Source organism: Rhodococcus oxybenzonivorans, assembly GCF_003130705.1.
GTDB classification, from domain to species: Bacteria; Actinomycetota; Actinomycetes; order Mycobacteriales; family Mycobacteriaceae; genus Rhodococcus_F; species Rhodococcus_F oxybenzonivorans.
This window is the reverse complement of record NZ_CP021354.1, coordinates 567301-624971: the sequence shown is the minus strand read 5'-3', so window position 1 is coordinate 624971 and position 57671 is coordinate 567301. Positions and strand designations below refer to the sequence as shown.

The window sequence follows — 57671 nt, the reverse complement described above, 5'->3', positions numbered from 1 at the left end:
GATCCGTACTGCGCCGACCTGCGCAAGGCGGCCCTGCGGACCGGCACGGTCGACGGTGGGGCGCTGGTGGTGGTCGAGGGCCCACGCTTCTCGACCCGGGCGGAAAGCCAGTGGTTCGCACGGCAGGGCTGGTCACTGGTGAACATGACCGGACACCCTGAGGCCGTTCTGGCCCGGGAGCTCGAGATGTGTTACGCCACCATCGCTCTGGTCACCGACCTCGACGCCGGGATCGATGCAGGGGACGGTGTGCGCGCCGTGGATGTGTTCGCGGAGTTCGAACGCAACCTCGGTTCCCTGACATCACTGGTTCACAAGGCGATCGCCGCTGCGCCGGAAGGTCCGTGCGACACCTGTCGCGTGCACGAGGGCGCGACCTTGCCGATCGAACTGCCATGACTTCTCGACGAGTACTGCTCACGGGCGCAGCAGGATTCATCGGTAGCCACGTCTCCACGGCTCTGCAGGATGCGGGACACGAGGTCGTGGCGGTGGACGCACTGCTGCCGTCCGCGCACGGCGCCGACGCAGACATTCCGGACGGTGTTCGGCACATCGATGTCCGCGACCACGAAGCCATCACCCGACTGCTGAACGGCATCGACGTGGTGTGCCACCAGGCCGCTGTCGTGGGGGCAGGAGTGGATGCGAGCGACGCCCCCACATACGCCAGTCACAACGACTTCGGAACGGCAGTACTCCTGGCCGCAATGTACGAAACCAGGTGTACCCGAATGGTGCTCGCGTCGTCGATGGTGGTGTACGGCGTCGGGCGCTATCGCAACCGGCGCGGCGAGGATGTCGAACCGGCACCACGCCGTAGGACCGATCTCGACGCGGGAGTGTTCGACCACGTCGATCCCGACACCGGGGAGCCGCTCGAGTGGGCCCTCGTGGACGAGGATGCGCCACTGCGTCCGCGTAGCTTCTATGCCGCAGGCAAGGTGGCCCAGGAGAATTACGCACTCGCCTGGTCGCTGGCCACGGGCGGATCCGTCACCGCGCTGCGCTACCACAACGTGTACGGCGACGGAATGCCTCGCGACACGCCGTATTCCGGTGTCGCGGCGATGTTCCGGTCGTCTCTCGACGCCGGCGAGCCACCTCGGGTGTTCGAGGACGGACGGCAGACACGGGACTTCGTCCACGTCCGGGATGTCGCGGCGGCGAACATCGCGGCACTCGACGCGGAGTTACCGGAATTTGCGGCGTTCAACGTGTGTTCGGGTCAGCCGATCACGGTCGGTGAGGTGGCCACGACACTGGCTCGTTCCTGCGGCGGGCCCGAGCCTGTCGTCACCGGGAAGTATCGCCCCGGGGACGTCCGGCACATCGTGGCCGATCCGCGAGGAGCCGAGCGGGTGCTGGGGTTCCGAGCCCGGATCCGGCCTCACGACGGACTCACCGCCTTCGCCCACGCACCGCTGCGCAACGCCCGGTCGGCGGGTTCTCCCCATGTTTGAGGGCGACACCATCTCTCCCGCGGACGTCACCGTGGTGATTCCCTGCATGAACGAGGCGGGATCGTTGCCGGGCGTACTCGCCGCGATCCCACCGGGTTACCGAGTACTTGTGGTGGACAACAATTCCACCGACGGAACCGCTGACGTCGCCCGGGCGCACGGTGCGTCCGTCGTCGCAGAAACCAGGCCCGGGTACGGCAGCGCCGTCCACGCGGGCGTGGAGGCCGCACGGACGCCGGTGGTGTGTGTGCTCGACGGCGACGGTTCGATGGACCCCCGCGAACTCCCCACACTCGTCGCGGCCGTGGAATCCGGTGCGGATCTCGCCGTCGGCCGCCGCCGCCCGGTCGAACGCGGCACCTGGCCACTGCACAGCCGGATCGGCAACGCAGTCGTCGCTGCCCGCCTCCGACGCCGCTACGATATCCCCATCCACGACCTGGGTGCGATGAGAGCCGTACGGCGGCAAGCCCTTCTCGACCTCGGTGTCGGCGACCGCCGTTCGGGTTACCCACTGCAGCTCCTCATTCTCGCCGGCCGCGCGCACTGGCGGATCACCGAATGTGACATCACCTACCGACCGCGCACCGCGGGGTCGTCGAAGGTGTCGGGGTCGGTCCAGGGCACGCTGCGCGCCGTCCACGACTTCTGGAGAGTGATGCGGTGAGCATCGGCGTGGCCGTTCTCGTGGTCGCGAAGGCTCCGGTACCGGGGTTCGCGAAGACGCGCCTCGCCCGGGAGATCGGCAACGCCGCGGCCGCAGACCTGGCGGCGGCGTCACTGCTGGACACTCTCGACGCGGTCACCTCGACCGAAGTCGCCCATCGTGTCGTGGCCCTGACCGGTGATCTCGCGCGGGCGACGCGGAGCAGAGAGATCACGGCAGCGCTGAAGGGCGTCACCGTCCTCGAACAGCGCGGCGGCAGTTTCGCAGAACGCCTGGTCAATGCCCACGCCGACACCTTCACGATGACCAAATCACCGGTTCTGCAGATCGGGATGGACACGCCGCAGGTCACCGCGCATCTGCTCGGCGATGCGGCCGCCCTACTTGCCGACGAGGCACCGACGTGCGTGCTCGGGCCCGCCGAGGACGGCGGCTGGTGGGCTCTGGGCGTACCCGACCCCGGGGTCGCGGAAGTGATCCTCCCGGTGCCGACGTCGAGTTCCGAAACCGGACGGCAGACCTACGAGGCGCTGATCGCCGCGGGCGCGTCGGTGCGCCTGCTACCGACCTTGCGCGACGTCGATCACGCCGCCGATCTCGGACCCGTCGCCGCGCAATGTGCACTGGGAAGCCGCTTCCGCACCTGTGAGTACTTATTAACATTCCGCGGTTAATAAGTACGCACGGGTGGGGACGGGAGGAGCGACCGGAGGAACGGTGCGATCCGGTTCTCGATGGCCGCGTTGTAGGCGGCAGGTTGCTGGATGGGATTGGCGTGCCCGATCCCGTCGAGCTTCGCGACGAGCAGCGTGCCGTCCACGCCGCCGGACTGCTCGACGAGTATGCGTTGGGTGTAGTCGACGTCGACCACGGGATCGAATCGACCGTCCCGCGGGCGAACGAAAACGACTGCCGGCAGGGGTTTCCCATCCCGCTCCACGGCAAGCGACTTCAGATTGTCGATGGCACCCGAGGCGACGATCACCTTGAACTGGGACTCGATCAAGCCGTTGCTGGCGGCATCGTCCGAGAACACCTTGTCGTGCAGGACCTCCTCGACGACGCTGCCGAGCGCGGACAGGTCGACACGCGGGTACCAGGAGTTGCTGTCGAGGAAGTGGTCCTTGCGGGCGGCTGTTTCGACCAACACGCGAAGGCTCCTGCTCTCCCGCGCGCCCGGCAACCAGCCGATCCACCGCAGCATGTCCTCCCCGGCGTCGCGCGCATCTCCCCGCACGGCGTGCAGATCGACGGGCGTGCAGTCGAGAACGACCCCTGCCAGCACGGTGTCGGTGTCCTCGTAGATGTGCTGAGCCACCTCCAGCGCGACCACCCCACCCATGCTGTGCCCCGACAGGATGATGTTGTCGGTTCCCGTGGCGGCGGCATGGTCGACGATCAGGTCGCTGATCACCTTGGTGTCGATACCGCTGTTGTCATATTCCACTGCCCACACCTGCCCGAGGTCGGTGTAGGCCCCGAGCGACCGTGCCGTATCCGTGGCGTCGACGTTGCCCAGCCCGACCATATCGACCACGGCTGTGCGCTGATCGGCCAGATTCTTCGCCTCGTAGACGTCGTGGACGGCGGGCACGGTCTGGGCCAGCCGCTCCCTCTCAGGATGCACGTCCTGGACCCAATATTGCCCACCGACTATGAGCACGGGCACCATCGACAGTCCGAGCCACATCAGCATTCGGCGAGTGCGGCCGAAGCGTTGCCACGAGTGCCCCGGGCGGGATCGGCGCAACTGCATTTTCCGTCGGGCATCACTCCAGTCGCCGACGGTGGACGGGGGGCGAGGGACGTACTGTTGCATCTCTTCCGACGGTACGCGTGCCGGTTTTCCACGGTGGTCACGCAGCGAGGGAGACGTCGGTGCGTTCCCCTGCCCCGCGCAGTCCGACCCGCCCCTCCCACATCCTGCACAGGACGATGGCGAGTCCGACGCAGGCCCAGCCGGCGAGCACGTCCACCACATAGTGTTCGCCGCCGTAGACGAGCGCGAACGCCATCGCCAGTGGGTACAGCACGAGTGGAATACGTAGCCACCATCTGGAGGCGAGCGGCCACAACGCGATCGCGACCAGGAAAGCGAACCCGGCGTGCAGCGAGGGCATTGCCGCCACCGGATTGCCTTGTGCCTCCAGCCACCGCGTGCTCACGTCCAGCGGGACGATGCCGAATCCGAAGCCGGCAACCCGGCCCACGGGAACATCGATCGCGCCCACCTCGGCCGCGAACCACGGCGGCGCGGCCGGCAGCAGGATGTAGGTGGTCAATCCGAGGTACGAGAGCACCAGCACCCGCCTCATGTATTTCGCCCAGATCGGCCGGGAGTATGCGTAGAAGACCGCCGCCACCAGCCACGGCACCAGGAAATGACTGGTGTAGACGATGCCGGTGAGCAGAGTCCACCACGGTGGCACACCGTGCGGCCCGAGCAGATGGTCCTGCAACCAGACCGTTGGAATCGTGCCGCCGAACAGCCAGCTCTCCGCGGTGACCAGTTCCGTGACGCGGATGGGCATTCCGAGTTCGTCGGCGACCCCCCGGCTGAGGTCGTACACCACCAGCGCGGCAATGAGCGGGAGCCAATCGGTCAGTACCTTCAGGTGTTCACGCCAGCTGCGGTCGATGGTGAAGGCAATCAGCCCGGCGATGATCCAGGCGGCCTGATAGAGACGATCGGTGGGCAGGCCGACGAACCAGACGACCAGCACCAGCGCCGACAGGTACGAGAACCACACCACCTGCCGCAGTCGGATCCTGCGCCGCGACGTTTCCACGGCCTCGGTCGGTGCGGCCCGGAAGAACTGCTCCTTTACCCAGTCGTTCACGTGCACCCCACCTTCGAGCCCGGTTAATCGATGCTACGCACCTGTCATCGTCACCGGGCTCGGTCAGGAGCGATCCGCCTCGGGCGTGTCGAACGATCCGTGCCGCCCCGCGCCGGCGGCGAACCGCGACGCACCCTCGACTGTTCCGTTCGCCAACGAGGTTGCCCCGTGGCGTAGTTCCGCCAGGAGCGCGATCTCCTCGGAAAGGCCGTGCTGTTCGAGGACCGACAGCCGGTCTTGCCGCATGCACACCTGCGGGAAGACAGCGATGTCGGCGGCGAGTTGCTCCGCTGCCGAAAGCGCGTCACCGGCCGGGACCTTCCGGTTGATCAGCCCGATCAGAAGGGCTTCGTCGGCGTCGACGGAACGGCCGGTGAGAATCAGATCCATCGCGCGACTCTCACCGATGAGCCGCGGGAGGCGAACCGTTCCCCCGTCGATCAGGGGGACACCCCAACGACGGCAGTAGACCCCGAAGATCGCGTTCTCGTCGGCGACCCGCAGGTCGGCCCACAGTGCCAATTCGAGTCCACCGGCCACGGCATGACCCTCGACCGCGGCGACGACGGGCTTGGACAGCCTCATGCGGGACACCCCCATCGGGGCGTCACCGTCCGGGGCGACCCGGTTACCCCGGCCTGCGCTGATCGCCTTCAGGTCTGCCCCTGCGCAGAACGTCCCGCCCTCACCGTGCAGAACTGCGACGGAGGCGTCTTCGTCGCGGTCGAACTCGCGGAAGGCGTCGGCGAGTGCCTCGGCGGTGGGCCTGTCCACCGCGTTGCGCACTTCCGGCCGATTGAGACTGATCGTCGTGACCGGGCCGTTCCGTCGGACGAGTACCACGTCGGAAGCCATCGGGTGCGCCTTTCCTCGCTGGTCCGGCCGACGTTAGCACCCTTGACGGAAGAACGGAACGGGTGTTCACTTCTTCGATATGGCCTATCGGCGCACTCCTGCCGTCCAGGAAAGACTGGACGCCCTCCGTACCACCCTGATCGACTCGGCACTCGGGTTGATCGCCCGGCACGGCTACGCAGGGTGCTCCATCTCGGCCGTCGCAGCCGAGGCAGGAGTGGGCACCGGCACCGTCTACCGACACTTCGCGAACAAGGGCGAATTGTTCGCCGAGGTCTTCCGGATCGTGTGCAGCCGCGAGGTGAGCGCTGCCGTCCAGGCCGGCAACTCCGCGCAATCCACCGAAGGGCGCTATGTCGCAGCCGTGTCGGCCTCCGTACACACCTTCGCCGAACGCGCCCTGCGCGCACCGACACTCGCCTACGCACTACTCGTCGAACCCGTCGACCCCCAGGTGGACACGGAGCGGCTGCTGTTCCGTGAATCGTTCCGCGATGCACTGGCAGTCGCCATCGCCGCCGCCGTCGAGGCCGGGGAAATCCCGGATCAGGATGCGTCGGTGACCGCGGCCTGCATCGTCGGGGCCATCGGTGAGGCCCTGATCCTGCCACTGGCCCGCGGAGCCGGCGACTCCGCCATCGTCCCCGCTCTGCTCACTTTCACCCTTCGATCTCTCGGGAGCCCGACATGACCGCCACGCACGAGGTTTTCAATCAGGTGCCACCCCTCACCGACTTCGATGCGGCCTACTACCCGCCGATACTCGAAGCGCTGCAACGGGAGGGCGCCCACGACGCGCTCGAAGAACTCCACGACCTCGGGCGGCTGGCGGGCAGCGAGGAAGCGCAGCGGTGGGGCGACCTCGCCGAAGCACACCCACCCGTGCTGCGGACGCACGATCGTTACGGTCACCGCATCGACGAGGTGGAGTATGACCCGTCGTATCACCGGCTGATGACCACCGCTGTCGAGATGGGGTTGCACGGCAGTCCGTGGGCGGATCCGAATCCACATGCTCACCTGATCAGAGCGGCGAAGATGGCGGTATGGGGACAGGTCGACGCCGGGCACGGCTGCCCGATCTCCATGACCTACGCCGTCGTTCCCGCGTTGCGCCACAACCCCGAACTCGCCGCACGATACGAACCCCTGCTCACCTCCCGCGTCTACGACCCGGTGTTGCGTCCGCCCCTCACCAAGGCCGGGCTGATCGCCGGTATGTCGATGACGGAGAAGCAGGGCGGCTCCGACGTCCGCGCGGGCACCACCCGCGCGGTGCCACAGTCCGATGGCAGCTACCTGCTGACCGGGCACAAGTGGTTCACCTCCGCGCCGATGTCGGACCTGTTCCTGGTCCTCGCGCAGGCCCCGGGCGGCCTGTCGTGTTTCCTGCTTCCCCGCGTCCTCCCGGACGGTGGCCGGAACCGAATGCACCTGCAGCGCCTCAAGGACAAGCTCGGCAACCACTCGAACGCGAGTGGTGAGGTGGAGTACGACGAGGCCGTGGCGTGGCTCGTCGGTGAGGAAGGCCGCGGTGTCCGAACCATCATCGAGATGGTCAACATGACCCGCCTCGACTGCACGATCGGGACTGCCACCGGCATGCGGGTCGGCACCGCGCAGGCAGCGCACCACGCCGTGCACCGCAGCGCGTTCGGCGCCCATCTGGTCGATCAGCCCCTGATGCGAAATGTGCTCGCCGACCTGGCGGTGGAGTCGGAGGCGTCCACCACGGTCGCACTGTGGCTGGCCGCACTCACCGACCGCGCGACGGCCGGTGACGAACAGGCGACGATGCTGCGCCGGATTTCCCTGTCGGTGAGCAAATACTTCGTCTGCAAACGCGGGCCGATCCATGCGGCGGAAGCCCTGGAATGCCTCGGCGGCAACGGTTACGTCGAGGAGTCGCGGATGCCGCGGCTGTATCGCGAGGCGCCCCTGTTGTCGGTGTGGGAGGGCTCCGGCAACGTTGCCGCCCTCGACACCCTACGGGCGATGGCGAAACAACCGGAGTCGCTGCAGGTGTTCTTCGACGAACTCGACTCCACTGCCGGAGTCGATTCCCGGCTCGATACCGCGATCGCCGAGCTGAAGTCGAGTTTCGGTGACCTGGACAGCCTCGAGCACCGCGCCCGCCGGATCGTCGGCGACATGGCACTCGCTCTGCAGGCTTCACTCCTCGTCCGCTACGGACATCCGGCGGTGGCCGACGCCTTCTGCGTCAGCAGGTTGTCGGGAGACTGGGGCACCGTGTTCGGGACACTCCCGACGGGCATCGACACCGCGGCGATCATCGACCGCGCCACCCCCAAGGTGGGGTCGTGACCGACTACGAGAACCACGCCGGCATGCGTCCCGGCGCGTGGCGGGAAGGCTGGGACGAGGGAGCCGATTCGCTGTTCGCGGACCGGGAACAGGCCGAGGACCACACCGAGTACCGCACGCTCACCTACGAGGTGACCGGGCGGATTGCGCGGATCACCTTCAACCGGCCGGAGCACGGCAATGCCATCACCGCGGACACCCCGCTCGAGCTCGCCGCCACCGTCGAACGGGCGGACCTCGATCCCCGCGTCCACGTCATCCTGCTGTCGGGACGCGGGAAGGGGTTCTGCGGCGGATACGACCTCGGAGTGTTCGCCGAGAGCGGCGGCAATCCGGGAGACGGACCGGACAGGACCACCGGCACGGTGCTCGATCCGATGGTGCAGGCGCGCAATCACAATCCGTTCGGCCACTGGGATCCGATGGCAGATTACGCGATGATGAGCCGTTTCAATCGTGGGTTCGCGAGTCTGCTGCATTCGAACAAACCGACCGTCGCGAAGCTGCACGGCTTCTGCGTGGCGGGCGGCACCGACATCGCCCTCTACTGCGACCAGATCATCGCGGCCGACGACACGAAGATCGGCTACCCCCCGACCAGGGTGTGGGGGGTGCCTGCCGCCGGGATGTGGGCGCACCGCCTCGGCGATCAACGGGCCAAACGATTACTGCTGACCGGTGATTGCCTGAGCGGAAAGCAGGCAGCCGAGTGGGGGCTGGCGGTGGAGTCTGCGCCCGCCGAGGAATTGGACCAGCGCACCGAGGATCTCGTCGGCCGGATCGCTCAGATGCCGATCAATCAGCTGATGATGGTCAAGCTCGCCTTGAACAGCGCTCTCCTCGCCCAGGGGGTGGCCAACTCGGGCATGATCAGCACCGTGTTCGACGGCGTGTCCCGGCACACCCGCGAGGGATACGCGTTTCAGTTGCGTTCGGCCACCGCAGGATTCCGCGAGGCCGTTCGGGAACGGGACGAACCGTTCGGTGACCACAAGCGGCGACAGTTCGATCAGCCGTAGGCGCGATGCCCGCGCGAACGACGAACGTGAGTGCCGAAGTACGGCACTTCGGCACTCACCTGTCTCACGCGCAGTCGCGGCAGATCAGCTGGCCACCCTCGTCCGAGGCGAGACGGGAACGATGGTGCACCAGGAAGCAGCTACTACACGTGAACTCGTCGGCCCGTTTCGGAACGACCCGTACCGTGAGTTCCTCACCGGACAAGTCTGCGCCGGGCAGTTCGAAGGACTCCGCCGTGTCGGCCTCTTCCACGTCGACGACGGAAGATTGCGACTCGTTCCTTCTCGTCTTCAGTTCTTCGAGCGAGTCCTCCGCGAGTTCGTCGTCGACGGTAACCCGTGGTGCGTCGTAGTCGGTTGCCATGACTTCCTCCCTTCGGCTCGGGTCTCCCCTGCCGGACATTCCCGCGCTTGCGGGGCATGGTTGCTAGACAACGCACCGGCTCCCGATTTTGTTCCCCAACCACCGGTCTATGTCATGCCGCTTGTGGTATGCCCGATCGGGGTACTCCTCAATCAGCCGACAGGAAAGTGATCGAGGCGATGACGAGCCACCGTGACGAGCCCCTGAACCGCGACCCGGGACCGGTGCCACCGGGGCCCGAACCTCCCGAGCCGGAACCGCAGCCGCCGATACCGCCCACTCCGACGCCGCCTCATCCGTTCCCGCCGGAGCCCGGACCGGAACGTCCGCCCGAACCCGAGCGGCCACCCGAACCCGGACCCGGACCGCAGCCGCCCGGACCCCAACCACCCGACCCGATGCCGCCGTTCCCACCGCAGATGTAGGTCTCACTCGGTCTGATCGCCGAGCCGTGTCAGCGCCACCAGCGTGCGCAAACCGTGAATCATCGCGCGTTCGTCGAGCCGGAAACCGGGCTGGTGCAGTTCCTGACGTTCGCCGACGCCCTCCCAGACGCCGAGGCGGGCCATCGCACCGGGAACCTGCTCGAGGTACCACGCGAAGTCCTCCCCGCCGCTCGACTGCTCGGCTTCCGCGAGGTGATCGAACCCGACCACGGACTCGATCGCTTCCCGTAGGTCCGCCGTGCAGTCGGGGTCGTTGACCACGGGTGGCACGCCCTGCAGGTAGGAGAGCTCGTAGCGCACGTGGTAGGGGGCGAGTAGTTCGCCGATCGTGTCGGTGACCAGCGGCTCGAGGTTGGCCCAGGTCTCGTGGGACGCACTGCGGAGGGTCCCGACGAGTTCCCCCGACTCCGGCACGGAATTGCCCACCTGACCGGCGGACACCTTCCCCCAGGTGAGGACCGTCGCCGTACGGGCGTCGATGCGGCGGTCGAGCACAGAGGCCAGCCCGGTGATGAGTACCGCACCGGCGTGGATCAGATCGCCCGTCAGGTGCGGGCGCGCGGTGTGTCCACCCTGCGACCAGAGGCGCACGGTCACCGATGCGTTCGACGAGGTGATGGGACCGCTCCGGGTGGCGAGCTTCCCGACTTCGAGGTTCGGGTCGCAGTGCAGGGCGTAGATCTTGGAGACACCCTCCAGTGCGCCGGCGGCGATCGTGTCGACCGAACCGCCTGGCGTGGTTTCTTCCCCTGGCTGGAAGATCAATCGCACTCGGCACGTCGGTGGGTACTTGACGAGGACGGCGGCGGCGCCCATCAGCATTGCGGTGTGCGCGTCGTGACCGCAGGCGTGTGAAACCCCGGGCACAGTGGATTGGAATTCGAGACCGGTGGCCTCGGTAATCGGCAATGCGTCCAGGTCGGCGCGCAGGGCGATGCAGTGTTCCGTCTCGGGTCCGATATCGCACCACAGTCCGGTTCCACCGGGCATGAGGACGGGCTCCACACCGAGACTCGCAAGGTGATCGCGCACGACCCGAGTTGTTCGTCGCTCCTCGAACGACAGCTCGGGGTGGGCGTGGAGATCTCTACGCCACGCGAGCAGCTGCTGTTCGTCGAGTTCTCCCGACCCGGTCCAGGTCAGCTCGGATTCGCTGCCACGCCGGGCGAATCGCGCGGCCCAGCGTCTCCGCGGGCGGGTCGCCACGCTCGAGTGCGAGCGTCCCGCGTGCGCGCTCGGCACCAGGGTTTCGCCCTCGGGAAGCGGTGACACGCGGTCGGCCGTCTCGGCGAGAAGCTGGTCGACGACGTCGGTCAACCGATTCCGTCGTTGGAATGCTTGACGCTGACGGGCAGCCGAGCTTCCCGTCGCGAGGGCGGCGGCAGACAGTTCGCGGACGGTGTCCCAGTCACCTGTCTCCTCGAGCTGGGGTCTCAAGGAGCGCACGAAGTCCTCGACGATGTCCGCAGCGAGCCGCGAGCGCGGAACCGTGACGTCTACCAAGTCCGCTTCCAGGCCGGAACGCGCAGCCCGCCAGAGTGCCGCCCGGGTCATCGTCGAGACGACCTTCAGCCCCTTGTCGCCGGCCCGCAGACCTTGGACCTCCCGTTCGACGAGGGCGCGGAAGAGGGCCGCAACAAGGATGACCGTGTCGAGTCGCGGGCAGCTGTCACACACCCGCAGTTCCAGCGTCGGAAGCTTGGCCGAGGGGCGGATGTCGAAGTAGGCCATGCCGGGGTCGCTGATCACGCCGCTCGACACCAGGTCGTCGATCAGGGTGTCGTACTCGGCGGCCGAGGAGACGGGCGCCGCCGGACCGGTACTCGGCCACCGTAACCACAGCAGGGTCCGCGCGCTCGCGTAACCGGTGTCCGAGCCGTCGGCCCGGAACGGAGAACTCACACTGAGCGCCAGGAAAACCGGCAGGTAGGGGGCGATGCGGTTGGCCACCTGGACGGCCTCGTCCCGGTCGGGCACATCGACATGCACCTGGGTGCCGCAAATCAGTTGTTCGCGGGCGAGCATCTGATAGTCGGCCAGCATGCGCTGGTAGCGCAGCGACCCTGTCACCTGCATCTCCGTCGGAAGGGCGAGTGGCATCGATCCGGCGGCCGCCACCCCGACACCGAGCCCCTCGGCCGCGTCGACGAGCAGCGAGCGGTGCCAGGCCAGGTCGGACCTGAGGTCGGCGAGGTCGGTGAACACACCACTGTTGACCTCCACCACACACCGCTGCAGCTCGTCGACGTAGGCGTCGTCGGGCAGTCGCGCCAGCAATTCCGGCGCACGGGTCGTCAGGCGCCGGGTCTTCAAGTCGATGAGGTGAAATTCTTCCTCGACGCCCAATTTCCTTGGGCTGCTGGCGAGCACGGTGGGGTCTCTACTGCTTCGATACGCCCTCGGTGTCATCGAAGAACGACCATTCGCCGTCGTGCTCGACTTCCATCCGCCACCCGAGTTCGCTGTTGTCGGCCCGGACATCGACGAACCACGCGTGCGCGTCGTCGGCTGCGTCGATTTCTCGGGTCTCTACCACGTCACCTTTGGGGTCGATTACTCGATAAGTCGCCATGGTGTCGGTATTCCCCGAGCGCGCCGATCCGAACCAACGTCGGAATATCCGGCAGGGTTCCACCGTTACCACACTGATTGATAGTTCAACTATCTAGAAGGAGTGTAGCCATGGAACTCGGGTTGACGACATTCGCCGAGGTCGGCCCCGGTGAGACCGGAACCGTCTCACCACGGCAGCGCCTGAAGAACCTACTCGAGGAGGTCGTGCTCGCCGAGCAGGTCGGTCTCGACGTCTACGGCGTCGGGGAGCATCACCGAGCCGACTTCGCCGCGTCCGCGCCCGCCGTCGTGCTCGCCGCCGCAGCAGCGAAGACTTCCCACATCGCGTTGACCAGCGCGGTCACCGTGCTCAGCTCCGATGACCCGGTGCGGGTGTTCGAGGAGTTCGCCACCCTCGACCTCATCTCCGACGGTCGCGCCGAGGTGATGGCCGGTCGCGGATCCTTCACCGAATCGTTCCCCTTGTTCGGGTACGACCTCGCCGACTACGACGACCTGTTCGTCGAGAAGCTCGGGCTGCTCCTCGCACTCCGCGACTCCGAATCGGTGTCGTGGTCAGGACGATTCCGTCCGGCCTTGACCGATCAGCCGGTGTACCCGAGGCCCGAGCGTCCCCTGCCCGTGTGGGTCGGAGTCGGCGGCAACCCGGAGTCCGTGGTCCGTGCCGGGCTGCTCGGTCTCCCGATGGCGCTCGCGATCATCGGAGGCAGGCCGGCACGCTTTGCCCCGCTCGCGGAACTCCACAGGCGTGCGGTATCGGAGGGCGGTCACGAACCGCAGCCGATCGCCGTCCACGCCCACGGTTATGTCGCCGACACGGCCGAGCAAGCCGCCGACGACTTCTACCCGTCCTATGCCGCGGCCATGACCGGACTCGGTCGCGAACGCGGGTGGGCGCCGATGGATCGCCAGTCCTTCGACGCCATGCGGGGCCCCGGCGGCTCACTGATCCTCGGGAACCCCGAGCAGGTGGCGGAGAAGATCGTCGACATGCGGGAGACCCTCGGCATCGAGCGGTTCATGCTGCACCCCAGCGTCGGGCCGCTGCCGCACGACAAGGTGATGCGCGCCATCGAACTCCTCGGCACCAAAGTCGCGCCACTCGTCGAACAGGAGTGACGTGCGCTAACCGGTACCGTCGCCCATCACTGCACCCTCGCGTCGGGGATCGGCGCCGCCGACCCACCCGGAGTCGACGCGTTGCAGTGCACTGAGCCCGCTCGACTGCGGAGCAACCGAGACCTGGTGGCCCATCGCCCGCAACTGGGCGATCAGCGGGTCATCGGCGCCGTCCCGGGCAGCATTGATGTTCGGATGTTCACCGCCCACCCCGGTCACCGGGGTGTTGGCGGCGCCGAAGTCGACTCCCGAGACGGCCTGCTGCGGGTTCATGCCCCAATCGAGCATGCCCACCAATGTTTTCACGACGAACTGGATGATGACCGAGCCACCGGGTGAGCCCGTCACGAATTCGAGGTCACCTCGCGCGCCGTCGTCACCGAGACCGAAGACCAGCGTCGGGGCCATCGAACTGCGGGGCCGCTTCCCCGGCTCCACCCGGTTGGCCAGCGGCACACCGTCCGGTCCGACGGGTTGGGCCGAGAAATCGGTGAGCTGATTGTTGAGCACGAAACCTTCGGTCATGTGGAAAGCTCCGAACGCCGACTCCACCGTGGTGGTCATCGACGCGACGTTGCCGTACTTGTCCGCGATCGAAATATGACTGGTTCCGTGCTCCTTGTCCTGCGGCTGCACCCCGAGCGGCACCGGACCGAAGTCACCCGGCTTCGCGGTGCCCATGCTCTTGCCGGGATCGATGAGGTCGGCACGTTGCTTCAGGTAGTCGTCATTCAACAGCGTGTCCACCGAATTACCGGGCAGCGGAACGAAATCCGAGTCGGCCACATACTTGTCCCGGTCCGCGTACGCCAACCGCTCCGCCTCGGCGATGAGATGCACGGCCTCCGCCGTCGGTTTTCCACCATTGGCGTCGAGGTTCGTCGGCCCCACGGCAGACAGGTCGAAGTTCTCCAGAATGCCGAGGGTCGCCGCCACCGCCGTCCCCCCGGACGACGGGTTCGGCATACCGCAGACCTCGTGGTCTCGGTACGGCGTACACAGGGCCGTGCGCTTCTTCGCCTGGTAATTCGCGAGGTCGTCGAGCGTGATCTGGCCCGGGGTCCGTCCTCCCGAGGTCGTCGCCGTGGAGTCGACGATGCTCTGGGCGATCGCGCCGGTGTAGAAGGCATCGGCACCGCCCGAAGCGACGGCTCCGAGCGTTTTGGCCATCGCGGGATTCGTCAGCTTGGTGCCCGCCACTTTGGGGCTGCCGTCCGGGTTCAGGAAGTACGCCTTCGACGCCTCGTCGATTGCCAGGTCGGGAGCCGAAGCGGCGATCTGCCCGGCCATGCGGGGGCTGATCTCGAAACCCTGATCCGCCAGGGAGACTGCGGGATCGAACAATTCCCGCCACTCATTCCTGCCATGTTCACGATGTGCCAGCTCGAGCATCCGGACGACGCCGGGCACTCCGATCGACCGCCCACTCGCGCGCGCGTCAGGCTTCGGTTCGGTGCGGTCCGTGTCGCTGATCCAGCGGAGATAATTCTCCGTCGCCGCCATCGGTGCGACCTCGCGTCCGTCGTACGCCTCGACACTGTTCTTCTCCGCGTCGTAGTAGAGGAGGAAAGCACCACCACCGATTCCCGACGACTGCGGTTCGACGATGCCGAGCACCGTTTGCGCGACGATCAACGCGTCGGCCGCTGTGCCCCCTTCGCGCAGAACGTCGCACGCCGCCTGTGTCGAAATCGGGTTGGCGGTCGACACCGCATACGACGCGGTATCGACGGGCACCATCCCGGAGCGATAGACCGTCGCGATCTCCGGATTGGTCGCAAGGTTCTGACTGGTGGGCGGAGTGCCTGCCGGCGGCGGAGCTTGCCCGGCGGGCGGCGCTGCGGCCGTCGTGCCGTTGCGAACATCGGCACAGGTGGCCGCGGGGTCGCTCGGTGGCGCCTCGTCCGACGAACACGCCGCCACCATGCCGGCGCAGAGTGCTGCCGCCAGCGTTGCCCGGATTCCGATGCCGACTCCTGCGCCACGACCCATCTCGAGACCCTAACGAAAATTCCGGCCTCGGGAGAGCAGAACGCAGCTGCGCCCCGCGAGGTCGGTCCAGCATTGTGTCGAGGCGCTCACGACCGCGTTCCGACGACGACGGTGGCACCGAGCTCGGCGGAGGACTCGACTCGCGCGCTCAACCCCGCGTCGGTGAAGGCCTGGACTGTCCGCGTTGCCTGGCTCTCACTTGTTTCGATCAGGAGGTGACCGCCGGGGCCGAGCCAGTGCTGCGCCCCGACCGCCACTCGCCGCTGAATGTGCAGGCCGTCGGCACCACCGTCGAGTGACACCCGCGGCTCGTGCAGTCGCGCCTCGGGGGGCATCAACCGAATCGCCTCGGTCGGCACATATGGAGCGTTGGCCACCAGAACATGGACCTGTCCGCGCAAGGAAGCAGGCAACGGGTCGTAGAGGTCGCCCTCGAACACGCGCTCCGCGGGCATGTTACGACGAGCGCATCGGACCGCGGCAGGGTCGATATCGACCGCATACAACTCGGGGGAATCGATAAGGGCGGCGAGCGCAATTCCGACCGCTCCCGACCCACAGCACAGGTCGACCACGACAGCACCTTCACGCATCAAAGCCGCCGCCCGGTCGACGAGGAATTCAGTACGCCGGCGAGGCACGAAAACCTCGGCGTCGACCGCTATTCGCAGACCGCAGAACTCTGCCCAGCCGAGCACGTGTTCCAGTGGCACACCGGAAACGCGCCGCTGGACCATCGACACGAGGTTCGTCCGATCACTCGCGGCCGCGAGGATCAACCGTGCTTCATCTTCGGCGAAAACGCAGCCGGCAGAGCGCAATTCATGAACGAGAGCATCTTCGACGGAAACTGACATGAGAGTGCCTTTCGGATTGCCGATGGGCGCTCTCTCGGCCACCTCAGGTCGGCACCACCGCGCGGTCGCGGGGTGAGAGCACCCGGACTGAACTGACGAACACGGGTCTCACCTCCTCGAACCACTCCGACTGGAGAGGGCAACACTACCTGCCGGGCACCCGGGCGAACAGGCGAACGCCGCGAACACACACCGCGTGCTCTCGCCGCACGGGCGATACGATCGTCGCCGCACCAGCCTCGAAAGGACTCCGTCACCACATGCGCCGCACTCTTGCTCTGACCGCCCTCACCCTCTGCTCCGCGACATTCCTGACCGCCTGCGGTGGGGACAGCGCCGATTCCGCGGCACCGGAGTCGAGCACGACCTCCGCCGCTGCCAGGACCACCGCCGCCTCCGCACCGGGGAAGCGCATCTTCGCGGTCGCCGACGACCCCGCCACCGCCGCCGATTACCTGACCTATTTGAGGTCGATGAACCAGAACGTCACCAACGACGAGACCGCGGTGCACCAGGCCGGCGAAATCTGCACCGCCCTCGACGCCGGCAAACCCCTCGACCGGGTGCGCGAGGAGTGGACGCCCATGCTCTCCGCCGACGGCGTCTACTACTACATCATCGGTGCCATCACCCGGTACTGCCCCGACCACGAGGGCGTCCTCAACTGAGGGCGCTTCGCGCCCCGTGAGTGGTTAACGAGTCTCTGCACTCGTCAACCACTCACGGGCGGCGGAGCCGCCTGCGCGGGAATACCTGCGCACCGCCGCTGTTACACCTCGTAAGGTAGTTGAAGAATCAATTACACGAGTTCGAGGAGACACCCGATGCCTGCCGTGACTGTCGACAACATCCTTGCCCTGCCGCGTATCGACGCCCCTGCCCCGGGCGCCGTCGACCGGCCGGTCCGCTCCCTGACCACGGCTCCGGTCGGGTACGAGGGCGAGGGCTTCCCCGTTCGCCGCGCCTTCGCCGGCATCGATCTGGCCGCGCTCGACCCCTTCATCCACATGGACCAGATGGGTGAGGTGAACTACGCGCCCGGCGAACCCAAGGGAACGCCGTGGCACCCGCATCGTGGGTTCGAGACCGTGACCTACATGATCGACGGAATCATGGAGCACCAGGACTCCAACGGGGGCGGCGGCACCATCGGCGGCGGCGACACGCAATGGATGACGGCCGGTGGTGGCATCCTCCACATCGAGACCCCGCCCGAGCACCTGGTCATGAGTGGTGGGCTCTTCCACGGCGTCCAATTGTGGGTGAACCTGCCCCGCGACAACAAGATGGCCGCACCCCGCTATCAGGACATCACCGGGCAAAAGGTGGCCCTGCTGTCCTCCCCCGACGGCGGCGCCCTGGTGCGGGTCATCGCGGGCGAGGTGGACGGACACTCCGGCCCGGGCTCGACATACACCCCGATCAGCCTGGTTCACGCGACCGTTGCCCCCGGGGCGAGCCTGACGCTGCCGTGGAATCCGGAATTCAACGCCCTTGCGTACGTCCTCGCCGGTGAGGGCCTGGTCGGTTCGGAGCGCAGGCCGTTCCGGATGGGGCAGACCGCCGTCTTCGGACGCGGCGACGCCCTGACCATTGCCGCGGCAGACACCCAGGACTCGCGTACCTCCTCGCTGGAGGTTTTCGTCCTCGGCGGCAAGCCGATCCGCGAGCCGGTGGCCATGGCCGGACCGTTCGTGATGAACACGAAGGCCGAGGTAATGCAGGCGTTCGAGGACTTCCAGGCCGGTCGCCTGGGATCCATCCCCGCGGCACACGAAACACTGGGCTAGTTCCGGCCCGTCGCGACGATCCAGGCAGGTGAACGCGGACTCCGGTGTTCTCTACGTCTTCAGGGACGCCGGATCTTCGCGTCGATGCGGCGGATTCGGAGATCGTTCTGCGGTATGTGGAAGGTCTCGATCACCCGCACGGTCATGAGGGTTCGGCCGAACAGCCCGGCGTCCAGGAGATAATCGGCTGTGACGTCGTCCCCGGCCACCGACCACGCCACCTCACGAACGGCGCGGATCAGACGGAACTGCGGACCTCGGGACAGACTGCGGCGCAGATGGTTTCCGGAGAACCCCGTCTTGAATCCCGCCTCGTAGCGGACGGCCCGGGGAGCGAGGGGCACCGCGTTCCCATCGTGACTGACCAACGCATCCAGGTACGCCTGGGCCACCTCGACCTGAGTGTTCATGTCAGTAGTCGAACATTTCTGCCGCGGCGAGCACCAGCATTTGCGCCTCTTCGCAGTCACGCGCCGTTGCCGCCACCGAGGCCGTCAGTCTGTTGCCGCGTCGGGCCATTTCGCTCATCGGGCTGTGTTGCACGTTGGTGTCGACAACGTCCCCGGGATAGAAGTAGTAATGGCATTCGAGCGCGTCCTCGAAGAAGGCGAACGACTCTCCGTCGATCTCGACCACCTCTGGCCCCCCGGTCCGCGGCGGTGGGGTGGACAGGGCGAACCGCACGGATGCCTCGTCACCGCGTCCGAGGGTCAGGCGGCACTCGTACGGCCGACTGCCCGGGGCGAACGTCGTGATCTCGAGTTCAGTCACGTTTTCGACCACCCGGCACGGGTCTTGCTGCGCCAGTGGGATATTCGTGGTACTCCGCGGAGTCGAATGCAGCCTGGCCGTCACCGCCGCGAGGACGGCGCTCGCCTCAGCGCAGTCGTCACCGGCAGCCGGCCTCACCACACCGGCAGCTCCGTCGAGATAGGAGACGTGTCCCCAGCGCTGCGCGGCGACTCCCGGAACCGGCGGCAGCGAGAAGTAGAGCGTGCACGTACCGGGCAGCGGCGACAGCGCCGGGCGCACCTCGATGCCACCGGCGGCGCGGCCGCGGCCGACTCCCTCGGACGGTTCACGCTCCCCCACCACCACCTCGATCCAGGACGGATCGACGGGTGTACCGCCGGGCGGGATCACCTCGGCATGGCACGTCGACAGGTCGCCTGCCGGACCGTATGCGGTGAGGACGCCGAACGACGCCACCCCGGCTGCGTCGAGCAGTCCGCACGGTTCGACGGCTCTGGCCGCCGCGGCAACCGCGAGCTCTGCGCGGACGAAGTCGCTGACAGGCCGGCCGTAGACCGGTGCACCCACCCCGACGACACGCGGCGAGCCGTCCACGTTCACCCCGCAGGACAGGGCACACGCTGCGAGAACGATGACGAGAACCACCGGAGTGACCCGCGAGATGTGACGCACTGCACCTCCCTCGCTCGACGTGTCGAACGGCGGCACATCCGGAAACGTGCCGAACCCCTACACACGGAGAATAGGCTCAGGAGTAGAGTGCTCGTTATGCATCGCGCACTTCTCCTTGGTTGCCGCGACGGGGTCTGATCCAGACTGGCTTCCCGTCGCGGGGTTCTCGTGCGCCGGTCGACACAGCCGTTGGGCTCACAAAGTCCGCAACGAATCTGGAGATCAATCCCATGTCCCCCGCTGACGCTTTCACCACCGGAACGCGCACCATCACGCCGCCTTCCAAGCCTGCTCCCGCCGACCAGCCGGCGTGGAACACCCAGAAGAACTCGTCGATGCCGACGTTCCGGTATCGCTCGTTCGCCGAAGAAGTGGAACCGGTGTCGCTGCCGGACCGCACGTGGCCCGACAAGACCATCGACCGCGCCCCGCAATGGTGTGCGGTCGATCTCCGCGACGGCAACCAAGCCCTGATCGATCCCATGAGCCCGGCCCGCAAGCGGCGCATGTTCGAACTGCTCGTGCGGATGGGGTACAAGGAGATCGAGGTCGGATTCCCGTCGGCCAGCCAGACGGACTTCGACTTCGTCCGTGAGATCATCGAAGACGGCGCGATCCCGGCTGACGTCACCATCCAGGTGCTCACGCAGTCGCGCCCCGAGCTGATCAAGCGCACATTCGAGGCGTGCGAGGGCGCCGAGAAGGTGATCGTGCACTTCTACAACTCCACCTCCATCCTGCAGCGCCGAGTGGTGTTCAAGGCCGAGCGCGACGTCATCAAGAAGATCGCCACCGATGCGGCCGCTCTGGCCCTGGAAGAGGCGAAGAAGTACCCGGACACGCAGTGGCGCTGGGAGTACTCGCCCGAGTCGTACACCGGCACGGAACTCGAGTACGCAAAGGAGGTGTGCGACGCCGTCACCGAGGTCTTGCAGCCCACCCCCGAGAACCCGGTCATCCTGAACCTGCCGGCCACCGTCGAGATGGCCACGCCCAACGTGTACGCCGACTCGATCGAGTGGATGCACCGCAACCTGGCCCGCCGCGACTCCGTCATCCTCTCCCTCCACCCCCACAACGACCGCGGCACCGGTGTCGCGGCCGCGGAGCTGGGCTATCAGGCGGGCGCCGACCGCATCGAGGGATGCCTGTTCGGCAACGGTGAGCGCACCGGCAACGTCTGCCTGGTCACGCTGGGTCTGAACCTGTTCACCCGCGGGGTCGACCCGCAGATCGATTTCTCGAACATCGACGAGATCCGCCGCACGGTGGAGTACTGCAACCAGCTGCCCGTCCACGAACGCCACCCGTACGGCGGCGACCTCGTGTACACCGCCTTCTCCGGCAGCCACCAGGACGCCATCAACAAGGGCCTCGACGCCATGAAGATCGACGCCGACTCCCAGGACGCCGACGTCGACGACATTCAGTGGGCGGTTCCCTACCTGCCGATCGATCCCAAGGATGTGGGCCGCACCTACGAGGCGGTCATCCGCGTCAACTCGCAGTCGGGCAAGGGTGGCGTCGCCTACATCATGAAGGCCGACCACGGGCTGGTGCTGCCGCGCCGGCTGCAGATCGAGTTCTCCCAGGCGGTCCAGCGGATCACCGACGGTGAGGGCGGCGAGGTGTCCCCGAAGGAAATGTGGGACGTCTTCCACGAGGAGTACCTCGCTCCGATCACCCCGCTCGAGCGGATGAAGCAGAAGGTCACCGCGTCCGAAGAGGACGGCGGCACCGACTCCATCACCGCAACGGTCAAGGTGAACGGCAAGGAACAGGAAATCTCGGGTTCGGGCAACGGCCCGCTCGCCGCGTTCGTCGACGCGCTCGCCACCATCGACTTCGATGTCCGGGTGCTCGACTACTCCGAGCATGCGATGTCGGCGGGTGACGACGCCCAGGCCGCTGCGTACGTCGAGTGCGCCGTCACCGCGCCCGACGGCCGGAGCACGGTGGTGTGGGGTGTCGGTATCGCCACGTCGATCACCACGGCGTCGCTGCGCGCCGTCGTCTCGGCGGTCAATCGCGCTCACTGACCGATTCGTCCGTATCGCCGCGAGTGCGCCCCGTGCGCGCTCGCGGCGTTCGCGTTTTCCGGGCCTCTGCGCCGGCGTATCGAACCGCTCGGTAACTTGACGTGAAAGTGCGCTGCGGCGTGACGTTTTCGTCGTTCGCCCCGAAACTCACGACGTGACAATGCGTTACAGGTAACTTCTTGAACACTTGACAAACCGAACGTGACCCTCGCTGAAGTTACGCGCGGGTACAAAAAATCGACGTTATGCTCCAGTTCCCGGGCATCGGGTCCTGCAGAGTGGCAGGACCCGATGATCGCATTCGGGGCACCTCTGGAGGGGACGAGTGGGTTGTGCAGGGGTGCGTGTGTCCGCGAAGGCGGCACCCAGTCCACGGCGGGCATGGCCTTGGCCATCGAAACACTCTGCGGATCAATGAGTTTTACGGAAACGGAGCGCTAACTGATGTTCAAGCGAATAGCGATAGTCAATCGCGGCGAGGCTGCGGTCCGCCTGATTCGAGCCGTGCGTGAACTGAATGCCGAGCACAACTACGGCATCACGACAGTTGCACTGCACACCGAGGCGGAGCGCCGCGCGATGTTCGTGCGCCAGGCCGACGAAGGTGTGTGCTTGCGCACAGTCAAGAGCGGAACCGCCTACCTGGACCACGCCGAGCTGGCCCGCGCCCTGCGCGAGAGCAAGGCCGACGCCGTGTGGGTGGGCTGGGGCTTCGTGGCCGAGGATCCCGCTTTCGTCGAGGTGTGCGAACAGCTGGGTATCACCTTCATCGGTCCGCCCGCTGAAGCGATGCGTCTGCTCGGTGACAAGGTGGAGGCCAAGCTCCTCGCGGAGAAGGTGGAGGTCCCGGTCGCACCGTGGAGTGGTGGACCCGTCGCCACCCGCGCCGACGCACGTCGCCACGCGCAGGCAATCGGCTACCCGCTCATCATCAAGGCCCGCAGTGGTGGCGGTGGCCGCGGCATCCGCAAGGTGTGGTCCGAGGACGAACTCGAACTCGCGCTCGAGCGCACCCAGGGTGAGGCCCAGCGGTCGTTCGGCGACCCCGTCGTCTTCATCGAACGACTGGTCACCGATGCGCGCCACGTCGAGGTACAGGTCATTGCCGACAACTTCGGCAACGTCTGGGCTCCTGGTGTGCGTGACTGCTCCATCCAGCGCAAGAACCAGAAGGTCATCGAGGAGTCCAGCTCGCCGCTCCTCACCGCAGAGCAGTCGAATCACCTCCGCACCGTGTCGAGCGAACTCGTGCGTGCAGCCGGATACCGCGGCGCAGGCACTGTGGAGTACCTCTACCAGCCGGAGCAGAAGACCTTCACCTTCCTCGAGGTGAACACCCGGTTGCAGGTGGAGCACCCCATCACCGAGGCCACCACGGGAATCGACCTGGTGAAGTTGCAGATCCTCGTGGCCAGCGGCGAACCCCTCGTGGGTGACTGCCCGCCCGAGTTCGGCCACGCCGTCGAAGCCCGGCTCAACGCCGAAGACGCCGCCAACGGATTCGCACCCGCCCCCGGCGCGGTGCAACTGCTCAAGTTCCCGCTCGGCAGCGGCCTGCGCGTCGACACCGGCATCGCGCAGGGCGACGTCATCCCGCCCGACTACGACTCCATGGTCGCCAAGGTCATCGCCTGGGGCCGCGACCGCTCCGAGGCACTGGCCCGGCTGCGCACGGCGTTGCGGGAGACCACGGTCGTGCTGCGCGGCGGCACCACCACCAAGTCCTTCCTGCTCGACCTGCTCGACCGCGAAGAGGTCATCACGGCGTCCGCCGACACCGGCTGGCTGGACCGCACCGACGCGGGCACGTCCAACGTGCCGTCCCGCACCGCTGATGTCGCGCTGATCGCCGCCGCCATCGATGTCTACGACGCCGAGGAGAAGCTCGAGCGTCAGGCGTTCCTTTCGTCTGCCCGCGGTGGGCGACCCCGCGCCGGCCACGCCATCGGCCGCAAGGTGGAGCTCAGCTACCAGGGTCAGGCGTACGGACTCACCGTCACGCAGGTCGGCGCCCACCGTTACCGCGTCGACGGGGACGCCCCCGAGACCGAGGTCGAGGTGGACCGGCTCAGCGAGTTCGAGAGCCGCCTGGTGATCGGCGACCGCCGCCACCACGTCGTCTCCGTCGCGGGACGCGCCCAGTACCTCGTCGAGGTCGACGGCATCAGTCACCAGATCAGCCAGGACGAGGCCGGTGTCGTACGCGCCCCCGCCCCGGCGGTCGTGGTCGCGGTGCCGGTGTCCGTCGGTGACGAGGTCGAGGTCGGCGCCACCTTGGTCGTCCTCGAGAGCATGAAGATGGAAACCGCGGTCCGCGCGCCCGTCGCCGGCCGGGTCCGGGAAGTGCTGGCCATGGTCAACTCGCAGGTGGACGCCGGAACGGCGCTGCTGCGGGTGGAGGAAAGCTCCGACGAGTCCACGGCGCAGCAGTCGCCTCGGGTCGAATTCGATCTCGGCGCCCCGGCACCCCACGGTGACCCGCGCCTCGATGCCCTTGCGCAGATCGATGCGCTCGGCGCGCTGCTCACCGGGTACGACGTCAGCGCGAAGCGGGCCGGTGTCCTGCTCGCCCAGTACGAGAAGCTGCGGGCACAGATCGCCGGCGATCCCGACCTCGTGCAGGCCGAGCTGGCGCTGCTCACCACGTTCGCCGACATCTGCGAGATCGGCCGTAACCGTCCGACGGTGGCCGAGGAAGACGGCGACGAGCGGGTGCACAGCCCGCGCGAGCATTTCCACACCTATCTCCACACCCTGGACGTCGAGCTCGAGGGGCTTCCGGAGTCCTTCCAGACCCGGTTGTCGCGCGCTCTGCGCCACTACGACGTCACCGATCTCGAGCGCACCGCCGAGCTCGAGGAAGCGGTGTACCGCCTCTTCCTCGCGCAGCAGCGGATGGACAATCAGGTTCCCGTCATCGCCGCACTGCTCGACCGCTGGCTCAACGACGGCAACGCACCCGGCCGCGCCCCGAGCGGACTCGGTGAGGTGCTGGACCGGTTGATCGTCGCCACCCAGGTCCGCTACCCGGTGATCGGCAACGTCGCCCGCAACGTCCGCTTCCGCTTCTTCGACGAGCCGCAGATCCGCAAGGCCCGCGAACAGGTGTACGACGGTGTCCGCGGCAGCCTCGAGTACCTCGCCGAGCATCCCGGCGCCGGCGACTACCAGGAACGCCTCGAAGCGCTGGTCGCCACCCCGCAGTCGCTGACCGAGCTGCTCGGACAGCGCATCGCCCGCAAGAGCGCCACCGTGGGCCCGCTGCTCGAGGTGGTCACCCGCCGCTACTACGACATCCGTACGCTCGAAGACGTCGCAGCGTTCGATCGTGGCGGACGGCACTTCGTCACCGGCAACTTCGACCTGCTCGGGGAGCGTCTGCACCTCGTGTCGGCCGTCGCCGACTATGCCGAACTGCCCGGTGCGCTCACCGAAATCGGTGATGTCGCCTCGGAGACCCCCGACAATCTCGTCCTCGACCTGTACCTGTCGTGGTCCGAGCCGCCGGCCGATCCCGACACGATGTCGGAGGACCTGCGCAAGACGCTGGCGACGCTGCCCCTGATCGCCTCCTGCCGCCGAGTCACGGTGTCCGTCTTCGGTGGCGTCGGCCTCGACGTCCGCAAGTTCACCTACCGGCCGGACGCGGGTGTGCTCGCGGAAGAGGCACTGATCCGGGACATGCACCCGCTCACCGGTCAGCGCTTCGATCTGTGGCGCCTGAAGAACTTCGAAGGCACCCGCCTGCCCGCGGCGGCGGACACGTTCCTGTTCCACCTGGTGTCGCCCGAGAACCCCACCGACGAGCGCCTCATCGCACTCGCCGAAATCCGCGACATCACCCCCGTCCGCAACGAGGACGGCCAGGTGATCGGCGTTCCCGCTGCCGAGCGCGTGCTCCAGTCCTGCCTCGACGGCATCCGGCGAGCTCAGGCGGCCCGTGGCAGCAAGCGCAAGCTCGACGCCAACCGCGTCGTGCTGTACGTATGGCCGAAGATCGACGCTCCGGTGGAAGACCTGCAGGAATTTGCGCGGGTCGCGGCCCCGCTCACCGCGGGCGCCGGACTCGAGGAGATCACCGTGATCGCCCGGCTCCAGGGCCCGGCCGGAACGGAGTCGCAGGAGAAGGCACTGCGATTCTCCTACCGCACCGGCAGCGGCGTCGTCGTCAAGGTCACCGACCCGCCGACCGAGCCGCTGCAGCCGCTCGACGCGTACACCCAGAAGGTCCGCAGTTCCCGCGCCCGCGGCACCGTCTACCCGTACGAGCTGATTCCCCTGCTCACCGGTCGCGACGGAACCTTCGTCGAGCACGACCTGGACGAGTCGGGCCGACTGGTTCCGGTGGACCGTCCGTACGGACAGAACCGCGCCGGCCTCATCGTCGGTCTGGTCACCGCCCGCACCGAACGGCACCCCGAGGGCATGACCCGGGTCGCGCTCTTCGGCGATCCGACCAAGGCGCTGGGCACCGTCGCCGAAGCCGAGTGCGCGCGTCTCGTAGCGGGCGTCGACCTGGCCGAGGAGCTGGGTGTGCCGGTCGAGTGGTTCGCGTTGTCGTCCGGGGCGACGATCTCCATGGACAGCGGTACCGAGAACATGGACTGGGTGTCTCGCGGCTTGCGTCGCATCATCACGTTCACGCAGAACGGTGGCGAGGTCAACGTGATCGTGGCCGGCATCAACGTCGGCGCGCAGCCCTACTGGAACGCCGAAGCCACGATGCTGATGCACACCAAGGGCATCCTCGTGATGACGCCCGACAGCGCCATGGTGCTCACCGGTAAGAACTCGCTCGACTACTCGGGTGGTGTCTCGGCCGAGGACAACTTCGGTATCGGTGGCTATGACCGCGTCATGGGACCCAACGGCGAGGCGCAGTACTGGGCTCCCAACCTGCCCGCGGCCTGCCAGATCCTGTTCGCCCACTACGACCATGCGTATGTGGTTGCCGGGGAACGGTTCCCGCGTCGGGCCCACACCGCCGACCCCATCGGCCGCGACGTGCGCACCTTCCCGCACGTCCACCCGTCGAGCGACTTCACCACGGTCGGTGACATCTTCTCGGCAGAGACGAACCCGGAACGCAAGAAGCCGTTCGACATTCGCACCGTGATGCGGGCGCTCGTCGACCAGGACCACCAGGTGCTGGAGCGGTGGGCCGACATGGCGGACGCGGACACGTCCGTCGTCATGGATGCGCACCTGGGCGGTTACCCGGTGAGTGTCATCGGCATCGAGTCGCGGGCCATCGCCCGTAAGGGATGGTCGCCGGCCAACGGCCCCGACCAGTGGACCGCCGGAACGTTGTTCCCGCAGTCGTCGAAGAAGACGGCGCGGGCAATCAACGCCGCCAGCGGAAGCCGTCCCCTCGTCGTGCTGGCCAACCTGTCCGGCTTCGACGGGTCCCCCGACTCGCTGCGGCACATCCAGCTCGAGTACGGCGCCGAAATCGGCCGCGCCATCGTTAATTTCGACGGCCCGATCGTATTCTGCGTCATCTCCCGCTACCACGGCGGCGCGTTCGTCGTGTTCTCCGGAGCGCTCAACGACAACATGGAAGTTCTCGCCGTCGAGGGTTCCTTCGCGTCGGTGCTCGGTGGCGCGCCCGCCGCGGCCGTGGTGTTCACCCGCGAGGTCAACTCGCGGGTGGCCGCCGACCCGACGATCCGGGAACTCGAGGCCAACCTGGCCGGCGCCCAGACCGACGCCCAGCAGGCTCACCTGCGCGTCGAGCTGGCCGCCCAGCAGGCTGCGGTCCGCAACGAGAAACTCGGTGAAGTCGCCGCCGAGTTCGAGGCCGTGCACAACATCCAGCGCGCTCAGCAGGTCGGCTCCGTCGACGCGGTCATCCCCGCCGTCGAACTCCGCCCCTACATCATCGGTGCCGTCGAGCGCGGTATGCGACGAGCGGTGGAATCAGCAAGCTAGAACGACGCGACACGGCCGCGGCACCTACGGGTGTCGCGGCCGTGTCGTGTACTGGGCCATACCCATTTCACCTGTTTCGGATGACGCGGGCGGTGCCGGAAGCTGCGATAGTCGGCGCAGACTTCCTTCGACTGTGTGAAATGGAGCGCTGCAATGGACTCGTTCTGGGACTTCCTCTGGGTAATCATCACCACGTTCGCCTTCGTGGCCTACCTGATCCTGCTGTTCTCCATCATCACCGACCTGTTCCGCGACCATAAGTCGTCGGGCTGGGCCAAGGCCATCTGGATCATCTTCCTGTTCATCGTCCCCTTCCTGACCGCGCTGGTGTACCTGATCGTGAAGAGCGACGGCATGGCGCAGCGGTCGATGGCCGCGGCTCAGCAGGTCAAACAGGCGCAAGACAGCTACATTCGCGAGGTCGCGGGCAAGTCGTCGGCGGAGCAGATCGCGGACGCGAAAGCGTTGCTCGATGCCGGAACCATCAACCAACAGGAGTACGAGACGTTGAAGGCGAAGGCGTTGGGCTGATCACTGGCCACTTCCCGAGGGGGACCCGCTTTCGAGCGGGTCCCTTTGCCATGTCAGTCCGTGACCTCCGCCGCGACGTCCCGGAACGCCTGAAGCACCGTTGCGACGGCAGGAATGGCATCGGCCGCCGGACGACGAGTCAGTTCGTAGATGCGCGCCGCCCGGACACCGGCAAGGGGCAACCGGACCACCGACGGGTGGGTCACGGCATGGCGGGCCAGCAGCGCGACACCGTGCCCGCCGGCCACCAGTTCCTCGATGACCCGGAAGTCGTTGATACGCATCACCACCCGCGGCTGCACTCCGGTTGCCGCGGCCACCGACAGCAGGACGTCGTCGACGGGGAATCCGCCGCGCACGCTGATCCAGCTCTCGTCGGCCAACTGTTCCGGTCGCACCGAATTCTGCCCCGCGAAACGATGACCGGGCGGCAGGATCAGATCGATCGGCTCACGCATGAGCGGTTCGGCGGTCACCCGAGGTGACGACGTGTCGGCGGCACGCTCATCCCGGTGAGTGAGAACCACGTCGTAGTCGGCGAGCAACGTCGGCAATGCCGACGACGGCAAATCCTCGTCGCGCGGCTGCACGTCCACACCGCTTCCGGCGAGGACGTCGAGCAGCCGGGGCAGCAGCAACGCGGCGCCGGACGGAAACAGCGCCACCCGGACACGACCTCGCGGCGACCCCCGGTAGGCGTCCATCTCCGCTGCTGCCCGGTCCAGGGCGGCCAGGACGTCGTCGGCCCGCACCACGAGGGCCTGTCCGGCGTCGGTGAGCCGCAGGCGCCGGCCGTCGGGTTCGAGCAGGGTCACGCCTGCTTCCCGCCCCAGGATCTTCAATTGCTGCGATACGGCGGACGGGGTCATCGACAATGCCGCGGCAGTGGCGGCCACCGTCCCTCGGTCCGCCAGCTCACGCAGGACTCGCAAGCGGGTCGCATCCATGAAGTAAAACTACATGGACAATGCACTATAAAGTGCTTGTCCTGATGGTTCGGCAGGCTCACGATGGAGCACATGACCACCCGCGATCGGCTCCTCGGACTTACCGTCGTCGTGTTGTGGGGTCTGAACTTTCTCGCCATTCGCGCCGGTCTCGATCACTTCCCGCCGTTCTTCTTCGCGGCAGTGCGCTTTCTCCTCATCGCGATCCCGGTGGTCTTGTTCGTTCCGCGGCCGCAGGTCCCCACCACGTGGCTGCTGCTCTACGGCACCGGCTTCGGAGTCGGGCAGTTCACGTTCCTGTTCTGGGCCATGCATGTCGGGATGCCCACCGGGCTGGCGTCACTGGTCTTGCAGTCGTCGGCGCCGTTCACCGTCGTACTGGGCGCAATCCTGCTCCGCGAGCGACTGCGGCCGGTGCAGGTGGGTGGGCTCCTCGTGGCGATGTCGGGGATGGCGCTCATCGGCTGGGACCGGTCCCAGCACGCCGCCCTCCTCCCCGTGGTTCTGACGTTGCTCGCCGGCCTGTCGTGGGCGCTGGGCAACCTCGGAAACCGAAAGGCGGCCTCCGACCAGCCGATGCGCCTGATGCTGTGGATGTGCGTCATTCCCCCGCTGCCCATGCTCGCACTCTCGTTCGCGGTCGAAGGACCCTCGTCCGGCTGGGACGCGCTGACGTCTTCGCTTCACGGCAACGGCCCGCTGGCGCTTGCCGGACTCGCCTACATCGTGATCCTCGGCACCATCGCCGGCTCCGGCCTCTGGACGGCTCTGCTCAGCCGCTATCCGGCGGGCACCGTCGCACCGTTGTCCCTCCTCGTTCCCGTTGTCGGCATCGGGGCAGCGTGGCTGGTGCTGCACGAGGAACCGAGCGCCGTGTCGCTGATCGGTGGAGCGGTGGTCATCGCCGGTGCGGCAGCCACCCAGATGAGCGGCAAGGCACGCCAGGGACCATCTCCGCACGTCCGTCCACCGGCGCGAGTCGGCGTCTGACCGGACCCTGTGCAAAACTCGCGGAGTGAGTACTGGAACTGGGATCACGACACGCGGCAAGGTCGCCCTCCGGGCAGCAGCGGCCGCCTCCTGGGCATCGCAGAAGGCGGGACGCGGCAAGGGCTCGATGATCGGCGGATTGATCGCCCTGAAGATCGACCCCACGCTGATGGAACAGCTCGGTCGTAGCCGCCGCACCGCGGTGATCACCGGCACCAACGGCAAGTCGACCACCACCCGGATGACGGCCGCCGCGCTCTCGACCCTCGGCGAGGTGGCCAGCCAGGCCGACGGCGCCAACATGGACGCCGGGATCGTCGCGGCCCTGAGCAACCGAGTGCACGCACCCCTCGCCGCACTCGAGGTCGACGAACTGCACGTCCCCCATGTCAGTGACGCGGTCGATCCCGAAGTTCTGGTGTTCCTCAACCTGAGCCGCGACCAGCTCGACCGCGTAGGCGAGATCAACATGATCGAGCGCAAACTCCGCGCCTGCGTCGCCGCGCATCCCGAGGCCACCGTCATCGCCAACTGCGACGACGTTCTCGTCACGTCGGTGGCCTACGACGCGAAGAACGTCGTCTGGGTGGCAGCGGGCGGCGGCTGGGCCAGCGACGCCGCGAGCTGTCCGCGCACCGGTGAGCCGATCGTCTGGGAAGGCCCGCACTGGCGCAGTACCGGTTCCGACTTCGCGCGCCCCACCCCCGACTGGTGGCTGGACGAGGAGAACCTCTACGGGCCGGAGGGCCTGAAGATTCCCATGACGCTGGCATTACCCGGCCGCGCGAATCGAGGCAACGCTGCCCAGGCAGTGGCCGCCGCAGTCGCGATGGGCGCGAAAGCCGAGGACGCGGTCGCCGCCGCAGCCACCGTGCAAGAAGTGGCCGGCCGCTACAGCACCGTCGAAGTCGGGCCCCATTCGGTCCACATGCTGCTCGCCAAGAACCCGGCCGGCTGGCAAGAGGCGCTGTCGATGATCGACCCCACCGTCGACGGACTGGTGATCGCGGTCAACGGTCAGGTACCCGACGGTGAAGACCTCTCGTGGTTGTGGGACGTGCGTTTCGAGCACTTCGAAGGCGTCAAGGTGGTGGCCGCCGGCGAACGCGGTACCGACCTCGCCGTGCGCCTCACCTACGCGGGCGTCGACCACACCCTCGAACCGAATCCTCTGCGCGCCATCGCTTCCTGCCCGCCGGGACGTGTCGAGGTGCTCGCCAACTACACCGCATTCCGCGACCTGAACAACGCCATCGCGAAGGAGGCGCGCAATGTCTGACTCCACCGTGCGCATCGGACTGGTACTCCCCGACGTCATGGGCACCTACGGCGACGGCGGCAATGCTCTCATCCTGCGGCAGCGACTGCGCATGCGCGGATACGACGCCGAGATCGTCGAAATCACCCTCAACGACCCGGTCCCCGAATCGCTCGACGCCTACACCCTCGGCGGTGCCGAGGACTCGGCCCAGCGGCTCGCGACCCGCCACCTCACCAAATATCCCGGACTCCAGAAGGCCGCCGAACGCGGTGCCCCCGTGCTCGCGATCTGCGCCGCCATCCAGGTACTGGGCAACTGGTACGAGACATCGAGCGGCGAACGCGTAGACGGTGTGTCGATGCTCGACGTCACCACCTCTCCGCAGGCCACCCGGTCCATCGGCGAGGTGATCACCAAGCCCCACCTCGACGGCTTGACTCTGCCGCTCACAGGATTCGAAAATCACCGCGGTGGAACGACTCTCGGCCCCGACGCGCGCGGCCTCGCCCGCGTGAACCACGGCGTCGGGAACGGGGTCGGAGATGGACAAGAGGGCGTCGTCCAGGGTTCCGTGATCGGCACGTACATGCACGGACCGGCGCTGGCCCGCAATCCCGAACTCGCCGACCTCATTTTGAAGCGAGCCCTCGGCGTCGACGAACTCCCCACCCTCGACCTCCCCGAAGTCGAGCAGCTGCGCCGGGAACGCCTGCGCGTGTAGTCCGGCGGGAGTAGTCCCACGCTGCGCCGATCGAACCCTCTGACCCGGGACGGGTCCGAGGGCGGTTCCCTGTGCCGACAATGCCGTCCATTCGTCGTTCTGCACTGCGACGATCCCGCCGATCTTCGCGGCGCGATCGGGCGGCAGAAATCACACACAGCCTCTCCACAGGCTGTGGATAACCGTCAGTGGCGTCACTTGATGCAACCGTTGGGTTGCAGAAGTCAAGTGGGCATGCAACCATTGAGTTGCAGAAACCGCGCGAAGGAAGGTAATCGACATGGATTCGACGAGCATCACCCGAAGCGTTGTCATCAGCGCCCCGCGATCGACAGTCTGGGCTGCCATCACCGACGCCGACAAGGTCGCCCAATGGTTCGGACAGCAGGCCGAGATCGACCTCGCCGTGGGCGGCAGAGCAGAGTTCACCTGGGACGGGCACGGAACGTCCCGCGCGATCGTGACCGAGGTCGACGAGCCGAACTGCTTCGGTTTCCGCTGGGCGGCCGACAGAGACACCGATCCTGTGGAAGGCAATTCGACGCTGGTCCGGTTCACCCTCGCCGAGCACGAGTCGGGAACCGAGCTGACGGTGACCGAGACTGGATTCGACACCCTCGACCGCGACGCGGACGCACGGAACCAGCAGCGCGAAGGCAACATCCAGGGTTGGCACGCCGAACTCGACGAATTGGTCGCCTACCTACATGGCGTGAAGGCATGACCGTGGGCACCTATGCCGAACTCGCTTCGGTGTTCGCGGCCCTGTCCGACGAAACCCGCTGGGAGATCCTGACCGAGCTCGGACGGGCAGATCATTCCGCGTCGTCCCTCGCCACCCGACTGCCGGTGTCGAGGCAGGCGATCGCCAAGCATCTCACCGCCCTGCAGGCCTGTGGGTTGGTCGAATCGGTGAAGGTGGGTCGGGAGGTCCGCTATCGGGCGCTCGGCGCCGAACTCGGCAAGACGGCCCGGACGCTGGAGCGAATCGGTGCCGAGTGGGACCGACGGCTGGCAGCTATCAAGAACATCGCAGAATCGATGTAAGGACCCCAGACAGGGGTTCGGCCGGGAATGCTTCTGCATTCTCGGCCGGATCTCTGCTTCACGAGTTTTCTCTGCTCACAGGTACATTTCCTCGATCCGCACTACTTACGATACCCCCGAGTGATCTACGTCACAAGCGGTTCCATCACATTTTTTTGCGACCGGACATGACCCGGCAACGCGAGCGAGACGGCGAACACCAAGACGGCCAACACCGCACACACCCCGTACGCCAGCGAGAATGACCCTGAAGTGGCGGTCCCGCCCACCACGCCGGCCGCGAGAACCGACGCGACCACTGCGCTGCACATGGTGGTGCCCATCGTCCGCAGCAGGACGTTCACACCATTGGCCGCGGCCATCTGGGTCGCGGGCGCGGCGCGCACGATCAGCATCGGCAGCGTGCTGTAGACCAGTGCCGTGCCGATGGCTGCGACACCCAACGCCGTGATCACCAACCACAACTCCTTACCCGGCACAGCATGTAGCGAGTAACCGGCAACGAGACACACGGCTCCGGCGAGGATCGTCACCTTCGACCCGAACCGCGCGGTCACACTCGCCCCGACCTGGGCGAAGACGATCATCGACAGACTGGTGGGCAGCTGGCACACCGCAGCCTGCAGGATCGTCAGTCCGTATCCGGCTCCACTCCGCGGCGCCTGTAGCAGCTGTGTCGTGATGAGCGCGTTGCCATAGAAGGCGAACCCGACGAGAAGTGCGGTTCCGTGCGGCAGGAGAACCGACCGGCGTGCAGAGACTCGCAGGTCTATCAGCGGATTCCGGTTGCGCAACTGCTGGTAGCCCCACAACGCGAACAGAAACACCGAAGACGCGAACATGCCCAGCACCGCGGGACTCGACCAGCCCCACGAACTGCCCTGCGTGATCGGCACCAGCAAGCTGACCAGTGCGGCCGTCAGCCCGACCGCGCCGACCCCGTCGAAGCGTCCGCCGGAGCGCACCGCCGATTCGCGGATGAACAACGCCGCCGCCGTGGTGACCGCCAACCCGATCGCTGCGATCACCCAGAAGAGAACGTGCCAATGGGAATATTCGGCGATGGCAGCCGCGAACGGCAGGCCCAGGGCCGTGCCGATGCCGAGGGTGGAACTCATCATCGCGATTGCGCGGTGCACCTTCTCCGGCGGCAGTTCGTCGCGGAGGATCGAAATACCGATCGGGATAACCGCGCCGCCGACGCCCTGCAGTCCGCGCGCGAAGATCAGCAGTCCGATGTCGGAGGTAACCGCGCACAGCACTGCGCCCAGCGTCATGATGACGAACGCCGCCATCAGCATTCGCTTCTTTCCATACATGTCCGCGAGGCGCCCGAAAATGGGAGTGACCACCGCGCCGACGAGCAGAGTCGCCGTGATCAGCCAGGACACCGACGTCGTCCCGGCGCCGGTGAACGCCGGCATGCTCGGGAGCAGCGGCACCATCACCGTCTGCAGTACAGCTTGGAACACCCCGGCGAAGGCGAGAATGGGGAGAAGGAATCGGGATCCAACTGGGAGGGACTGCGGCTCGGCCGCCGCGCGTGCCGACGACGCCCGCGGCATCGAAGACAACGGCCGTGGCAACGAAATCGTCACGCGTCACCCCCGTACAGTTGGTAAATGGCTGTTCACCACTTTAGGTGAACAGCCATTTACCACGCAAGCCGAACTGTCAGGGGTCGAGCAGCTGCTGCACCAGTGGGGCGTAGTGCGCCACCACCTCCTCCGGCGAACCGGAGGCATACTCCTGCATCATCTTGCGGCGCATCACCGCGAGACCGGTCAACATCGACATCACCAGTTCCGCGCGCAGCCGCGCATCCGGGCCGGTCAAGCGTGTCGCCAGCGCATCGATCATCTGCGAGGAGTAGTTGGCGCGCAGCTTGCGGCCCCGCTCCTCGCTGGCCCCGCTCATGAACAGAATGTTCAACGACAGCGGTTTGTACGATTCCATCGGACGCGCGAACATCGACACCATTCGCTCGCCCAGCCCATCCAGTGGGCCATTGAATATCATGTCGGCGGCCCCCCGGAAATCGACGAGGGTGTCGAACAACTGCTCTTTGGACCCGAAGTATTTGATGATGAGCGGGGCGCTGACCCCCGCATCGTCGGCAATGTCTTTGAGAGTGATCTCACGATAGGGCCTGGTGGCGAATGCCCGCCCCGCCGCATCGACGATGAGCGACCTCGACTGCTCGGCTGTGCGTTTCGCAGGTGCGGTCGCAGTGCGTTCGGGCATCGCGGTCGGCTCGGACGTCACAGTGTGCGTCTTCCGGACAACGCTCGGCCCAGGGTCAGTTCGTCGGCGAACTCGAGGTCGCCGCCCATCGGCAGCCCCGATGCGAGCCGACTGACCGTCAGCCCCGGAAAGTCCCGAAGCATGCGCACCAGATACGTGGCGGTGGCTTCACCCTCGGTGTTGGGATCGGTGGCGATGATGACCTCGGAGACGTCGACCCCGTCCTCCTGATTCGCGATGCGCCCCAGCAACTCTCGAATGCGAAGCTGGTCGGGGCCGATACCCGACAGGGGGTCGAGGGCACCCCCGAGTACGTGATAGCGACCCTTGAACTCACGGGTCCGCTCCACCGCCTGCACGTCCTTCGGTTCCTCCACCACGCAGATCACCGTGCGGTCCCGGCGGGGGTCGGCGCAGATCCGGCAGTACTCCTTGTCGGATACGGTGCCGCACACCACGCAGAACTGAACGCCGTCACGGACCCGCTCCAAGGCGTTCTCGAGCCGCTGAATCTCGGAAGGTTCGACGCTGAGCAGGTGAAACGCGATGCGTTGGGCACTCTTCGGCCCGACACCGGGCAGCTTGCCGAGTTCGTCGATCAGGTCCTGGACCGGCCCCTCGTACACGCCGGACCTCTAGAAGCCGGGAAGACCGGGCAGGCCTCCGCCCAATCCACCTGCCAGCGGACCGAGCTTCTCCGCCGCGATCTGCTGCGCCTTGTTCGACGCGTCCTCGATGGCGCCGATCACCAGGTCCTGCAACGTTTCGACGTCGTCGGGATCGACGACCTTCGGGTCGATCTTCAGACCGACTACTTCACCTGTGCCTTTGACGGTCGCAGTGACGAGTCCACCACCGGCCTGCCCGGTGACCTCGGCTTCGGCCATCTCCTGTTGCGCGGCCATCAGCTGCTGCTGCATCTGCTGTGCCTGCGCCAGAAGCTGCGACATGTCGGGCTGTCCACCTGGTTGCACTGACGTGGTCCTTTCTGCGGTTACCCTGCCAGCGTAGACGGTCGCCGCCGAGGTGGCCTCACGCCGACGAACCAGGCAGCACGCACCACCTCACGGGCAGTCGCGAGCGGCCTCATCCCCCTGCCCGGCAGGGGCCGGGCAGGAAGGGACGGTCAGGCGAGTTCACGCTCCAGATTGGCGAGTACCGTTGCCTGGATCTTCTTCAGGCCCAGCGGGGCGAAGGTCTTCTCGAAGAAGCCGCCGATGCCGCCCGCACCCTTCCATTGTGTGGTGGTCGTGACGGTCGAGCCGGACCCGCTCGGTACGACCACCCAGGTAGTGACGAGCGAAGAATTAGCATCCGTCTCCGTGATCGTGTCGCCTGCCACGGTGACGGTCGCCTTGATGTCACGCGACCGCTTCTCGGTGGCCTTCAACGTCCACTGCGCCACGGTGCCGGTGCCCTGCCCGCCCTCGAGAACGCGGTAGTCCCGGTAGTGCTCCGACAGGATGCGGGGACGCACCGTCTCGTAGTCCGACAAGGCCGCAAGCACCTTCTCCGGCGTGGCTGCGACGGTAATCGAACTGCTCGCGCTGACCTGGCCCACTGTTCTGACTCCTCTAGTACGGTTCGTACGGTATCTTCCCTCACCATCCTGCCTCTCGAATGCGGACATCGGTGACGGCGCAGCAATCGATTGTGAGCTAGGTCACCGGATCGCTGTCACGACCCGCGCGTTGGTGAGACATTTGTGTGAATCTTCGGCCCGCCGCGGCGATATGCGTGGCTTCAATCCGCCGAGAGGGATAGCGTCAGGGTGTGGCTGCCTCTTCGGTTGAACTACTGAAAAGCATGCGGGCGGGTGGACGCCCCTCCCGTGCGCATCGCACATCGCCCCTGACCGGGATCGATGCTCACCGCGCCGGTGTCGAACGGTTACTCGCGTCGTATCGCGCGATCCCTTCGGACGCCGACGTACGACTCGCCAAGAAGACGTCCAATCTGTTTCGGGCTCGCGCACACACTACCGCCCCAGGACTCGATGTCTCCGGCCTCGGCGGGGTCATCTCCGTCGATCCGCAGGCGCAGACAGCAGATGTCGCGGGGATGTGCACGTACGAGGACCTCGTGGACGCCACCCTGCCGTACGGGCTGGCACCGCTGGTGGTTCCGCAGCTCAAGACAATCACTTTGGGGGGCGCGGTAACCGGGCTCGGGATCGAGTCGACGTCGTTCCGCAACGGCCTGCCCCACGAGTCCGTGCTCGAGATCGATGTTCTGACCGGGAGCGGCGACATCATCACCGCCACGCCGGAGGGCCGGCACTCCGATCTGTTCTGGGGTTTCCCCAATTCGTACGGCACACTGGGATATTCGACCCGCCTGCGAATCGAGCTCGAGCCCGTCAAACGGTATGTGGCACTGCGACACCTGCGTTTCGATTCACTCGACGAACTGCAATCGACGATGGACCGGATCGTCGGCGACCGGACCTACGACGGAATCCCCGTCGACTACGTGGACGGCGTGGTGTTCACCGCATCCGAAAGCTATCTGACGCTGGGCAACCAGACCGACGAGGGCGGTGCGGTCAGCGACTACACCGGTCGCAACATCTTCTACCGGTCCATTCAGCACGCTTCGGTGAACCATCCCAAAACGGACAAATTGACGACCCGAGATTACCTGTGGCGGTGGGACACCGACTGGTTCTGGTGCTCGCGTGCGTTCGGCGCGCAGAATCCGACGATCCGCAGGTTGTGGCCCAAGAAGCTTCTCCGTAGCAGCTTCTACTGGAAGCTCATCGCGCTCGACCACAAGTACGACATCGGTGACCGTCTCGAGAAGCGGAAGGGCAATCCCCCACGTGAGCGGGTCGTGCAGGACGTGGAAGTACCCATCGAGCGCACCGCCGACTTCGTTCGATGGTTTCTCGACGAGATCCCCATCGAACCGTTGTGGTTGTGCCCGTTGCGCTTGCGTGAACCTGCGCCCGCCGGAGCGTCGTCGCAGCGACCGTGGCCTCTCTATCCCCTCGAACCGAAACGCACCTATGTGAACATCGGCTTCTGGTCGTCGGTGCCCATCCGGCCCGGAGAGCCCGAAGGGGCGGCCAACCGGCTCATCGAGGACAAGGTCAGCGACTTCGACGGACACAAGTCCCTCTACTCTGACTCCTATTACTCACGAGCGGATTTCGAGCGCCTCTACTACGGCGGCGATCGATACACCGAACTGAAAAAGCACTACGATCCCGATTCCCGGTTACTGGACCTCTTCTCCAAGGCGGTGCAACGTCGATGACAACTCTGAAAGCTCCCCGCACACAAGACCGGAAGCTGACCATCGCGGAGATTCTCGAGACTCTCTCCGACGGCATGCTCCCGTTGCGGTTCACCGCATACGACGGCAGTGCCGCCGGACCCGAGGATGCGCCCTACGGCCTGCACCTCAAGTCCACCCGCGGAACCACCTACCTGGCAACCGCCCCCGGTGATCTCGGGATGGCCCGGGCCTACGTGTCCGGCGACCTCGAAGCACGCGGCGTCCACCCCGGCGACCCCTACGAGATTCTCCGGGTCATGGGTGACGAACTGCATTTCCGTCGTCCGTCGGCGCTGACGCTCGCGGCCATCACCCGTTCGCTCGGTTGGGACCTCTTACGGCCCATCGCCCCTCCCCCGCAGGAACATCTCCCGCGGTGGCGTCGCGTCGCCGAAGGCCTGCGGCACTCCAAGGCGCGCGACGCCGAAGTGATCCACCACCACTACGACGTCTCGAACACCTTCTACGAGTACGTCCTCGGTCCCTCCATGACGTACACGTGCGCGTGCTACGAGAACACCGAGCAGACCCTGGAAGAAGCGCAGGACAACAAGTACCGGCTGGTGTTCGAGAAACTCGGCCTCCAGCCTGGTGACCGGCTGCTCGACATCGGGTGCGGCTGGGGTTCGATGGTTCGGTACGCGGCCCGGCGCGGCGTCAAGGTCATCGGCGCCACCCTGTCGCGCGAGCAAGCCGAGTGGGCGCAGAAGGCCATCGCCGAAGAGGGCCTGTCCGACCTCGCCGAAGTCCGGTTCTCCGACTACCGCGACGTGCCCGAAACCGGCTTCGACGCCATCTCGTCGATCGGCCTCACCGAGCACATCGGCGTCGGCAACTACCCCGCCTACTTCACCCTGCTGAAAGACAAACTGCGGGAGGGCGGGCGGCTTCTCAACCACTGCATCACCCGTCCCGACAATCGCAGTCAGGCGCGCGCCGGTGGCTTCATCGACCGGTACGTTTTTCCCGACGGCGAACTCACCGGCTCGGGTCGCATCATCTCCGAGATCCAGAACGTGGGCCTCGAAGTCCGGCACGAGGAGAACCTGCGCGAACACTACGCACTCACCCTCGCCGGGTGGTGCCAGAACCTCGTCGACAACTGGGACGCCTGCGTCGCCGACGTGGGTGAAGGAACCGCACGCGTATGGGGCCTCTACATGGCCGGGTCGCGGCTCGGGTTCGAACGCAACGTCGTGCAGCTGCACCAGGTCCTCGCCGTCAAGCTCGGGCCGAAGGGTGAAGCGCATGTCCCGCTCCGCCCGTGGTGGTCATAGGCGGCTTCGCCGCCCGTGAGTGGTTAAGGAGTCTCTGCACTCCTTAACCACTCACAAGCCCGGCAGGACCTCTCGCCCGGCCTCACCCACCCCTCCCGCACCAGGACGGTCTCCACTTCGCGGGCCACCACGCACGGGCTCTTCGTCACCTCGTCGAACCCGTAGACAAGCCGCGGCCTTCCCTGTAGTTCTGCTGCATTGTCGCGTCGACGATCCCGGAAGGCGACCTCCGCCATGGCGTGCGCACGGCGACCGTCGAGTCGCACGATGAGCGGCACACCGTGATCGGAGTAGTCGCAGTCCTCGAACAGGGTGCGTCCGTCCACGACCACCGGCGACTGCCGTCGGGCGCGCGGCAAACCGTGCGCATCCTCGACGTCGGTGGCGTAGCGGTACTCGAGGATCGACTGGACGCCGTCGGCCAGCAGTCGCACCGCGTCCGCGAGTGCCTTGCGGTATCGGCGCGGCCGTCGCTCCTCCATGCGTCGTCGAATGTCGCGCAGCGGGATCCGGGCATTGGTCGCGAGAGCGATGAGCCGGGTGTAGGCGTCCCGTGCCGTGGGTTCGGCGATCGCAACATCCAGAGCCGTGTCCGCCCTTGCCGTCCGGGGTTGGTCAGCGTCGATGGCGATGTAATCGTGCGCCCTCGACCGGTGCACGACCACTCCCGAATGAACGACAGTTCCTTCGCGGTGGCACAAACTGACCGACGCGAGGCCCGCGCCGACAACGGTCGGCGGCTGGGAAATAGCCGATCTCTTATAGGGAACGGTGATGTGCACGGGGCGCGCCGGCTCGACACGAATCATGTGCCATTCCTCGGCGGCGGTGTGGTGGCTGAGGACTGCGCCTCTGCCTCCGAAGAGCAGCGCGGCTTCCAGTGACATCTCACGAGTGATCGGTCCGTTGCTCACCGAGTAGACACCGTGGAGCACTGCTTGCCATCGACCGGATTCGACGCGGTGCCGGACTCTGCTGCGGGGAAACCCGAGGGCGTGGAGCTGCGTGTGGGTGATCAGGCCGAACTGCTTCTCGGCGACGTCTTTCAGGGCGGCGAATTTCGTAACTGTCATACCGGGCACGATCACCGAGACCTCCGACGGGTCTCGGTGTCGCACCTGGGGAAATAAATCGCCCTGTGGATAACCCACAGGTTGGGGATAACTCAGCCCCGTGAGTGGTTAACGAGTCCAGAGACTCCTTAACCACTCACGGGCGGCGGAGCCGCCTACTTCAGCGACGCCGGCGGGGTGAAGCGCTCACCGTACTTGGCGGCGAGTTCTTCAGCGCGCTTGACGAAGCCGGCCTGGCCGCCTGCGTAGCCCTGGATGTACTGCGACACACCGCCGGTCCAGGCGGGGAAGCCGATACCCATGATGGAGCCGATGTTGGCGTCGGCGGTGGTCATGAGAACACCCTCGTCGAAGCACTTCTGGGTTTCGATGGCCTCGATGAACAGCATGCGTTCGATGAGGTCCTGGAACGGGACGTCGAGTTCCTTGGAACCGAAGTTCTCCCGCAGGCCGGGCCACAGGCCGGTGCGCTTGCCGTCGGCGTAGTCGTAGAAGCCGGCGCCGCCGAGTTTGCCCTTGCGGTCGAATTTGTCGACCAGGGTGTTGATGACGTCGCCTGCCGGATCGGCGGGCAGTTCCTTGCCTTCGGCTTTCGCAGCTTCCGCGGTTTCCTTGCGGATCTTCTGCATCAGCGTGAGGTTCAGCTCGTCCGACAGCTGGAGCGGCGCGGCGGGGTAGCCGGCCTGCAGACCTGCCTGCTCGATGGTGGCCGGTTCGATGCCCTCGGCGAGCATGGCGATGGCCTCGTTGATGAACGTGCCGATGACGCGTGAGGTGAAGAAGCCGCGCGAGTCGTTGACGACGATCGGTGTCTTGCGGATGGCCTGCACGTAGTCGAAGACGCGGGCGAGGGCCTCGTCGGACGTCTTCTCGCCGCGGATGATCTCCACGAGCGGCATCTTGTCGACGGGTGAGAAGAAGTGGATGCCGATGAAGTCTTCCTGCCGCTTCACACCCGTGGCCAGGCCGGTGATCGGCAGGGTCGAGGTGTTGGAACCGAGCAGCGCATTCGGGTCGACGATGTCTTCGATTTCCTGGAACACCTTGTGCTTCAGGTCTTGCGATTCGAACACCGCCTCGACGACGAAGTCGACACCGGCGAAGTCGGCCGGGTCGGCGGTCGGCTTGATCCGGTCGAGCAGCGCCTTCGACTTCTCCTCGGTGGTCTTGCCACGCGACAGCGCCTTGGCCTCGATGCCCTCGGAGTACGCCTTGCCCTTGTTCGCGGCCTCGATGCTCACGTCCTTGAGGACGACGTCGAAGCCGGCCTTCGCGGACACGTAGGCGATACCCGCGCCCATCATTCCGGCGCCGAGCACACCGACCTTGGTGATCGGGGTCTTCTCGATGCCTTCGGGGCGGGAGGCCCCGGAGTTGATGGCCTGCAGGTCGAAGAAGAAGGCCTGGATCATGTTCTTCGCGACCTGGCCGGTGACCAGCGACGTGAAATACCGCGCCTCGATGAGCAGCGCGTTGTCGATGTCGACCTGCGAGCCCTCGACGGCGGCTGCCATGATCGCGCGCGGCGCAGGCATGGGGGCGCCCTTGAGCTGCTTGCGCAGGTTCGCGGGGAAGGCGGGCAGGTTGGCGGCGAATGCGGGGGTGGACGGGGTTCCGCCCGGAATCCGGTAGCCCTTCTTGTCCCACGGCTGCACGCCGCCCTCAGGGTTGGCCTTGATCCACGCCTTCGCAGCGGGTACCAGTTCCTCGACGGAGGACACGACCTCGTCGATCAGTCCGACCTCCTTGGCCTGGGCCGGTCCTCGCTGCTGACCCTGCAGCAGTACCTGCATGAGCGCGTTCTGCAGACCGAGCATCCGGACCGTGCGCACGACTCCGCCACCGCCGGGCAGCAGACCGAGGGTCACCTCGGGGAGGCCGATCTTGACGCCCTTCACGTCCGCGGCGATGCGGTGGTGGGTGGCGAGGGCGATTTCGAGTCCGCCGCCGAGTGCGGCACCGTTGATTGCGGTGACAACGGGCTTGCCGAGGGTTTCGAGGCGACGCAGATCCGACTTGATCGCGACGCTGTGGTCGTAGATTTCCTGGGCGTTCTCGGGCCCGACCTTGATCATGTTCTTCAGGTCGCCGCCGGCGAAGAAGGTCTTCTTGCCGGACGTGATGACGACGCCCGTGATGGAGTCCTTCTCCTCGACGAGGCGGTCGACGGTCGCCTTCATCGAGGAGATGTAGGCGTCGTTCATGGTGTTCGCGCCCTGGTTGGGATCGTCGATGGTGAGCACGACGATGCCGTCGGCGTCCTGCTCCCAGTTGATGATGTTCTGCTCGCTCACTGCTTCAAGTCTCCTGTTGATCCGGGCGTCAGACGCGCTCGACGATGGTGGCGACACCCATACCGCCGCCGATGCACAAGGTGATGAGGGCATACCGGGCGTTCCGCCGCTCGAGTTCGTCGAGCATGGTGCCGGTGATCATGGCCCCCGTAGCGCCCAGCGGGTGACCCATCGCGATGGCACCACCATTGACGTTGAGCTTCTCGTCGGGAATCTTCAGGTCCTTCTGGAACTTCAGCACCACCGATGCGAACGCCTCGTTGATCTCGAACAGGTCGATGTCGTCGACGGTCAGTCCGGCTGCGGCGAGGACCTTCTTCGACGCCGGGGTCGGACCGGTGAGCATGATCGTGGAGTCGGCGCCGGAGGTGGCGGTGGCGACGACGCGGGCACGCGGCCGCAGACCCATGTCCTTGCCGGCCTGCTCCGATCCGACGAGCACCAGTGCGGCGCCGTCGACGATGCCGGAGCTGTTACCGCCGTGGTGGACGTGGTTGATCTTCTCGACCCAGTGGTACTTCTGCAGCGACACCGCGTCGAAGCCGCCCATCTCACCGACACCGGCGAACGACGGGTTGAGGCCTGCGAGATTTTCCACGGTGGTGCCGGGACGCATGTGCTCGTCGTGGTCGAGGACGGTGATGCCGTTGATGTCCTTCACCGGGACGACGGACTTGGTGAAGTACCCGCCCGCCCACGCCTTCGCGGCGAGATCCTGCGAGCGGACGGCGTACGCGTCGACGTCTTCGCGGGAGAAGCCCTCGATGGTGGCGATCAGGTCGGCGCCCACACCCTGCGGCACGAAGTAGTTGTCGTAGTTGGTGGCCGGGTCGAGTGCCCACGGTCCGCCGTCGGAGCCCATCGGCACGCGGGACATCGATTCGACGCCACCGGCGATCACCAGTTCGTCCCAGCCCGACCGCACCTTCTGGGCGGCGGTGTTGACGGCCTCGAGGCCCGACGCGCAGAACCGGTTGAGCTGGACACCACCGACGGTGTCGGGCAGCCCGGCGTCGTTGACGGCGATGCGTGCAATATCCATACCCTGGTCGCCCACCGGGGTGACGACACCGAGGATCAGATCCGAGATGCGGTCCTCGTCGAGGTCGGGGAAGCGGACGCGGAGCTCGTCGATCAGGCCGGTGACCAGCGAGATCGGCTTGACCGAATGGAGCGAACCGGTCTTCTTTCCGCGGCCACGCGGGGTGCGGATGGCTTCATAAATGAATGCCTCTGTGGTCACTTCGGGTGTTCCTTCCTTATCTGCGTCGACGCCGACAGTGCACACGGCGCTCTGCGCGGGGCATACCCCGTCAACTTCACCTTAGAACCTGTTGCAAAACCGGAGGAAGGACCGAAGCGATCCAGGATCGTGACCCAGGCGATCACGGTTCCCCTTCTCTCATCGCGCCGAGGCAGCATTTTCGTGCTCTAATGACGCGCGCCCGCACTCCCGCGACAAGAGAAGAGTCCCCTCGTGCCGACCCCGCTGTCCCGGCGACGTCTCCTCGGGGCCGCGGCGGTGGGTGCCGTGACCGCAGCCGGATTCGGTGGCCGAACCGCCTCGGCCCGTCGGCGTCTTCCGCCGCCGACGTCCGTCACGGAGACCGACCCCGCTCTGCTGAGTGCGATCGAGGCGGCGACTCTTCTGCAGTCGCGTGCCCTGCACCCACGGGATCTGCTCGACGCGTGCCTCGGTCGCAGCGCGGAATACGACGGCTCGGTCGAGGCGTGGATCCGGATCTACTCGGAGCAGGCATACGCCGCGGCAGACCTGGCAGCGCAGCGACTGGCTACCGGATCGGCACCACTCGCCTGCGGATTGCCGATCGGCCTGAAAGATGTCTTCGCCGTGGCCGGGTTGCCCCTGACGGCGTCGAGCGACGCCCTTGCCGGCAACATCGCCGCCGGCGATTCGGGCGTGTGGCGGCGGTTCCGCGATGCGGGAATGGTCCTCATGGGACACCTGCACACGCATGAGTTCGCTATCGGGACCGCCACACCCCAGGTCGGCAATCCCTGGGGAACCGAGTACTCGCCGGGCGGTTCCTCGGGCGGCAGTGCCGCCGCACTCGCCGCCCGGTTCACTCCGTGCGCTGTCGGGACGGACACCGGCGGATCACTGCGCATCCCCGCGAGCGCGTGCGGAATTACCGCCATCAAGCCGACGTTCGGCCGGTGCAGCACCAGCGGGGTGATCCCGCTGACGTGGACTCGTGATCACACCGGACCGATGGGGCGCAGTGTCGCCGACGCGTCCCTGCTGCTCAGTTACATGGCGGGCGTCGACGTCGACGACCCCAGCACGTCGGTGGGACCCGACGTACCGGCGAACGGGTACCCGCTCTCCGCCGTGGGCGGCCCACAGCCGTTGTCCGGCATACGCTTCGGCCTCCCGAGCACGGCAACCGAGGAGCTGCCCGAATCTGTGGGGGTGTTGTTCTCGGCATTTCTCGACCTGATCCGTCGTCTCGGCGGGGTGATCGTCGACGTCCGGATGCCGACGGTTCCCACCGGACTTCTCACCGGTGACCTGGCCGAATTCGGTGTGTATCACCAGCAGTTCGTCGATCGGCTCCCGTCGTACAGGCCGGAATCGGCTGTTGCCGCGACTGCGGCTGTCGCGAGTCTCGGCGTGCCGGTGGCAGACTACTTTTCGCTCGAACGCGAACGACGGCGTTACCAGCACGAGTACAACCGCATGTTCGCCGAGCACGCCTTGGACGTGGTTCTGCGACCCGGGGCCCTGACGGACGGAATCCGCCGCGACACACTGGCTGATACGAGCGTGTTCGCCGGCGCCAGGGAAAACTACTTCTGGGCCAATTACACCGGGGCACCCGTGATCTGCGTTCCCGCCGGCCGGTCCACCGCCACCGGCATCCCTTTCGGCGTGCAACTCGGTGGTCTCCCGTGGGCCGAGGAGGCGCTGATCTCGACGGCACTCGAACTGCAGGAAGCGGATCCGGTGTGGCGCGACACCCCGTCACTCGTCTCGTCTCCCCGCCGGATTCCCGACGTCCGCACCACCCGCCCCGGGCCGGGCCCGAGTCCCACGAACACCGACGACTCCGGCCCCGGGTTCAGATTCGTGCCGACGACATCCACCGCGGCCGTCTAGCTGCCGCACTCACGGATCGAGTCCGAGCCCGGCGTCCCGCGCGCGCACGATGGCGGCGGAACGGTCGGGCACACCGAGCTTGGCCAGCACGTTGGACACATGGTTGCGCACGGTCTTCGGACTCAGCACCAGTCGCCGGGAGATGCTCGCGTTGTCGTGCCCGCGAGCCACGAGGTCCAAAACCTCACGTTCCCGGTCGGTCAACTCGGGAAACACCGTCGAGCGCACCCGGTGTGAGGCCGCCATGAAGGTCATCGCCCGGGCGGCGACCGCGGCGCCCAGGATCATTTCGCCATTTGCGACGGCTCGCACAGCACGTTCCACTTCGGCGGGGTCGGCGCCCTTGACGAGATAACCCCTCGCCCCGGCACGCACCGAAGCGACGAGCGACTCGTCGTCCTCGTGCATCGTGACCACGAGCACCCGCAACGCCGGATATGTCTGGACCAACCGGCGGGTGGCGTCCACGCCCGACCCGTCACCGAGTTCGAGGTCCATGAGCACCACATCGACTTCGGCGTCGACGACGTCGAGCGCTTCGGCGACGGAGCTGGCCTGAGCAGCCACCTCCATGCCGTCGAGTGTCGAGAGCAGTGCCACCATTCCGAGCCGGAACACCGGGTGATCGTCGACGACGACGACCCGGATGGGCGAGGGTGAAGTACTGGCAATACTCGCGCTCATAGTGGTGACAACGGTAGCCGGGCGGTGACCACTGTGCCTGTCGGACTCCCCGATTCGATGTCGAGGGTGCCGCCGAGTTCGCGGGCGCGCTCACGCATCGACCGGGTCCCCACCCCGGCACCTCCCGTGGGATCGAACCCACAGCCGTCGTCCCGGATCATCACTTCGAGGACATCGCCGACTCCCGGATCCTGACCGAGTGTGGCGTCGACACGGCAACCGTCGGCGCCACTGTGCCGTCGTGCGTTGGTCACGGCCTCGACGATGATTCCGTACGCAGCGGCGCTGGTCTGCGTACCGAGGCCGGCTGGCGGGTCTGCTCGAATGTGCAGCGTGAAACCACTACGGGAGTGTGTTTCCGCCAATTCTTGCAGGGCGGGGAGAAGGCCGAGTTCGTCGAGCACCGGCGGAAACATGCTGCGGGACAGCTGCCGGACACCCTCGACCTGGTGGTCGAGTTCCGCCTGCAGCGAATCGATGAGTGCCGCTGCCGAATCGGGATCGCTCGTGAGCAGGTTCCGGGCCCCTTGCAGGCCGAGTCGGATGCCCGCCAGCGACGGTCCCAGGCCGTCGTGCAGTTCACGGCGGATCATCTGGCGCTCCTCGAGGCGAACCGACGCCAGCTGCCGCCGGGCCTCCCGCAGGTCGTCGGCCGACTGCATGACCACGAGGCCCGCCGTGACCACGGCAGACAGCTCGGTGAGCGATCTGCGCGTCCGCGAGCCGAGCGTCTCCCCGGGAGGTGCGGTGACGATCATCGTGCCGAACACCGCTCCACGATGTACCAACTTCACCGACTCTGCGGGTCCCGTCGCGTGACCCCACACCGCGGCAACGCCGCTGCCACGGCGAATAGATACCGATTCGAGGCGCAACGCGACACCCACACCGGCGGCGAGTTCCGCGAGTAGTTCCTCTGGTGACTCGGCACTGCCGAATCGCCGCCCCAGTGTGCGGACCGCTCGGGCCGGATCTGCGCCCTCGCCGTACACCAGGTGGTGCACTCGCCGCTGGAGCCACAACCGCGCGGGTTGTACAGCGACGGCGACGACTCCCGCCGCCACCACCTGCGCACCCACCGATTCACCCGCGGGGAGCAGCGCCGACACGAGCGTCGCCACCACGACGTACAACACCAGCAGCAGGACGGTGAGCGTCCCGGCCACCGTCGCACGGCTGACCGCCAGGTTCAGTCCCCACATGCGCTGCCGCAGAACGCACACCAGGATCGCGACCGGGTAGAACGCCTGCACGGCGAGGTGCACCAGTGGATTGAGCACCCACAGCCCGGGAAGCGACGCCGGCAGCGCGAGAGGAATGTACGCGGCCGTCATCAGACCGGTGCCCAGACACATCCATCCCAGACCTACCCGCTCGGTCTGCGGACCGTGCCGCCACCGCCAACCACAATCCGCCGACGCAAGCACCCCGACGACGAGGACGGGAAGAAGCACCCAGATCGGTGGAATGTCGGTGAAGGTCCGCGACCAGAAGTACCACGCGGTCGCGCCGATACCCGCCGCGACTCCTGCCTTCGCGATCGGCCCCAGCGGATGGTCGCGGATCAGCCACGGGACGATGAGGAAGAGGCTGAGCGTGCCCGGAATCCACGCCGTGTTCTGCAGCGGTTCCAGCACACCGACTCCCGGGAGGCCGGGACGGACCAGCGCGAGCTGCGAGTAGCTGTAGCTCAGCGCGGCGACGCCCACTCCGATCGCGGTGAGGCCGAGGAGGATCGGTACCGGGTGCACACGCCGAGCGAGGACGACCCCGCCCACGGTCCCGTACACCGCAGCGCCGACGACATCTACCAGGAAGAACAGCTGGTTGGAATCGATGCCCGGGTCTGCGCCGACGAACGCCACAACGGACAGGACCACCAGCACCCACGACGACACCGCCATGACTGCGGCGGGTACCGGCGCACCGCCGGTACCCGCCGACCCCTCGATCATTCGACATGCCCTCGTCTCGCTCATCGTGCGAACGAGTATCACTCACGCAGGGAGGGTGCGAACGCGAATCCCACCGCACTGACCAACACCCACAGCGGTCCGGTGAACCCGGCCATGTACTGCAGGGGTGACACGCCGATGAGGGCAGTCACCAGACCGAGGACCAGACTGACCCAGCCGATCCACCGGGGCCCCGCGTGTGCGCGTAGCAGCGCGGCAGCAACCGCCAGCGCGCTGACGCCCGCGCCCGCCCACAACCACGGGATCGTCCCCATCCAGTGGGCTCCGATCACCGCGAACTCCGGCACCAGCTGATCCGTCTCACCGAGGCCGAACACCAGCTCCGTCGTCAGGCCGGTCCCCAGCAGGCACGCCGCCGACGTCAGGACCAGACCGAACGCCGCAACCGACGGAAGGATGCTGTCCGCGGGTAGCGCCGCCCGTAGCCGTTGAGCCAACCCGGCTGCGAAGACGAGCAGGAGCAGCGCCGTGGTCATGATCGACACGTGCATCACGAGGATGCTGGTTCGCTGTCCGGCGAGGTGGTTCATGATCGCTACCGCGTCACCTGCCGACGACTCCGCATAGACCGCGTCGATCGACATGCTCGCCTGGATGCCGAGAATCCCGGCCGCCCCGGCCAGAATCCCGACATATGCCCACCACCGGCCACGTCGTGCAGCCGCCGGGACCTCGTTCTGCACGCCCTCAGGAACATTCACTGTGCTCATGGAACGAGAATCGGTTACCCGGCGTCCCGGGCACCAGGGGCCTGTGTCCCGAACCAGCGGGACGATCAGCCCTCGAGTTTCCTCGCCCCGAGCATGTCCTTGAGCAATTCGAACGCAACGACCTCCGGGTCACGACGTGTGGACGGATCAGCGGGTTCCGCCGCCTCGGCGAACATCTCCTCTTCGTCTTCCGGGGTGGTGACAGGAGGGGTCGCGGATTCGTAGTCGATCGGGGGTGCAGGATCGTCGGGATAGTCGGGTGCCTCCGGCGGCGGAATGTCGTCGTCCGGCTCGGACGACGAACGAGGCTGCGGCCGAGCGATTTCTGCGCCTGCAGCCCGCGGCTCCGACGACGGTGGAGTTGCACGCTGTGCGGTCTTGTCCTGGCTGGGCCGCGAGAATCGCGGTGTGCCGGCCGGTCGGGTAGGTGCCGAGGCGACCTTCGTGACCGGCGGCGGCGGGGGTGCCGGAGCGCCCGCCTGATACTCCACTTCCCAGTCGCCGCCGAACATCTCGGCGAGCACCTCCGCGATGACCTGCGCGTTGTGCGGTGAGGCGATGCGTGCGCCCAGATTGGGAACGGGATGCGCGAGGATCAAGCGATTGCCCTGCACGTCGTGCACCGTCGCCGCCGACAGCATCGCCGGAAGAATCTTGTTCCGCTGGCTCACCTTCTCGCGCAGGCTGTTCCATGCCTCTCGCAGTGCAGCGGCGTCGGGGCCGCCGGGCGCGTCCGCTTGCGCCGCGACCTCGGGAGCCGGGGTCGCATCGGGTTCGGTTACCGGTTGCGGCGTCGGTTCCGGCTCGGGGACGGGAGCGGGCTCGGGCGCCGGAACCGGGGCGGGCTCCGGCGTCGGCTCCGGAACGGGAGCAGGCTCGGGCGCCGGAACCGGGGCGGGCTCCGGCGTCGGCTCCGGAACGGGGGCAGGCTCGGGTGTCGGCTCGGGCTTCGGAACGGGGTGTGGCGCCGGTTCGGGTTCGGGTGGCGCAGGCACTGTCTCGGCCGCCCTCATCGAGGGCCGCTGAAACTTGAGTTCGGGCTGCGGGGACGAATTGGCCTGCGCCGCAGGATCTGCCGTCGAACCGTTCTGCGCCGCGGGCGCCGGGTTCGGACGTCCGGCTACCGCAGGCGCCGGTGCCGTACCGGCCGGGGGAAGTCCCCGCTCGACTCGCTCGAGTCGCTGCAATACCGCGGACTCCGCGTCGGACGCCGACGGCAGAAGCATGCGGGCGCACATCACTTCGAGCAACAGACGTGGGGCAGTGGCGCCGCGCATCTCGCCGAGCCCGGCGTGGATCACCTCCGCGTATCGGGTGAGCGTTGCCGGTCCGATCCGCTTCACCTGTGCGCGCATGTGCTCGAGCACATCGCCGGGTGCGTCGACCAGGCCGCGCTCGGCGGCGTCCGGCACCGCTTGCATAAGGATCAGGTCGCGTAGACGCTCGAGAAGGTCGACGGCGAACCGCCGCGGATCGTGGCCGGCGTCGATGACACGGTCCACGGTTCCGAACAGCGCAGCGCCGTCTCCAGTGGCCAGTGCGTCGACTGCGTCGTCGATGAGTGCCACATCGGTGACACCGAGGAGCGCAAGCGCACGCGGGTAGGTCACCCCGTCGTCGCCCGCACCGGCCAGCAACTGGTCGAGGATGCTCAGCGAGTCTCGCGGAGAACCGCCGCCCGCACGGATGACCAGCGGATATACGGGATCCGCCACCGGAACGTTCTCCTGCAGGCAGATTTTCTCGAGCAGCCCACGCATAGTCGACGGCGCCAGCAACCGGAACGGGTAATGGTGGGTACGCGAACGAATGGTCGGCAGCACCTTGTCCGGCTCGGTGGTGGCGAAGATGAAGATGAGGTGCTCCGGCGGTTCCTCGACGATCTTGAGGAGGGCATTGAATCCGGCCGTCGTGACCATGTGGGCCTCGTCCACGATGAACACCCGGTACCGCGACTCCGCGGGTGCGTAGAACGCGCGGTCGCGCAGCTCCCGCGTGTCGTCGACACCACCGTGGCTGGCGGCGTCGAGTTCGGTGACATCGAGGTTGCCGGAACCGCCCGGTCCCAGAGCCACACAGGAGGGGCACTGACCACACGGGGTGGACGTCGGGCCTTCGACGCAGTTGAGCGAGCGCGCGAGGATGCGGGCAGAGGACGTCTTGCCGCAGCCACGAGGACCGGAGAACAGATAGGCGTGGTTGATCCGTCCGGCATCGAGTGCGGTGCTCAGTGGTTCGGTGACGTGCTCCTGCCCCACCACCTCGGCGAAGGATGCGGGTCGGTACTTCCGGTACAGGGCCACGCGGAAAGACTACCGGCGGACCCCGACAGGTCAGGTACGGGTGGTCGGGTCCACAGCCACACCCGATCCGTCGTCGCCACACCCGTCACTTCACACCCGGCACTCGTCGAATGAGTGAATTGCGTAACACGTTCGCAACGCGTCGGCAGCACACCCGAAACGGGTCACGGTCATCGTGACTTTCCGCGCACGGTTCCGTCCGAGCGTGTGAGGAGAATGTCGTGCCTGCAATCGACGCCGGAGCAACCGCCTGGCTGCTGATCAGTACCGCGCTGGTCCTGTTGATGACCCCGGGTCTCGCCCTGTTCTACGGCGGGATGGTGAGATCCACCGGTGTCCTGAACATGATCATGATGAGTTTCGTGTCGATCGCCCTGGTCACCGTGGCATGGCTGGTGGCGGGATACTCCCTGATCTTCGGTGACGACATCGGCGGCGGCCTGATCGGCGGCTTCGAGCATCTGGGGATGGTGGGTATCGACCCCACCACGGTTCACGGGCAGGTTCCCGAGATCCTCTTCGCGACGTTCCAGCTGACGTTCGCGATCATCACCGCCGCGCTGATCAGCGGAGCGATCGCCGACCGCGCCAAGTTTTCGGCATGGATGGTTTTCGTCCCGATCTGGGCCCTTCTCGTGTATGCGCCCGTCGCCCACTGGGTGTGGAACCCGGACGGCTGGATCGCGCAGTTCGGCGCCCTCGACTACGCGGGCGGGCTGGTCGTCGAGATCGTCTCCGGTGCGTCCGGCCTCGCGTTGGCCCTGGTTCTGGGCCCGCGCCTCGGCTTCCGCTCGGAATCGATGCGCCCGCACAACCTGCCCCTGGTGCTGCTGGGTGTCGGGCTGCTGTGGTTCGGCTGGTTCGGTTTCAACGCAGGCTCCGCCCTCGCCGCCGACGGCACCGCGGCCGCAATCTTCCTCAACACCCTCGTCGCCGGCTGCACCGGCCTGCTCGGCTGGCTCCTCGTGGAACAGAAGCGAGACGGACACCCCACCACATTCGGCGCTGCGTCTGGTGTCGTCGCCGGCCTGGTCGCGATCACGCCCTCGTGCGGAACGGTGAGCATGCTCGGCGCGTCCGTCGTCGGGGCGGTCGCCGGTGTGGTCTGTTCGTTCGCCGTCGGATGGAAGTTCCGCCTCGGCTACGACGACTCCCTCGACGTGGTGGGCGTCCACTTGGTCGGCGGCATCGTCGGCACGATCCTGATCGGCCTGCTCGCCACCGAAGTGATGACGGGCGGTGCGGAGGGCCTCTTGTACGGCGGCGGCTTCGCGCAACTCGGCAAGCAGGTAGTAGCCGTGGTCGTCGTCGCCCTCTACGCCTTCGGCGTCACGTACGCGCTGGGCAAGCTCATCGACCGCGCCTTCGGGTTCCGGGTGAGTGCGGAGGACGAATCCTCGGGAATCGACCTGGCCCTGCACGCCGAATCGGCGTACGAGCACGGCGTCCTCGGCCACGGACCTGGAGGCGGCGTCCTCGGTCACGGACCGGGAGGCGGCGGTCAGGGCAACAGCGTGTTCCCGTGGATGCACGAGAGCGAACGCCGTCGGCACCTGGACGAGGAACGGAAGGACTCCGAGTAGCGGCTACTTCTTCTTCGCGGCGGCTTCCTTCTTCGCCTCGGCCTTGGCGGCCTTCTTGAACTCGCGGACCTCGTGCAGGCTCTTCTCGTCGACGACGTCTGCGATCGACCGGCGGGAACCGTCCGTACCGTAGTCGCCGGCGGCTTCCCGCCAGCCCTTGGGTTCCACCCCGATCTGCTTGCCGAGCAGTGCCAGGAAGATCCGCGCCTTCTGGTCGCCGTAGCCGGGCAGCGCCTTCAACCGTTTCAGAACCTCTTTGCCGTCGGGATCGCCGTCGGTCCACAGCGCTTCGACGCTGCCGTCGTAGTTCTCGACGAGAAACGCGCACAGCGACTGGATGCGCGTGGCCATGGAACCGGGGAACCGATGCACCGCGGGAGTCTGTGCACAGACGGCGGCGAATTCTTCCGGATCCATCTCCGCGATGCGATGCACCTCGAGCCCGCCGAGACGATCCGCAAGCTTCTGCGGGCCCGCGAACGCCGTCTCCATCGGAACCTGCTGATCGAGCAGCATTCCGATCAGCAGGGCAAGGGGGTCACTCGCCAGAAGTGCGTCCGCCTCCGGATCACCGACGAGATTCAACGTGCGTGCCATGGGGTCGATCCTGCCACCACGCCCATCCGGCCGGGAGTCAACAGGTTCGATACCTGAGTTGTCCACAGAGTTGTCCACAGCACTGCATTACTCGCGCGTAGGGTTTTATACCGGTCCCGTCACAGCGCCCGTCCGGCCCTGCCTTCTACGACGGGTCGTGGTCACGGTGGAGGGGATGTGTATACGAAAGCAGCCCTTATCGTTCGTCGGTCATGCGGGAATGTGCATATGATCCGAGGTATCCGCCGAGCGAGAGGGTGAGAGCAATGCCCGACAACACGAGCGAGAAGAAACCGGCGCCCGCAAACGTCGCTGTGGGTGTGCGGGTGCTGGTACGCCGGCAGTCCGAGGAGGCACAGACCGGTCACGTCATCGAGGACTACGCCGCGTTGACCGACGCCGAACGTGGGCACGAATGGGCTCCCGCGCATCGATGGGCAATCGCCCTCGACGACGGACGCCTGGTTTTCGCCGACACCGACGACCTCACCATCGATCCCGGCGCACCCCAATCCGGGACGCGGCCTCCGCGCCGCTGACCACACCGCGTGTCGGCGCGGCCGTTGCCGGGTACCTCTAGGTTCCAGGGACTGCGGTCCAATGCGCGCGACCCGAAGGACACCCGATGGCCCCGAACGAAGCCAACCGAGCCGGCGGATTCAGTGGAGCGGTCGATCGTGCGACAGACAGCACCACCTTCGAACGGGTTGCCCGTGCCGGACACGTGATGAGCGGATTCGTTCATCTCCTGGTTGCATACATCATCATTCAGCTGGCGTTCGGCAACGGTGGCGACGCCGACCAGTCCGGGGCACTGGGCACGCTGGCTTCCAAACCGGGTGGCCGGTTCGTCCTGTGGGTAGCCGCGGTGGCGTTCGTCGCAATGGCTCTGTGGCGGCTGGCCGAGACCGTGCTCGGACCGCATGTCACCGAGGGATCGCAGGGTGATCCGGAAGGTCCCTCGTTAATGGACCGCGCGAAGGCGTTCGGCCTGGCCTTGGTCTACTTCGCTTTCGCTTTCTCGGCGGTCCAGTTCGCCCGCGGCGCCGGGAAGTCGAGCGGTCAGCAGAATGCGGGACTCAGCGCTCGGCTCATGGAGTCCGGGGCTGGCAAGACCCTTCTCATCGTGGTGGCTCTCGTGGCCATCGCGATCGGCGGGTATCACGTCTACAAGGGAGCGTCGAAGAATTTCTGCGACGATCTGAAAGGCCAGCCCTCGAAGCTCGTGGAGCCGCTCGGTGTCATCGGGTACGTCGCGAAGGGTCTGGTGATCGCCGGCGCGGGAGTCCTCGTGATCGTGGCCGTGTTGAAGTCCGACCCTTCCAAGGCCACCGGACTCGACGGCGCAGTCAAAACCCTCGGCTCGGCGCCGTACGGTCAGGTGCTTCTGGTCCTCGCCGGACTGGGCATCGCCGCCTACGGTGTGTACAGCTTCGTGATGGCCCGCAACGCCCGGATGTAGCCGAGCGCACTCCTAGGACTGCGACGACTAGGAGTGCGATCCATCGAGACGCGCCTCGGTGGCCGCGAGGAGAACGCAGGTCGCGACGCCGTTCATCGCCTTGCCCAACTCCTCGGTGGACGGGAAGCTCGGCGCCAGCCGAATGTTCTTGTCCTCGGGGTCGATGCCGTACGGAAACGCGGATCCGGCAGCGGTGAGCGCGATACCCGCGTCCTTCGCCAGGGCGATCACCCGCTTGGCCGTGCCCTCCACGACGTCGAGGCTCACGAAGTAACCACCCTTCGGCTCCGTCCACGACGCCACCTTCGACGCCCCGAGACGGTCCTCGAGGATCTTCAGCACCAGCGCGAACTTCGGTGCCAGGAGCTCACGGTGCTTCTCCATGTGCGCCCGGACACCGTCCGCGTTGCCGAAGAATCGCAGGTGACGAAGCTGGTTCAGCTTGTCGGGACCGATACTCTTCTTGCCGAAGTACTTCTGATACCACGCCAGGTTCTCGGTAGAGGCACCGAGAAAGCTGACACCGGCGCCCGCGAACGTGATCTTCGACGTCGACGCGAACACCAGCGGACGGTTCGGGTGGCCGGCCTCGGCGGCCATGCCCAGGATGTCCAGCGACGGCGCCGTCTCCCCGAACAGCGGATGCACCGCATAGGCGTTGTCCCAGAACAACCGGAAATCCGGGGCTGCGGTGGGCATCGTGGCCAAAGTCCGCGCCACTTCCTCCGAGTACACGACACCGGTGGGGTTGGAATAGTTGGGGACCGCCCACAAGCCCTTGATCTGCGGGTCTCCTGCCACAAGCTTGGCGACGAGGTCCGCATCCGGGCCGTCCGGTCGCATCGGCACCGGAATCATCTCGATGCCGTAGGACTCGGTGATCGCGAAGTGGCGATCGTATCCGGGCGCCGGGCAGAGGAACCGGACCTTGGGCTCCTGCGACCACGGTCGCGGAGAATCGGGATTTCCGTGCAGCAGCGAGAACACCACCGCGTCGTGCATGATCTCGAGGCTCGCGTTGTTTCCGGCGAGGAGATTTTCGACGGGAATGCCGAGCAACTCGCCGAAGATGGCCCGCAGTTCGGGCAGCCCGGCGAGGCCGCCGTAGTTGCGGCAGTCGGTGCCGTTGCCGTCCCGGAAGTCGCCGTCACCCGGCAGCGTCAGAAGCTCCGCCGACAGGTCCAGCTGTTCGGGAGAGGGTTTGCCTCGGGTGAGATCGAGCGTGAGCTTCTCGGTCTTCAACTGCGCATAATTCGCAGTTTGACGCTCGTGCTCGGAAAGTAGTTCCTCATGGCTCATCAACCCGATCTGGGTCTGGTTGGGCATCAGGAGCGGCCTTTCACCGACGTGATGAGTCGGGTATGCGAAAGATAGGGAACCCCGCGCACCCGGCAGAGCCCGTTGACCCTTGCTGCCTTCCGGCCCTGGGGGAGTTCACAGGATGCGCGCCGCGCGGGATCCACCACAGAGTGTAGACGGCCCCGAACCGCCGCAGGGATCCACCCCGGAACCGGGGCCCGGTGCTACGGTCGCCACCGCATTCGGCCACCTCGGGCCGAAAGACCGATGGGATTTGAGGGATGTATAGGAGAAGGGCCGCGCGGGCGGTGGCACTCGGCAGCGTCGTGGCGGCACTGTCGGCGTGCGGAGGGGGCGACGACGAGCCGACCTCGGACGACGCAGTGCGCTGGGATGCGGTGGACCCGTGCACGTTGGCCGACGTGGCAACGCTGGACCCGTTGCTGACGGCCGACGTCGGCAACGGCACGCCGGTCGAGGCCGACGAGCGTCGCAGCTGCACGTGGGGCCGGCCCGAGACGCTGAACACCGTGACCGTCACCACCACAGATTCCGCCGCCCCCGAC

At 66.7% G+C, this 57671-nt stretch carries 50 protein-coding genes and 1 other RNA gene (2 of these 51 only partly in view); 25 read left to right on the top strand and 26 right to left on the bottom strand.

What is annotated here, in order from left to right:
* The 4 genes in view from CBI38_RS03125 to CBI38_RS03110 are tightly spaced (each overlapping or abutting the next) and all read left to right on the top strand, a layout consistent with a single transcriptional unit that may run on beyond the window.
* Positions 1-399: the end of an S-methyl-5'-thioadenosine phosphorylase gene (locus CBI38_RS03125; RefSeq protein ID WP_109326301.1), read on the top strand. 408 nt of this gene lie to the left of the window's left edge; the window shows 399 of its 807 coding nt (coding positions 409-807); its start codon lies beyond the left edge, outside the window; its stop codon occupies positions 397-399.
* Entirely contained in the window at positions 396-1463 is a 1068-nt protein-coding gene (locus CBI38_RS03120; protein WP_109326300.1) for an NAD-dependent epimerase/dehydratase family protein, read from the top strand. The genes CBI38_RS03125 and CBI38_RS03120 overlap by 4 nt, the downstream gene beginning before the upstream one ends.
* Complete coding sequence (locus CBI38_RS03115; protein WP_109326299.1) at positions 1456-2130, top strand: glycosyltransferase family 2 protein; 675 nt, start codon at positions 1456-1458, stop codon at positions 2128-2130. Before CBI38_RS03120 ends, CBI38_RS03115 begins: the two co-directional genes overlap by 8 nt.
* Entirely contained in the window at positions 2127-2804 is a 678-nt protein-coding gene (locus CBI38_RS03110; protein WP_109326298.1) for a TIGR04282 family arsenosugar biosynthesis glycosyltransferase, read from the top strand. Before CBI38_RS03115 ends, CBI38_RS03110 begins: the two co-directional genes overlap by 4 nt.
* On the opposite strand, the gene CBI38_RS03105 is transcribed toward CBI38_RS03110, so the two are convergent.
* The 3 genes from CBI38_RS03105 to CBI38_RS03095 all read right to left on the bottom strand — a co-directional run bounded on the left by CBI38_RS03105 (position 2801) and on the right by CBI38_RS03095 (position 5825).
* Complete coding sequence (locus CBI38_RS03105; RefSeq protein WP_109326297.1) at positions 2801-3949, bottom strand: alpha/beta fold hydrolase; 1149 nt, start codon at positions 3947-3949, stop codon at positions 2801-2803. The two genes, CBI38_RS03110 and CBI38_RS03105, sit on opposite strands and share 4 nt — an antisense overlap.
* A 37-nt stretch (positions 3950-3986) precedes the next feature.
* Positions 3987-4880: a phosphatase PAP2 family protein gene (locus tag CBI38_RS03100; protein WP_109334822.1), complete on the bottom strand. Its 894-nt coding sequence runs from the start codon at positions 4878-4880 to the stop codon at positions 3987-3989.
* 153 nt (positions 4881-5033) lie between these two features.
* Positions 5034-5825 (bottom strand): crotonase/enoyl-CoA hydratase family protein, encoded by a 792-nt coding sequence (locus CBI38_RS03095; RefSeq protein ID WP_109326296.1) that lies wholly within the window; start codon positions 5823-5825, stop codon positions 5034-5036.
* 79 nt (positions 5826-5904) lie between these two features.
* Between CBI38_RS03095 and CBI38_RS03090 the strand changes: the two genes are divergently transcribed.
* From CBI38_RS03090 to CBI38_RS03080, 3 genes are read left to right on the top strand one after another with little or no spacing between them, the layout of a single operon-like run.
* On the top strand, positions 5905-6516 hold the full coding sequence (locus CBI38_RS03090) for a TetR/AcrR family transcriptional regulator (protein WP_109326295.1): 612 nt from the start codon (positions 5905-5907) through the stop codon (positions 6514-6516).
* Positions 6513-8150 carry an acyl-CoA dehydrogenase family protein gene (locus tag CBI38_RS03085; RefSeq protein ID WP_109326294.1) on the top strand — a complete coding sequence of 546 codons (1638 nt, stop codon included), beginning with the start codon at positions 6513-6515 and terminating at the stop codon, positions 8148-8150. The genes CBI38_RS03090 and CBI38_RS03085 overlap by 4 nt, the downstream gene beginning before the upstream one ends.
* Before the next feature lie 23 nt (positions 8151-8173).
* On the top strand, positions 8174-9169 hold the full coding sequence (locus CBI38_RS03080; protein WP_418328325.1) for a crotonase/enoyl-CoA hydratase family protein: 996 nt from the start codon (positions 8174-8176) through the stop codon (positions 9167-9169).
* A gap of 64 nt (positions 9170-9233) precedes the next feature.
* On the opposite strand, the gene CBI38_RS03075 is transcribed toward CBI38_RS03080, so the two are convergent.
* The 3 genes from CBI38_RS03075 to CBI38_RS03060 all read right to left on the bottom strand — a co-directional run bounded on the left by CBI38_RS03075 (position 9234) and on the right by CBI38_RS03060 (position 12551).
* The gene (locus CBI38_RS03075) at positions 9234-9533 is read right to left on the bottom strand and encodes a DUF4193 domain-containing protein (RefSeq protein WP_109326292.1); all 300 of its coding nucleotides are present in this window, start codon (positions 9531-9533) and stop codon (positions 9234-9236) included.
* A gap of 428 nt (positions 9534-9961) precedes the next feature.
* The gene (locus tag CBI38_RS03065; protein WP_109326291.1) at positions 9962-12349 is read right to left on the bottom strand and encodes a glutamate--cysteine ligase; all 2388 of its coding nucleotides are present in this window, start codon (positions 12347-12349) and stop codon (positions 9962-9964) included.
* A 10-nt stretch (positions 12350-12359) separates the two neighbouring features.
* Positions 12360-12551: a hypothetical protein gene (locus tag CBI38_RS03060; RefSeq protein ID WP_109326290.1), complete on the bottom strand. Its 192-nt coding sequence runs from the start codon at positions 12549-12551 to the stop codon at positions 12360-12362.
* Between the two features lie 110 nt (positions 12552-12661).
* Between CBI38_RS03060 and CBI38_RS03055 the strand changes: the two genes are divergently transcribed.
* Complete coding sequence (locus CBI38_RS03055; RefSeq protein WP_109326289.1) at positions 12662-13672, top strand: LLM class flavin-dependent oxidoreductase; 1011 nt, start codon at positions 12662-12664, stop codon at positions 13670-13672.
* A gap of 6 nt (positions 13673-13678) precedes the next feature.
* Here the strand turns inward: CBI38_RS03055 and ggt are convergent, their stop codons facing one another.
* Positions 13679-15664 (bottom strand): gamma-glutamyltransferase, encoded by a 1986-nt coding sequence (ggt, locus tag CBI38_RS03050; protein ID WP_109326288.1) that lies wholly within the window; start codon positions 15662-15664, stop codon positions 13679-13681.
* 86 nt (positions 15665-15750) lie between these two features.
* Positions 15751-16521, bottom strand: coding sequence for a putative protein N(5)-glutamine methyltransferase (locus CBI38_RS03045; protein ID WP_109334821.1), 771 nt, complete (start codon positions 16519-16521; stop codon positions 15751-15753).
* A 260-nt stretch (positions 16522-16781) separates the two neighbouring features.
* Between CBI38_RS03045 and CBI38_RS03040 the strand changes: the two genes are divergently transcribed.
* Positions 16782-17189, top strand: a complete 408-nt coding sequence (locus CBI38_RS03040; RefSeq protein WP_109326287.1) for a DUF732 domain-containing protein — start codon at positions 16782-16784, stop codon at positions 17187-17189.
* 156 nt (positions 17190-17345) lie between these two features.
* Entirely contained in the window at positions 17346-18311 is a 966-nt protein-coding gene (locus CBI38_RS03035) for a pirin family protein (protein WP_109326286.1), read from the top strand.
* A 59-nt stretch (positions 18312-18370) separates the two neighbouring features.
* Here the strand turns inward: CBI38_RS03035 and CBI38_RS03030 are convergent, their stop codons facing one another.
* Complete coding sequence (locus tag CBI38_RS03030; RefSeq protein WP_109326285.1) at positions 18371-18721, bottom strand: DUF8021 domain-containing protein; 351 nt, start codon at positions 18719-18721, stop codon at positions 18371-18373.
* A 1-nt stretch (position 18722) separates the two neighbouring features.
* A complete protein-coding gene (locus CBI38_RS03025) occupies positions 18723-19736 on the bottom strand; it encodes a hypothetical protein (protein WP_230990070.1) in 1014 nt (337 codons plus the stop codon).
* A gap of 230 nt (positions 19737-19966) precedes the next feature.
* On the opposite strand from CBI38_RS03025, the gene leuA reads away from it, so the two are divergent.
* The 3 genes from leuA to CBI38_RS03005 all read left to right on the top strand — a co-directional run bounded on the left by leuA (position 19967) and on the right by CBI38_RS03005 (position 28237).
* Positions 19967-21775: a 2-isopropylmalate synthase gene (gene leuA / locus CBI38_RS03020; RefSeq protein WP_109326280.1), complete on the top strand. Its 1809-nt coding sequence runs from the start codon at positions 19967-19969 to the stop codon at positions 21773-21775.
* 444 nt (positions 21776-22219) lie between these two features.
* On the top strand, positions 22220-27706 hold the full coding sequence (locus CBI38_RS03010; protein ID WP_109326278.1) for an ATP-binding protein: 5487 nt from the start codon (positions 22220-22222) through the stop codon (positions 27704-27706).
* Between the two features lie 153 nt (positions 27707-27859).
* Complete coding sequence (locus CBI38_RS03005; RefSeq protein WP_109326276.1) at positions 27860-28237, top strand: SHOCT domain-containing protein; 378 nt, start codon at positions 27860-27862, stop codon at positions 28235-28237.
* 53 nt (positions 28238-28290) lie between these two features.
* Here CBI38_RS03005 and CBI38_RS03000 read toward each other — a convergent pair whose 3' ends face one another.
* Entirely contained in the window at positions 28291-29184 is an 894-nt protein-coding gene (locus CBI38_RS03000) for a LysR family transcriptional regulator (RefSeq protein WP_109326275.1), read from the bottom strand.
* A 72-nt stretch (positions 29185-29256) separates the two neighbouring features.
* Here CBI38_RS03000 and CBI38_RS02995 point away from each other — a divergent pair, with 72 nt between their 5' ends.
* From CBI38_RS02995 to CBI38_RS02975, 5 genes are all read left to right on the top strand, one after another.
* Positions 29257-30174 (top strand): EamA family transporter, encoded by a 918-nt coding sequence (locus tag CBI38_RS02995; RefSeq protein ID WP_109326274.1) that lies wholly within the window; start codon positions 29257-29259, stop codon positions 30172-30174.
* A 25-nt stretch (positions 30175-30199) separates the two neighbouring features.
* The gene (locus CBI38_RS02990; RefSeq protein WP_109326273.1) at positions 30200-31453 is read left to right on the top strand and encodes a Mur ligase family protein; all 1254 of its coding nucleotides are present in this window, start codon (positions 30200-30202) and stop codon (positions 31451-31453) included.
* A complete protein-coding gene (locus tag CBI38_RS02985) occupies positions 31446-32156 on the top strand; it encodes a type 1 glutamine amidotransferase (RefSeq protein ID WP_109326272.1) in 711 nt (236 codons plus the stop codon). The genes CBI38_RS02990 and CBI38_RS02985 overlap by 8 nt, the downstream gene beginning before the upstream one ends.
* 280 nt (positions 32157-32436) lie before the next feature.
* Entirely contained in the window at positions 32437-32880 is a 444-nt protein-coding gene (locus CBI38_RS02980) for an SRPBCC family protein (RefSeq protein ID WP_109326271.1), read from the top strand.
* The gene (locus CBI38_RS02975) at positions 32877-33203 is read left to right on the top strand and encodes an ArsR/SmtB family transcription factor (protein ID WP_109326270.1); all 327 of its coding nucleotides are present in this window, start codon (positions 32877-32879) and stop codon (positions 33201-33203) included. The genes CBI38_RS02980 and CBI38_RS02975 overlap by 4 nt, the downstream gene beginning before the upstream one ends.
* A gap of 125 nt (positions 33204-33328) precedes the next feature.
* Here CBI38_RS02975 and CBI38_RS02970 read toward each other — a convergent pair whose 3' ends face one another.
* The 5 genes from CBI38_RS02970 to CBI38_RS02950 all read right to left on the bottom strand — a co-directional run bounded on the left by CBI38_RS02970 (position 33329) and on the right by CBI38_RS02950 (position 37008).
* Positions 33329-34801 (bottom strand): MFS transporter, encoded by a 1473-nt coding sequence (locus CBI38_RS02970; RefSeq protein WP_109326265.1) that lies wholly within the window; start codon positions 34799-34801, stop codon positions 33329-33331.
* Positions 34802-34877: 76 nt separating this feature from the next.
* A complete protein-coding gene (locus CBI38_RS02965; RefSeq protein WP_109334819.1) occupies positions 34878-35447 on the bottom strand; it encodes a TetR/AcrR family transcriptional regulator in 570 nt (189 codons plus the stop codon).
* Positions 35448-35464: 17 nt separating this feature from the next.
* The gene (gene recR, locus CBI38_RS02960) at positions 35465-36073 is read right to left on the bottom strand and encodes a recombination mediator RecR (RefSeq protein ID WP_109326261.1); all 609 of its coding nucleotides are present in this window, start codon (positions 36071-36073) and stop codon (positions 35465-35467) included.
* A 9-nt stretch (positions 36074-36082) separates the two neighbouring features.
* A complete protein-coding gene (locus tag CBI38_RS02955) occupies positions 36083-36421 on the bottom strand; it encodes a YbaB/EbfC family nucleoid-associated protein (RefSeq protein WP_109326260.1) in 339 nt (112 codons plus the stop codon).
* 152 nt (positions 36422-36573) lie between these two features.
* Positions 36574-37008, bottom strand: coding sequence for an SRPBCC family protein (locus CBI38_RS02950; protein ID WP_109326256.1), 435 nt, complete (start codon positions 37006-37008; stop codon positions 36574-36576).
* A gap of 245 nt (positions 37009-37253) precedes the next feature.
* Between CBI38_RS02950 and CBI38_RS02945 the strand changes: the two genes are divergently transcribed.
* Together CBI38_RS02945 and CBI38_RS02940 are read left to right on the top strand one after the other, a co-directional pair.
* Complete coding sequence (locus tag CBI38_RS02945; protein ID WP_109326255.1) at positions 37254-38705, top strand: FAD-binding oxidoreductase; 1452 nt, start codon at positions 37254-37256, stop codon at positions 38703-38705.
* Positions 38702-40003, top strand: a complete 1302-nt coding sequence (locus CBI38_RS02940) for a class I SAM-dependent methyltransferase (RefSeq protein WP_109326246.1) — start codon at positions 38702-38704, stop codon at positions 40001-40003. The genes CBI38_RS02945 and CBI38_RS02940 overlap by 4 nt, the downstream gene beginning before the upstream one ends.
* Before the next feature lie 23 nt (positions 40004-40026).
* On the opposite strand, the gene CBI38_RS02935 is transcribed toward CBI38_RS02940, so the two are convergent.
* From CBI38_RS02935 to CBI38_RS02925, 3 genes are all read right to left on the bottom strand, one after another.
* Positions 40027-41076, bottom strand: a complete 1050-nt coding sequence (locus tag CBI38_RS02935) for a type IV toxin-antitoxin system AbiEi family antitoxin domain-containing protein (protein WP_109326243.1) — start codon at positions 41074-41076, stop codon at positions 40027-40029.
* A 155-nt stretch (positions 41077-41231) separates the two neighbouring features.
* Positions 41232-43370 carry a 3-hydroxyacyl-CoA dehydrogenase NAD-binding domain-containing protein gene (locus tag CBI38_RS02930; RefSeq protein ID WP_109326242.1) on the bottom strand — a complete coding sequence of 713 codons (2139 nt, stop codon included), beginning with the start codon at positions 43368-43370 and terminating at the stop codon, positions 41232-41234.
* A 28-nt stretch (positions 43371-43398) separates the two neighbouring features.
* Positions 43399-44613, bottom strand: coding sequence for an acetyl-CoA C-acetyltransferase (locus CBI38_RS02925; protein ID WP_109326241.1), 1215 nt, complete (start codon positions 44611-44613; stop codon positions 43399-43401).
* A gap of 234 nt (positions 44614-44847) precedes the next feature.
* Here CBI38_RS02925 and CBI38_RS02920 point away from each other — a divergent pair, with 234 nt between their 5' ends.
* Positions 44848-46491: an amidase gene (locus CBI38_RS02920; protein ID WP_109326240.1), complete on the top strand. Its 1644-nt coding sequence runs from the start codon at positions 44848-44850 to the stop codon at positions 46489-46491.
* 9 nt (positions 46492-46500) lie between these two features.
* Here CBI38_RS02920 and CBI38_RS02915 read toward each other — a convergent pair whose 3' ends face one another.
* The 4 genes from CBI38_RS02915 to CBI38_RS02900 form a co-directional block, all read right to left on the bottom strand.
* Complete coding sequence (locus CBI38_RS02915) at positions 46501-47175, bottom strand: response regulator (protein ID WP_109326239.1); 675 nt, start codon at positions 47173-47175, stop codon at positions 46501-46503.
* Positions 47172-49130: a sensor histidine kinase gene (locus CBI38_RS02910; protein WP_109326235.1), complete on the bottom strand. Its 1959-nt coding sequence runs from the start codon at positions 49128-49130 to the stop codon at positions 47172-47174. Before CBI38_RS02910 ends, CBI38_RS02915 begins: the two co-directional genes overlap by 4 nt.
* Before the next feature lie 38 nt (positions 49131-49168).
* Positions 49169-49861 (bottom strand): hypothetical protein, encoded by a 693-nt coding sequence (locus CBI38_RS02905; protein ID WP_109326225.1) that lies wholly within the window; start codon positions 49859-49861, stop codon positions 49169-49171.
* A 65-nt stretch (positions 49862-49926) separates the two neighbouring features.
* Entirely contained in the window at positions 49927-52164 is a 2238-nt protein-coding gene (locus CBI38_RS02900) for a DNA polymerase III subunit gamma and tau (protein ID WP_109326224.1), read from the bottom strand.
* A 221-nt stretch (positions 52165-52385) separates the two neighbouring features.
* On the opposite strand from CBI38_RS02900, the gene CBI38_RS02895 reads away from it, so the two are divergent.
* On the top strand, positions 52386-53747 hold the full coding sequence (locus CBI38_RS02895; RefSeq protein WP_109326216.1) for an ammonium transporter: 1362 nt from the start codon (positions 52386-52388) through the stop codon (positions 53745-53747).
* A gap of 3 nt (positions 53748-53750) precedes the next feature.
* Here the strand turns inward: CBI38_RS02895 and CBI38_RS02890 are convergent, their stop codons facing one another.
* On the bottom strand, positions 53751-54344 hold the full coding sequence (locus CBI38_RS02890; protein WP_109326215.1) for an HhH-GPD-type base excision DNA repair protein: 594 nt from the start codon (positions 54342-54344) through the stop codon (positions 53751-53753).
* A gap of 266 nt (positions 54345-54610) precedes the next feature.
* Here CBI38_RS02890 and CBI38_RS02885 point away from each other — a divergent pair, with 266 nt between their 5' ends.
* Both CBI38_RS02885 and CBI38_RS02880 read left to right on the top strand, forming a co-directional pair.
* A complete protein-coding gene (locus CBI38_RS02885) occupies positions 54611-54883 on the top strand; it encodes a hypothetical protein (protein WP_109326214.1) in 273 nt (90 codons plus the stop codon).
* A gap of 86 nt (positions 54884-54969) precedes the next feature.
* Positions 54970-55806 carry a DUF1206 domain-containing protein gene (locus CBI38_RS02880; protein WP_109326213.1) on the top strand — a complete coding sequence of 279 codons (837 nt, stop codon included), beginning with the start codon at positions 54970-54972 and terminating at the stop codon, positions 55804-55806.
* A 27-nt stretch (positions 55807-55833) separates the two neighbouring features.
* On the opposite strand, the gene CBI38_RS02875 is transcribed toward CBI38_RS02880, so the two are convergent.
* Together CBI38_RS02875 and ffs are read right to left on the bottom strand one after the other, a co-directional pair.
* Complete coding sequence (locus tag CBI38_RS02875) at positions 55834-57132, bottom strand: aspartate aminotransferase type Ic (RefSeq protein WP_109326211.1); 1299 nt, start codon at positions 57130-57132, stop codon at positions 55834-55836.
* Between the two features lie 40 nt (positions 57133-57172).
* Positions 57173-57271: signal recognition particle sRNA small type (ffs, locus tag CBI38_RS02870), an RNA gene on the bottom strand.
* Positions 57272-57386: 115 nt separating this feature from the next.
* Between ffs and CBI38_RS02865 the strand changes: the two genes are divergently transcribed.
* On the top strand, positions 57387-57671 hold the 5' portion of the coding sequence (locus CBI38_RS02865) for a hypothetical protein (protein ID WP_109326210.1). The gene runs 210 nt beyond the window's last position; only the first 285 of its 495 coding nucleotides appear in the window; it begins with the start codon at positions 57387-57389; its stop codon lies off the right edge, out of view.

Excerpts from the sequence above, each read along its gene's own strand:
- CBI38_RS03120 (WP_109326300.1), top strand. The coding sequence starts at position 396 with ATGACTTCTCGACGAGTACTGCTCACGGGCGCAGCAGGATTCATCGGT.
- CBI38_RS03115 (WP_109326299.1), top strand. The coding sequence starts at position 1,456 with ATGTTTGAGGGCGACACCATCTCTCCCGCGGACGTCACCGTGGTGATT.
- CBI38_RS03105 (WP_109326297.1), bottom strand. The coding sequence starts at position 3,949 with ATGCAACAGTACGTCCCTCGCCCCCCGTCCACCGTCGGCGACTGGAGT.
- CBI38_RS03095 (WP_109326296.1), bottom strand. The coding sequence starts at position 5,825 with ATGGCTTCCGACGTGGTACTCGTCCGACGGAACGGCCCGGTCACGACG.
- CBI38_RS03090 (WP_109326295.1), top strand. The coding sequence starts at position 5,905 with ATGGCCTATCGGCGCACTCCTGCCGTCCAGGAAAGACTGGACGCCCTC.
- CBI38_RS03085 (WP_109326294.1), top strand. The coding sequence starts at position 6,513 with ATGACCGCCACGCACGAGGTTTTCAATCAGGTGCCACCCCTCACCGAC.
- CBI38_RS03080 (WP_418328325.1), top strand. The coding sequence starts at position 8,174 with ATGCGTCCCGGCGCGTGGCGGGAAGGCTGGGACGAGGGAGCCGATTCG.
- CBI38_RS03075 (WP_109326292.1), bottom strand. The coding sequence starts at position 9,533 with ATGGCAACCGACTACGACGCACCACGGGTTACCGTCGACGACGAACTC.
- CBI38_RS03060 (WP_109326290.1), bottom strand. The coding sequence starts at position 12,551 with ATGGCGACTTATCGAGTAATCGACCCCAAAGGTGACGTGGTAGAGACC.
- CBI38_RS03055 (WP_109326289.1), top strand. The coding sequence starts at position 12,662 with ATGGAACTCGGGTTGACGACATTCGCCGAGGTCGGCCCCGGTGAGACC.
- ggt (WP_109326288.1), bottom strand. The coding sequence starts at position 15,664 with ATGGGTCGTGGCGCAGGAGTCGGCATCGGAATCCGGGCAACGCTGGCG.
- CBI38_RS03045 (WP_109334821.1), bottom strand. The coding sequence starts at position 16,521 with ATGTCAGTTTCCGTCGAAGATGCTCTCGTTCATGAATTGCGCTCTGCC.
- CBI38_RS03040 (WP_109326287.1), top strand. The coding sequence starts at position 16,782 with ATGCGCCGCACTCTTGCTCTGACCGCCCTCACCCTCTGCTCCGCGACA.
- CBI38_RS03035 (WP_109326286.1), top strand. The coding sequence starts at position 17,346 with ATGCCTGCCGTGACTGTCGACAACATCCTTGCCCTGCCGCGTATCGAC.
- CBI38_RS03030 (WP_109326285.1), bottom strand. The coding sequence starts at position 18,721 with ATGAACACTCAGGTCGAGGTGGCCCAGGCGTACCTGGATGCGTTGGTC.
- leuA (WP_109326280.1), top strand. The coding sequence starts at position 19,967 with ATGTCCCCCGCTGACGCTTTCACCACCGGAACGCGCACCATCACGCCG.
- CBI38_RS03010 (WP_109326278.1), top strand. The coding sequence starts at position 22,220 with ATGTTCAAGCGAATAGCGATAGTCAATCGCGGCGAGGCTGCGGTCCGC.
- CBI38_RS03005 (WP_109326276.1), top strand. The coding sequence starts at position 27,860 with ATGGACTCGTTCTGGGACTTCCTCTGGGTAATCATCACCACGTTCGCC.
- CBI38_RS03000 (WP_109326275.1), bottom strand. The coding sequence starts at position 29,184 with ATGGATGCGACCCGCTTGCGAGTCCTGCGTGAGCTGGCGGACCGAGGG.
- CBI38_RS02995 (WP_109326274.1), top strand. The coding sequence starts at position 29,257 with ATGACCACCCGCGATCGGCTCCTCGGACTTACCGTCGTCGTGTTGTGG.
- CBI38_RS02985 (WP_109326272.1), top strand. The coding sequence starts at position 31,446 with ATGTCTGACTCCACCGTGCGCATCGGACTGGTACTCCCCGACGTCATG.
- CBI38_RS02980 (WP_109326271.1), top strand. The coding sequence starts at position 32,437 with ATGGATTCGACGAGCATCACCCGAAGCGTTGTCATCAGCGCCCCGCGA.
- CBI38_RS02975 (WP_109326270.1), top strand. The coding sequence starts at position 32,877 with ATGACCGTGGGCACCTATGCCGAACTCGCTTCGGTGTTCGCGGCCCTG.
- CBI38_RS02965 (WP_109334819.1), bottom strand. The coding sequence starts at position 35,447 with ATGCCCGAACGCACTGCGACCGCACCTGCGAAACGCACAGCCGAGCAG.
- CBI38_RS02945 (WP_109326255.1), top strand. The coding sequence starts at position 37,254 with ATGCGGGCGGGTGGACGCCCCTCCCGTGCGCATCGCACATCGCCCCTG.
- CBI38_RS02940 (WP_109326246.1), top strand. The coding sequence starts at position 38,702 with ATGACAACTCTGAAAGCTCCCCGCACACAAGACCGGAAGCTGACCATC.
- CBI38_RS02935 (WP_109326243.1), bottom strand. The coding sequence starts at position 41,076 with ATGACAGTTACGAAATTCGCCGCCCTGAAAGACGTCGCCGAGAAGCAG.
- CBI38_RS02915 (WP_109326239.1), bottom strand. The coding sequence starts at position 47,175 with ATGAGCGCGAGTATTGCCAGTACTTCACCCTCGCCCATCCGGGTCGTC.
- CBI38_RS02910 (WP_109326235.1), bottom strand. The coding sequence starts at position 49,130 with ATGATCGAGGGGTCGGCGGGTACCGGCGGTGCGCCGGTACCCGCCGCA.
- CBI38_RS02905 (WP_109326225.1), bottom strand. The coding sequence starts at position 49,861 with ATGAGCACAGTGAATGTTCCTGAGGGCGTGCAGAACGAGGTCCCGGCG.
- CBI38_RS02890 (WP_109326215.1), bottom strand. The coding sequence starts at position 54,344 with ATGGCACGCACGTTGAATCTCGTCGGTGATCCGGAGGCGGACGCACTT.
- CBI38_RS02885 (WP_109326214.1), top strand. The coding sequence starts at position 54,611 with ATGCCCGACAACACGAGCGAGAAGAAACCGGCGCCCGCAAACGTCGCT.
- CBI38_RS02880 (WP_109326213.1), top strand. The coding sequence starts at position 54,970 with ATGGCCCCGAACGAAGCCAACCGAGCCGGCGGATTCAGTGGAGCGGTC.
- CBI38_RS02875 (WP_109326211.1), bottom strand. The coding sequence starts at position 57,132 with ATGCCCAACCAGACCCAGATCGGGTTGATGAGCCATGAGGAACTACTT.